This is a genomic window from Streptomyces sp. LMG1-1-1.1, assembly GCF_040815545.1.
In the GTDB taxonomy this organism is placed as follows: domain Bacteria; phylum Actinomycetota; class Actinomycetes; order Streptomycetales; family Streptomycetaceae; genus Streptomyces.
The window spans coordinates 111,570-167,953 of record NZ_JBFPNH010000087.1 but is presented as its reverse complement, the minus strand read 5'-3'; the positions used below and the strand labels follow the sequence as shown (position 1 = coordinate 167,953).

Annotated in this window: 54 protein-coding genes (2 of these 54 cut by a window edge); 37 read left to right on the top strand and 17 right to left on the bottom strand. The window is 71.5% G+C overall.

Annotated features, from left to right (window positions below):
* On the top strand, positions 1-429 hold the 3' portion of the coding sequence (locus tag MRBLMG1_RS35805) for a TerD family protein (protein ID WP_367828333.1). It extends 1,488 nt beyond the left edge of the window; only the last 429 of its 1,917 coding nucleotides appear in the window; its start codon lies beyond the left edge, outside the window; it ends in the stop codon at positions 427-429.
* A 232-nt stretch (positions 430-661) separates the two neighbouring features.
* A complete protein-coding gene (locus tag MRBLMG1_RS35800) occupies positions 662-1,669 on the top strand; it encodes a TerC family protein (protein ID WP_414721717.1) in 1,008 nt (335 codons plus the stop codon).
* 67 nt (positions 1,670-1,736) lie between these two features.
* Here MRBLMG1_RS35800 and MRBLMG1_RS35795 read toward each other — a convergent pair whose 3' ends face one another.
* The 3 genes from MRBLMG1_RS35795 to MRBLMG1_RS35785 form a co-directional block, all read right to left on the bottom strand.
* Complete coding sequence (locus MRBLMG1_RS35795; protein WP_367828399.1) at positions 1,737-3,023, bottom strand: MFS transporter; 1,287 nt, start codon at positions 3,021-3,023, stop codon at positions 1,737-1,739.
* 153 nt (positions 3,024-3,176) lie between these two features.
* Positions 3,177-3,833, bottom strand: a complete 657-nt coding sequence (locus MRBLMG1_RS35790; protein WP_367828331.1) for an MBL fold metallo-hydrolase — start codon at positions 3,831-3,833, stop codon at positions 3,177-3,179.
* 35 nt (positions 3,834-3,868) lie between these two features.
* A complete protein-coding gene (locus MRBLMG1_RS35785; RefSeq protein WP_367828330.1) occupies positions 3,869-4,552 on the bottom strand; it encodes a maleylpyruvate isomerase family mycothiol-dependent enzyme in 684 nt (227 codons plus the stop codon).
* Between the two features lie 205 nt (positions 4,553-4,757).
* Here MRBLMG1_RS35785 and uvrA point away from each other — a divergent pair, with 205 nt between their 5' ends.
* Both uvrA and MRBLMG1_RS35775 read left to right on the top strand, forming a co-directional pair.
* Positions 4,758-7,862 (top strand): excinuclease ABC subunit UvrA, encoded by a 3,105-nt coding sequence (gene uvrA, locus MRBLMG1_RS35780; protein ID WP_367828329.1) that lies wholly within the window; start codon positions 4,758-4,760, stop codon positions 7,860-7,862.
* Between the two features lie 195 nt (positions 7,863-8,057).
* Positions 8,058-8,492 (top strand): Rieske (2Fe-2S) protein, encoded by a 435-nt coding sequence (locus MRBLMG1_RS35775; protein ID WP_367828328.1) that lies wholly within the window; start codon positions 8,058-8,060, stop codon positions 8,490-8,492.
* 9 nt (positions 8,493-8,501) lie between these two features.
* Here MRBLMG1_RS35775 and MRBLMG1_RS35770 read toward each other — a convergent pair whose 3' ends face one another.
* On the bottom strand, positions 8,502-9,431 hold the full coding sequence (locus tag MRBLMG1_RS35770) for a hypothetical protein (RefSeq protein WP_367828327.1): 930 nt from the start codon (positions 9,429-9,431) through the stop codon (positions 8,502-8,504).
* A gap of 236 nt (positions 9,432-9,667) precedes the next feature.
* Here MRBLMG1_RS35770 and MRBLMG1_RS35765 point away from each other — a divergent pair, with 236 nt between their 5' ends.
* Together MRBLMG1_RS35765 and MRBLMG1_RS35760 are read left to right on the top strand one after the other, a co-directional pair.
* Positions 9,668-10,255, top strand: coding sequence for a papain-like cysteine protease family protein (locus tag MRBLMG1_RS35765; RefSeq protein WP_367828326.1), 588 nt, complete (start codon positions 9,668-9,670; stop codon positions 10,253-10,255).
* Positions 10,252-11,034, top strand: coding sequence for a hypothetical protein (locus MRBLMG1_RS35760; RefSeq protein ID WP_367828325.1), 783 nt, complete (start codon positions 10,252-10,254; stop codon positions 11,032-11,034). Before MRBLMG1_RS35765 ends, MRBLMG1_RS35760 begins: the two co-directional genes overlap by 4 nt.
* A gap of 726 nt (positions 11,035-11,760) precedes the next feature.
* Here MRBLMG1_RS35760 and MRBLMG1_RS35755 read toward each other — a convergent pair.
* Positions 11,761-12,510, bottom strand: coding sequence for an SDR family NAD(P)-dependent oxidoreductase (locus MRBLMG1_RS35755; RefSeq protein ID WP_367828324.1), 750 nt, complete (start codon positions 12,508-12,510; stop codon positions 11,761-11,763).
* A 73-nt stretch (positions 12,511-12,583) separates the two neighbouring features.
* Here MRBLMG1_RS35755 and uvrC point away from each other — a divergent pair, with 73 nt between their 5' ends.
* From uvrC to MRBLMG1_RS35685, 14 genes are all read left to right on the top strand, one after another.
* Positions 12,584-14,581 carry an excinuclease ABC subunit UvrC gene (gene uvrC, locus MRBLMG1_RS35750; RefSeq protein ID WP_367828323.1) on the top strand — a complete coding sequence of 666 codons (1,998 nt, stop codon included), beginning with the start codon at positions 12,584-12,586 and terminating at the stop codon, positions 14,579-14,581.
* The gene (gene rapZ, locus MRBLMG1_RS35745) at positions 14,578-15,555 is read left to right on the top strand and encodes an RNase adapter RapZ (protein WP_017238654.1); all 978 of its coding nucleotides are present in this window, start codon (positions 14,578-14,580) and stop codon (positions 15,553-15,555) included. Before uvrC ends, rapZ begins: the two co-directional genes overlap by 4 nt.
* On the top strand, positions 15,552-16,580 hold the full coding sequence (locus MRBLMG1_RS35740; protein WP_367828322.1) for a gluconeogenesis factor YvcK family protein: 1,029 nt from the start codon (positions 15,552-15,554) through the stop codon (positions 16,578-16,580). The genes rapZ and MRBLMG1_RS35740 overlap by 4 nt, the downstream gene beginning before the upstream one ends.
* The gene (whiA, locus tag MRBLMG1_RS35735) at positions 16,571-17,560 is read left to right on the top strand and encodes a DNA-binding protein WhiA (RefSeq protein WP_017238652.1); all 990 of its coding nucleotides are present in this window, start codon (positions 16,571-16,573) and stop codon (positions 17,558-17,560) included. The genes MRBLMG1_RS35740 and whiA overlap by 10 nt, the downstream gene beginning before the upstream one ends.
* A gap of 223 nt (positions 17,561-17,783) precedes the next feature.
* Complete coding sequence (locus tag MRBLMG1_RS35730; protein WP_367828321.1) at positions 17,784-20,735, top strand: M14 family metallopeptidase; 2,952 nt, start codon at positions 17,784-17,786, stop codon at positions 20,733-20,735.
* A gap of 218 nt (positions 20,736-20,953) precedes the next feature.
* Positions 20,954-21,964, top strand: a complete 1,011-nt coding sequence (gene gap, locus MRBLMG1_RS35725) for a type I glyceraldehyde-3-phosphate dehydrogenase (RefSeq protein ID WP_367828320.1) — start codon at positions 20,954-20,956, stop codon at positions 21,962-21,964.
* 104 nt (positions 21,965-22,068) lie between these two features.
* On the top strand, positions 22,069-23,280 hold the full coding sequence (locus MRBLMG1_RS35720) for a phosphoglycerate kinase (RefSeq protein WP_367828319.1): 1,212 nt from the start codon (positions 22,069-22,071) through the stop codon (positions 23,278-23,280).
* A 7-nt stretch (positions 23,281-23,287) separates the two neighbouring features.
* The gene (tpiA, locus tag MRBLMG1_RS35715) at positions 23,288-24,067 is read left to right on the top strand and encodes a triose-phosphate isomerase (protein ID WP_367828318.1); all 780 of its coding nucleotides are present in this window, start codon (positions 23,288-23,290) and stop codon (positions 24,065-24,067) included.
* Between the two features lie 97 nt (positions 24,068-24,164).
* The gene (secG, locus tag MRBLMG1_RS35710; RefSeq protein WP_030205174.1) at positions 24,165-24,395 is read left to right on the top strand and encodes a preprotein translocase subunit SecG; all 231 of its coding nucleotides are present in this window, start codon (positions 24,165-24,167) and stop codon (positions 24,393-24,395) included.
* A gap of 77 nt (positions 24,396-24,472) precedes the next feature.
* The gene (locus MRBLMG1_RS35705) at positions 24,473-24,808 is read left to right on the top strand and encodes an RNA polymerase-binding protein RbpA (protein WP_329856510.1); all 336 of its coding nucleotides are present in this window, start codon (positions 24,473-24,475) and stop codon (positions 24,806-24,808) included.
* Positions 24,809-24,967: 159 nt separating this feature from the next.
* Positions 24,968-26,632, top strand: a complete 1,665-nt coding sequence (pgi, locus tag MRBLMG1_RS35700; RefSeq protein ID WP_414721716.1) for a glucose-6-phosphate isomerase — start codon at positions 24,968-24,970, stop codon at positions 26,630-26,632.
* 4 nt (positions 26,633-26,636) lie between these two features.
* Positions 26,637-27,137, top strand: a complete 501-nt coding sequence (locus tag MRBLMG1_RS35695) for a PH domain-containing protein (RefSeq protein WP_367828317.1) — start codon at positions 26,637-26,639, stop codon at positions 27,135-27,137.
* Positions 27,134-28,708 (top strand): PH domain-containing protein, encoded by a 1,575-nt coding sequence (locus tag MRBLMG1_RS35690; RefSeq protein ID WP_367828316.1) that lies wholly within the window; start codon positions 27,134-27,136, stop codon positions 28,706-28,708. Before MRBLMG1_RS35695 ends, MRBLMG1_RS35690 begins: the two co-directional genes overlap by 4 nt.
* A 75-nt stretch (positions 28,709-28,783) precedes the next feature.
* Positions 28,784-29,887, top strand: coding sequence for an acyltransferase family protein (locus MRBLMG1_RS35685; protein WP_367828315.1), 1,104 nt, complete (start codon positions 28,784-28,786; stop codon positions 29,885-29,887).
* A gap of 69 nt (positions 29,888-29,956) precedes the next feature.
* Here the strand turns inward: MRBLMG1_RS35685 and pgl are convergent, their stop codons facing one another.
* Genes pgl through tkt form a run of 5 tightly spaced genes read right to left on the bottom strand, consistent with a single transcriptional unit; the run spans position 29,957 to position 36,544 of the window.
* Positions 29,957-30,727 carry a 6-phosphogluconolactonase gene (gene pgl, locus MRBLMG1_RS35680; protein WP_367828314.1) on the bottom strand — a complete coding sequence of 257 codons (771 nt, stop codon included), beginning with the start codon at positions 30,725-30,727 and terminating at the stop codon, positions 29,957-29,959.
* Positions 30,724-31,767 (bottom strand): glucose-6-phosphate dehydrogenase assembly protein OpcA, encoded by a 1,044-nt coding sequence (gene opcA, locus MRBLMG1_RS35675; RefSeq protein ID WP_367828313.1) that lies wholly within the window; start codon positions 31,765-31,767, stop codon positions 30,724-30,726. The genes pgl and opcA overlap by 4 nt, the downstream gene beginning before the upstream one ends.
* Complete coding sequence (gene zwf, locus MRBLMG1_RS35670; RefSeq protein ID WP_367828312.1) at positions 31,764-33,296, bottom strand: glucose-6-phosphate dehydrogenase; 1,533 nt, start codon at positions 33,294-33,296, stop codon at positions 31,764-31,766. Before zwf ends, opcA begins: the two co-directional genes overlap by 4 nt.
* Positions 33,297-33,301: 5 nt before the next feature.
* Positions 33,302-34,420 (bottom strand): transaldolase, encoded by a 1,119-nt coding sequence (gene tal / locus MRBLMG1_RS35665; RefSeq protein ID WP_367828311.1) that lies wholly within the window; start codon positions 34,418-34,420, stop codon positions 33,302-33,304.
* Between the two features lie 36 nt (positions 34,421-34,456).
* A complete protein-coding gene (gene tkt / locus MRBLMG1_RS35660) occupies positions 34,457-36,544 on the bottom strand; it encodes a transketolase (protein WP_367828310.1) in 2,088 nt (695 codons plus the stop codon).
* 313 nt (positions 36,545-36,857) lie between these two features.
* Here tkt and MRBLMG1_RS35655 point away from each other — a divergent pair, with 313 nt between their 5' ends.
* The 4 genes from MRBLMG1_RS35655 to MRBLMG1_RS35640 all read left to right on the top strand — a co-directional run bounded on the left by MRBLMG1_RS35655 (position 36,858) and on the right by MRBLMG1_RS35640 (position 40,377).
* Positions 36,858-37,805, top strand: coding sequence for a heme o synthase (locus MRBLMG1_RS35655; RefSeq protein WP_367828309.1), 948 nt, complete (start codon positions 36,858-36,860; stop codon positions 37,803-37,805).
* Positions 37,806-37,910: 105 nt separating this feature from the next.
* Entirely contained in the window at positions 37,911-38,231 is a 321-nt protein-coding gene (locus tag MRBLMG1_RS35650) for a hypothetical protein (protein ID WP_367828308.1), read from the top strand.
* Positions 38,232-38,301: 70 nt separating this feature from the next.
* Positions 38,302-39,414: an amidohydrolase gene (locus MRBLMG1_RS35645; RefSeq protein ID WP_367828307.1), complete on the top strand. Its 1,113-nt coding sequence runs from the start codon at positions 38,302-38,304 to the stop codon at positions 39,412-39,414.
* Positions 39,415-39,456: 42 nt separating this feature from the next.
* Positions 39,457-40,377 (top strand): immunity 49 family protein, encoded by a 921-nt coding sequence (locus MRBLMG1_RS35640; protein WP_367828306.1) that lies wholly within the window; start codon positions 39,457-39,459, stop codon positions 40,375-40,377.
* 51 nt (positions 40,378-40,428) lie between these two features.
* On the opposite strand, the gene MRBLMG1_RS35635 is transcribed toward MRBLMG1_RS35640, so the two are convergent.
* The 3 genes from MRBLMG1_RS35635 to MRBLMG1_RS35625 form a co-directional block, all read right to left on the bottom strand.
* Positions 40,429-41,397 (bottom strand): COX15/CtaA family protein, encoded by a 969-nt coding sequence (locus tag MRBLMG1_RS35635; RefSeq protein WP_367828305.1) that lies wholly within the window; start codon positions 41,395-41,397, stop codon positions 40,429-40,431.
* Between the two features lie 74 nt (positions 41,398-41,471).
* The gene (locus tag MRBLMG1_RS35630; RefSeq protein ID WP_367828304.1) at positions 41,472-42,239 is read right to left on the bottom strand and encodes an ABC transporter permease; all 768 of its coding nucleotides are present in this window, start codon (positions 42,237-42,239) and stop codon (positions 41,472-41,474) included.
* Positions 42,236-43,162: an ABC transporter ATP-binding protein gene (locus tag MRBLMG1_RS35625; protein ID WP_367828303.1), complete on the bottom strand. Its 927-nt coding sequence runs from the start codon at positions 43,160-43,162 to the stop codon at positions 42,236-42,238. The genes MRBLMG1_RS35630 and MRBLMG1_RS35625 overlap by 4 nt, the downstream gene beginning before the upstream one ends.
* Before the next feature lie 105 nt (positions 43,163-43,267).
* Between MRBLMG1_RS35625 and MRBLMG1_RS35620 the strand changes: the two genes are divergently transcribed.
* From MRBLMG1_RS35620 to MRBLMG1_RS35580, 9 genes are all read left to right on the top strand, one after another.
* On the top strand, positions 43,268-44,074 hold the full coding sequence (locus MRBLMG1_RS35620; protein ID WP_367828302.1) for a DUF72 domain-containing protein: 807 nt from the start codon (positions 43,268-43,270) through the stop codon (positions 44,072-44,074).
* Between the two features lie 103 nt (positions 44,075-44,177).
* Entirely contained in the window at positions 44,178-44,903 is a 726-nt protein-coding gene (locus MRBLMG1_RS35615; protein ID WP_367828301.1) for a helix-turn-helix transcriptional regulator, read from the top strand.
* Positions 44,900-46,315 (top strand): Fe-S cluster assembly protein SufB, encoded by a 1,416-nt coding sequence (sufB, locus tag MRBLMG1_RS35610; RefSeq protein ID WP_367828300.1) that lies wholly within the window; start codon positions 44,900-44,902, stop codon positions 46,313-46,315. The genes MRBLMG1_RS35615 and sufB overlap by 4 nt, the downstream gene beginning before the upstream one ends.
* A 63-nt stretch (positions 46,316-46,378) precedes the next feature.
* Positions 46,379-47,560 carry a Fe-S cluster assembly protein SufD gene (gene sufD, locus MRBLMG1_RS35605; RefSeq protein WP_367828299.1) on the top strand — a complete coding sequence of 394 codons (1,182 nt, stop codon included), beginning with the start codon at positions 46,379-46,381 and terminating at the stop codon, positions 47,558-47,560.
* Entirely contained in the window at positions 47,560-47,877 is a 318-nt protein-coding gene (locus MRBLMG1_RS35600) for a bifunctional 3-phenylpropionate/cinnamic acid dioxygenase ferredoxin subunit (RefSeq protein WP_017238624.1), read from the top strand. The genes sufD and MRBLMG1_RS35600 overlap by 1 nt, the downstream gene beginning before the upstream one ends.
* 7 nt (positions 47,878-47,884) lie before the next feature.
* Positions 47,885-48,652, top strand: coding sequence for a Fe-S cluster assembly ATPase SufC (gene sufC, locus MRBLMG1_RS35595; RefSeq protein ID WP_367828298.1), 768 nt, complete (start codon positions 47,885-47,887; stop codon positions 48,650-48,652).
* Entirely contained in the window at positions 48,649-49,917 is a 1,269-nt protein-coding gene (locus MRBLMG1_RS35590; RefSeq protein WP_362556873.1) for a cysteine desulfurase, read from the top strand. The genes sufC and MRBLMG1_RS35590 overlap by 4 nt, the downstream gene beginning before the upstream one ends.
* 10 nt (positions 49,918-49,927) lie before the next feature.
* Positions 49,928-50,389, top strand: coding sequence for a Fe-S cluster assembly sulfur transfer protein SufU (gene sufU / locus MRBLMG1_RS35585; RefSeq protein ID WP_250768641.1), 462 nt, complete (start codon positions 49,928-49,930; stop codon positions 50,387-50,389).
* A complete protein-coding gene (locus MRBLMG1_RS35580; protein WP_367828297.1) occupies positions 50,386-50,724 on the top strand; it encodes a metal-sulfur cluster assembly factor in 339 nt (112 codons plus the stop codon). Before sufU ends, MRBLMG1_RS35580 begins: the two co-directional genes overlap by 4 nt.
* Before the next feature lie 84 nt (positions 50,725-50,808).
* On the opposite strand, the gene MRBLMG1_RS35575 is transcribed toward MRBLMG1_RS35580, so the two are convergent.
* Positions 50,809-51,873 carry an oxidoreductase gene (locus MRBLMG1_RS35575; protein WP_367828296.1) on the bottom strand — a complete coding sequence of 355 codons (1,065 nt, stop codon included), beginning with the start codon at positions 51,871-51,873 and terminating at the stop codon, positions 50,809-50,811.
* 63 nt (positions 51,874-51,936) lie between these two features.
* On the opposite strand from MRBLMG1_RS35575, the gene MRBLMG1_RS35570 reads away from it, so the two are divergent.
* From MRBLMG1_RS35570 to dapD, 3 genes are read left to right on the top strand one after another with little or no spacing between them, the layout of a single operon-like run.
* Positions 51,937-52,257, top strand: coding sequence for a DMT family transporter (locus MRBLMG1_RS35570; protein ID WP_367828295.1), 321 nt, complete (start codon positions 51,937-51,939; stop codon positions 52,255-52,257).
* The gene (locus tag MRBLMG1_RS35565) at positions 52,257-52,859 is read left to right on the top strand and encodes a TetR/AcrR family transcriptional regulator (RefSeq protein ID WP_367828294.1); all 603 of its coding nucleotides are present in this window, start codon (positions 52,257-52,259) and stop codon (positions 52,857-52,859) included. The genes MRBLMG1_RS35570 and MRBLMG1_RS35565 overlap by 1 nt, the downstream gene beginning before the upstream one ends.
* Positions 52,860-52,903: 44 nt before the next feature.
* Positions 52,904-53,887: a 2,3,4,5-tetrahydropyridine-2,6-dicarboxylate N-succinyltransferase gene (gene dapD / locus MRBLMG1_RS35560; RefSeq protein WP_367828293.1), complete on the top strand. Its 984-nt coding sequence runs from the start codon at positions 52,904-52,906 to the stop codon at positions 53,885-53,887.
* Between the two features lie 98 nt (positions 53,888-53,985).
* Here dapD and dapA read toward each other — a convergent pair whose 3' ends face one another.
* On the bottom strand, positions 53,986-54,870 hold the full coding sequence (gene dapA / locus MRBLMG1_RS35555) for a 4-hydroxy-tetrahydrodipicolinate synthase (protein WP_367828292.1): 885 nt from the start codon (positions 54,868-54,870) through the stop codon (positions 53,986-53,988).
* A gap of 136 nt (positions 54,871-55,006) precedes the next feature.
* Positions 55,007-55,450, bottom strand: a complete 444-nt coding sequence (locus tag MRBLMG1_RS35550; protein WP_367828291.1) for a GNAT family N-acetyltransferase — start codon at positions 55,448-55,450, stop codon at positions 55,007-55,009.
* A 114-nt stretch (positions 55,451-55,564) separates the two neighbouring features.
* Between MRBLMG1_RS35550 and MRBLMG1_RS35545 the strand changes: the two genes are divergently transcribed.
* Positions 55,565-56,272 carry an antibiotic biosynthesis monooxygenase gene (locus MRBLMG1_RS35545; protein ID WP_367828290.1) on the top strand — a complete coding sequence of 236 codons (708 nt, stop codon included), beginning with the start codon at positions 55,565-55,567 and terminating at the stop codon, positions 56,270-56,272.
* A gap of 12 nt (positions 56,273-56,284) precedes the next feature.
* Here MRBLMG1_RS35545 and MRBLMG1_RS35540 read toward each other — a convergent pair whose 3' ends face one another.
* A protein-coding gene (locus MRBLMG1_RS35540) for an endonuclease/exonuclease/phosphatase family protein (RefSeq protein ID WP_367828289.1) crosses the window boundary here: on the bottom strand, positions 56,285-56,384 show its final stretch. The gene runs 1,739 nt beyond the window's last position; only the last 100 of its 1,839 coding nucleotides appear in the window; its start codon lies beyond the right edge, outside the window; the stop codon is at positions 56,285-56,287.

Below are 56,384 nucleotides of genomic sequence, written 5' to 3'. Positions count from 1 at the left end.
GTCTCCGCGGTCCTCGAACAGCTCACCGAGCGGGTCGACCTGTTGCAGATGGCGGTACGCGGCGGAGCCGCCGACGCCCTGCCGCCCGGCCTGGACACGGCCCGGCAGCTGCTGCTCGTGCACGACTTCCCGCACGGCTTCGACGACCGGGCGGTCACCCGGCTCCGGTACCTCGCCGACGAGGGCCCGTCGGTCGGCGTCCATCTGCTGATGGTCGCGGACCGGGCGGACGCCGCCGCGTACGGCCCCCTGCTCGATCCGCTGTGGCGCTCGCTGCTGCGGCTCACCCCGGTCCCGGACGACCACCTCGCCGACCCGTGGGTCGGCCACGCCTGGTCGTACGAGCCCCCGATCCTCCCGCCGGGCAGTTCCGTCCTCCGGCAGGTCCTGGCCCAGGTGGCCGCGGCTCGCCATGGAAAGCACTTCTGACCTGGGCTTTTGGGAGCTCTTTACCCTGCTCTTTACCTTCTCTTGGTCTTTCGGGTAACCTCTTCCGTGCGGAGGGGAGTACTCCCCATGCGCGGCGTACCCGTCAATACGGACGGATCCACCAGGGATCCGATCCCGGGGCGTCGGCCCGGCTGCGGTGTCCGCGGCTCGGGTGGAAGAGACCTCCGGCAGCGACGACGCTGATCAGTAGCCGTACGACGCCGGAGGCGCAGTGGACGTTTCAATGACCATGTGGGTGCTGACCATTCTCGGTCTGTGTGCCCTGATCGGTGCCGACTTCTTCATCGGGCGCAAGCCCCATGACGTGTCGGTCAAGGAAGCGGGAATCTGGACGGTCGTCTGGATCGTCCTCGCCGGACTCTTCGGGCTGGGCCTGTGGTACTTCGGCAACGGGCAGGCCGCCGGTGAGTTCTTCGCCGGGTACATCACCGAGAAGTCGCTCAGTGTCGACAACCTCTTCGTCTTCGTCCTGATCATGGCGAAGTTCGCGGTGCCCTCCCACCTCCAGCAGCGCGTGCTGCTGGTGGGCGTGGTGATCGCCCTGGTGCTGCGTACCGTCTTCATCATCGCGGGCGCCGCGGTCATCGCGAACTTCTCCTGGATCTTCTACATCTTCGGCGCGTTCCTGATCTACACCGCGTGGAAGCTCATCCAGGAGGCCCGCGCCGACGAGGACGAGGACGACTGGGAGGAGAACCGCCTCCTCAAGATGGCCGAGAAGCGGTTCGGCGTCGCCGACCGGTACCACGGCACCAAGCTCTTCATCCGGGTCAACGGCAAGCGGGTGATGACGCCGCTGATGGTCGTCATGCTCGCCATCGGCACCACCGACATCCTCTTCGCCCTCGACTCCATCCCGGCGATCTTCGGCCTCACCCAGGACCCGTACATCGTCTTCACCGCCAACGCCTTCGCCCTCATGGGTCTGCGGCAGCTGTACTTCCTGATCGGCGGCCTGCTCAAGAAGCTGGTCCACCTCAGCTACGGCCTGTCCGTGATCCTCGGCTTCATCGGCGTGAAGCTGGTGCTGCACGCCCTGCACGAGTCCGGGGTGCACGTCCCGGAGATCTCCATCCCGTTCTCGCTCGCCTTCATCGGCGGCGTCCTGGTCGTCACCACGATCACCAGCCTGATCGCCTCCAAGAGGCAGTCCGAGCGGGAGGCCGCCGAGAGCGTGGCCGACGCCGGCGACGCCGAGAAGGACAGCATCGGCGCCTGACGCGGCACACACGGCGACGGCCGGCCCCGGGGACATCGTCCCGGGGCCGGCCGTCGCCGTTCTCGCGTCAGGCGGGCGCGACCTCCTCCGCCTCCGGGCGCGACCGCCCCGGCAGGGTCTCCGGCAGCAGGGCGAAGCAGCCCAGACTGACGAGGGCCACCAGCGTCAGATACGCCGCCACACCCCAGGGCGGGCCGGAGTCGCCGTCCGAGAGGGCCGTGGCGACGAGGGGCGTGAGGGCCCCGCCGAGGACGCCGGCGAGGTTGTAGCCGACGGCCGCGCCCGTACAGCGGACCCGGGGCTCGTACAGCTCCGGCAGATACGCGGCGACCACCGCGAACATCGTGATGAAGGCCAGCAGCGAACCCAGGAACCCGAGGAACATCAGGAGCGGCTGCGCGGTGTGCAGCAGCGCCACCATCGGGAACATCCACAGTGCCGACGCCGCGCACCCCGCCAGGCACAGCGGCCGGCGGCCCCAGCGGTCGGCGAGCAGCGCCACGAACGGGGTGGCCGCGCCCTTGACCGCCACCGCCGCCATCACGCAGGTCAGCATCACCGTGCTGCTCACCCCGAGCCGCTCGGTGCCGTAGGCCAGCGCCCAGGTGGAGACCGTGTAGAAGACCGCGTACCCGACCGCGAGCGCCCCCGCCGTCAGCAGCACCAGGCGCCAGTGGTCGCGCGCCACCTCGACCAGCGGGGCGCCCGCGCGCCGCCCCGACGCGGACAGCTCCTCGAACTGCGGGGTCTCGGCCAGCGACGAGCGCAGCAGCAGTCCGGCCGCCGCGAGCACCCCGGCCGCCCAGAACGGCACCCGCCAGCCCCAGGCGCGGAACTCCGCCTCGCTCAGCCCGGCCGTGAGCGCCAGCATCACCCCGTTCGCGAGCAGGAAGCCGATCGCCGGACCGACCTGCGGGAAGCTCGACCACAGCGCGCGCCGGTGCTCCGGGGCGTGCTCGGCGGTCAGCAGCACGGCCCCGCCCCACTCGCCGCCGAGCCCCAGGCCCTGGAGGAAGCGGAGGAGGAGCAGCAGCACGGGGGCGGCGATGCCGAGCGTCGCGTACGTGGGGACGCAGCCGACCGCGACCGTGGCGCAGCCGGTCAGGAGCAGCGAGGCGAAGAGGACCGGCCGCCGCCCGTACCGGTCGCCGACGTGGCCGAAGAGGACCGAGCCCAGCGGCCGGGCCAGGAAGCCGGCGGCGAAGGTGCCGAAGGCGGCCAGGGTCCCGGCGAGCGGGGAGAAGGTCGGGAAGAACAGCGGTCCCAGGACGAGGGCAGCCGCCGTCCCGTAGACGAAGAAGTCGAAGAACTCGATGGCGGTGCCGACGAGCGAGGCCGCGGCGACCCGCCCCATCGAAGGGGGCGGGGACGCCGCCGCGTCCGGGACGGCGGGGGAGGCGGGCGGCGACTGAGGGTGACTGTGGGGCATGTCGCGCCAACTACCCCGCCGCCGCCCGGGTTACGGGGGCGTGCGGAGGCGCGCAGCTCCGGGGCCGCGCGCCGGGCGTCACCAGCCGCGCTCGCGCCACTCCGCGAGGTGCGGGCGCTCGTCACCGAGCGTGGTGTCCTTGCCGTGGCCCGGGTAGACCCAGGACTCGTCCGGCAGGACGCCGAAGAGCTTGGTCTCCACGTCCTGGATGAGGCTCGCGAAGGCCCCCGGGTCCTTCCAGGTGTTGCCCACCCCGCCGGGGAACAGGCAGTCGCCGGTGAAGACGTGGGGGTGGCCGTGCGGGTCGTCGTAGACCAGGGCGATCGAGCCCGGGGTGTGACCGACCAGGCGGCGGGCGGTCAGCTCGACCCGGCCCACCCGGATCGCGTCCCCGTCCTCGACGGGCACGTCGGTCGCGACCGGGATGCCCTCCGCGTCGTACGCGCCCGCGTACGTACGGGCGCCGGTCGCCGCGACGACGTCGGCGAGCGCCTGCCAGTGGTCGCCGTGTCGGTGGGTGGTGACGACGGCGGTGATGCCGTCGTCACCGATCAGCGTGAGGAGCGTGTCCGCGTCGTTCGCCGCGTCGATGAGCAGCTGCTCGCCGGTGGCCCGGCAGCGCAGCAGATACGCGTTGTTGTCCATCGGGCCGACCGCGACCTTCGAGATCATCAGGTCCGTCAGCTCGTGCACGTCCGCAGGTCCGCCGACCTTCACCACTCCGCTGTACGTCATGGGCTCAGACTAGCCCCGGGGAGTGACGGCGGCGGCTACAGCGGGGGGAGCTCCGGCAGGGGGCCGCCCTTGGTGGTGAGGGCCGAGCCGTCGCGGCGCCCGGCGAGCCAGCCGAGCATCTCGGTGGCCGGGCCCATGACGGCGACGCCGCCCGAGGTGCCGCCGGTCGTCCAGCCCCGCCCGTCGGCCGCCCACAGGACGGTCGCCGGGAGGCTCTCCAGTCCGGCGAAGCGCTCGGTGAGGAAGTCGATCTCGCGCTGGACGAACTCCTCGGGCAGGTCCTCGAGCTCGTAGCCGACGCCCAGGTCGACGTGGTGCAGGGCGACCTCCACCCAGCGGCGGAAGGGGATCCGGGAGGCGCTGTCCGTGACGCCGTTGCGGAGCTCGACCGTGCGGGCCCAGTCGGCCGGCTCGGCGGCGACGGCCTGGAAGCGGTCGGCGGACTCGCGCAGGTCGGCGAGCTGGACGTCGAGCGGGCGGCCGGAGTCGCGCTCGATGTCGGCGTCCCTGGTCTTGCCGTCCGCGTACATCGGCCGACCCTGGAGGACGTTGACCAGAGCGTCGGCGTTGCGGGAGAGGTGGGCGAGGACGTGGCCGCGCGTCCAGCCGGGAAGCCGTGACGGCTCGGCCGTCGCCGCGTTGTCCCAGGAGGCGACCGCCGTCAGCAGCCGGTCGGTCGCTTCGCGTACGGAGGCAAGGTCGAGTTCGTGATCGATCATGGCGCCGACCCTAGGGGGTGCCGTGGCGGTCGGGCCAGATCGGGGAAGGGTCCCGACCTCCTGCGCCGCCACTCGTTCGGGTGAAGCGGTCTGCGCGCGGCCGGAAATCGAATGTGCGTGCTATAGGCTCGATGGAAGCATCCGGCATCCTTGGTTGTTGGGTGTGTCAGGCACATCCGCTCTCTGAAGAAAGGTGCGGACCGGCGTGGCCGACCGTCTCATCGTTCGTGGCGCTCGCGAGCACAACCTCAAGAACGTCTCGCTCGACCTCCCGCGTGACTCCCTGATCGTCTTCACCGGGCTTTCGGGATCGGGCAAGTCCTCCCTCGCGTTCGACACGATCTTCGCCGAGGGGCAGCGCCGGTACGTCGAGTCGCTCTCCTCGTACGCCCGGCAGTTCCTCGGCCAGATGGACAAGCCGGACGTCGACTTCATCGAAGGTCTGTCGCCCGCCGTCTCCATCGACCAGAAGTCGACCTCGCGCAACCCGCGCTCGACGGTCGGCACCATCACGGAGGTCTACGACTACCTCCGGCTGCTCTTCGCCCGCATCGGCAAGCCGCACTGTCCCGAGTGCCGCCGCCCGATCTCCCGCCAGTCGCCGCAGGCCATCGTCGACAAGGTCCTCGAGCTGCCCGAGGGCAGCCGCTTCCAGGTCCTCTCGCCGCTCGTGCGCGAGCGGAAGGGCGAGTTCGTCGACCTCTTCGCCGACCTCCAGACCAAGGGCTACAGCCGCGCCCGGGTCGACGGCGTGACCGTGCAGCTCAGCGAGCCGCCGACGCTGAAGAAGCAGGAGAAGCACACGATCGAGGTGGTCGTCGACCGCCTCACCGTGAAGGACAGCGCCAAGCGCCGGCTCACCGACTCGGTCGAGACCGCGCTCGGGCTCTCCGGCGGCATGGTCGTGCTCGACTTCGTCGACCTCGCCGAGGACGACCCCGAGCGCGAGCGGATGTACTCGGAGCACCTCTACTGCCCGTACGACGACCTGTCCTTCGAGGAGCTGGAGCCGCGCTCCTTCTCCTTCAACTCGCCCTTCGGCGCCTGCCCCGACTGCACCGGCATCGGCACCCGTATGGAGGTCGACCCCGAGCTGGTCGTCCCCGACGAGGACAAGTCCCTCGACGAGGGCGCCATCCACCCCTGGTCGCACGGCCACACCAAGGAGTACTTCGGCCGGCTCATCGGCGGACTCTCCCAGGCCCTCGGCTTCCGCACGGACATCCCGTACGCGGGACTGCCGCAGCGCGCCAAGAAGGCCCTGATGTACGGCCACAAGACCCAGGTCGAGGTCCGCTACCGCAACCGGTACGGGCGCGAGCGCGCCTACACCACCCCCGCCTTCGAGGGCGCCGTCTCCTTCGTCAAGCGGCGCCACACCGAGGCCGAGAGCGACTCCAGCCGCGAGCGCTTCGAGGGCTACATGCGCGAGGTGCCCTGCCCCACCTGCGAGGGCAGCCGCCTCAAGCCGATCGTCCTCGCGGTCACGGTCATGGACCGGTCCATCGCCGAGGTCGCCGCGATGTCCATCAGCGACTGCGCCGAGTTCCTCGCCCGGCTCAAGCTCAACGCCCGTGACAAGAAGATCGCCGAGCGGGTCCTCAAGGAGGTCAACGAGCGGCTGCGCTTCCTCGTCGACGTCGGCCTCGACTACCTCTCGCTCAACCGGGCCGCGGGCACCCTCTCCGGCGGCGAGGCCCAGCGCATCCGGCTCGCCACCCAGATCGGCTCCGGCCTGGTCGGCGTGCTCTACGTGCTCGACGAGCCGTCCATCGGCCTCCACCAGCGAGACAACCACCGGCTCATCGAGACCCTGGTCCGGCTCCGCGACATGGGCAACACGCTCATCGTCGTCGAGCACGACGAGGACACCATCAAGGTCGCGGACTGGGTCGTCGACATCGGCCCCGGCGCCGGCGAGCACGGCGGCAAGGTCGTCCACTCCGGCTCCCTGAAGGAGCTCCTCGCCAACGAGGAGTCGATGACCGGGCAGTACCTGTCCGGCCGCCGGGCCATCGCCACCCCGGACGTCCGCCGGCCCGTGGACCCCGGGCGCCGGCTCACCGTGCACGGGGCCCGCGAGAACAACCTGCGGGACATCGACGTCGCCTTCCCGCTCGGCGTCCTCAGCGCCGTCACCGGAGTCTCCGGCTCCGGCAAGTCGACCCTGGTCAACGACATCCTCTACACCCACCTGGCGCGCGAGCTGAACGGCGCCAAGTCGGTGCCCGGCCGCCACACGCGCGTGGACGGCGACGACCTCGTCGACAAGGTCGTGCACGTCGACCAGTCCCCGATCGGCCGCACGCCGCGGTCGAACCCGGCGACGTACACCGGCGTCTTCGACCACGTCCGCAGGCTCTTCGCCGAGACGATGGAGGCCAAGGTCCGGGGCTACCTGCCCGGCCGCTTCTCCTTCAACGTCAAGGGCGGCCGCTGCGAGAACTGCTCCGGCGACGGCACCATCAAGATCGAGATGAACTTCCTCCCGGACGTCTACGTCCCGTGCGAGGTCTGCCACGGCGACCGGTACAACCGGGAGACCCTGGAGGTCCACTACAAGGGCAAGTCCATCGCCGAGGTCCTGGACATGCCGATCGAGGAGGCCCTCGACTTCTTCGAGGCCGTCCCGACCATCGCCCGGCACCTGCGCACGCTCAACGAGGTCGGCCTCGGATACGTCCGGCTCGGCCAGTCCGCGCCGACGCTCTCCGGCGGCGAGGCGCAGCGCGTCAAGCTCGCCTCCGAGCTCCAGAAGCGCTCGACGGGCCGCACGGTCTACGTCCTGGACGAGCCGACCACCGGTCTGCACTTCGAGGACATCTCGAAGCTGATCAAGGTCCTGTCCAACCTGGTCGACAAGGGGAACTCGGTGATCGTCATCGAGCACAACCTCGACGTCATCAAGACCGCGGACTGGGTCATCGACATGGGCCCCGAAGGCGGCAGCGGCGGCGGCCTGGTGATCGCCGAGGGCACGCCGGAGGAGGTCGCCTCCGTCCCGGCGAGCCACACCGGCAAGTTCCTCCGCGAGATCCTCGGCGCCGACCGGATCAGCGACGCCGGCGTGACCGTCCCCGCGGCACGCGGTGCGAAGAAGACGGCGGCTAAGAAGGCCCCCGCCAAGAAGACCGCCGCCCCGGCCAAGAAGACGGCCACGAAGGCTACGGCCACCAAGGCCACGGCCACGAAGGCGACGGCCACGAAGGCGACGGCCACGAAGGCGACGGCCACGAAGGCGACGGCCACCAAGGCGACGGCCACCAAGGCCACCGCCAAGAAGGCGACCACCCGGGCCCGCAAGGCGTGACGTCACGGCAGGGCCCCCACCCGGGGGCCCTGCCGCACCCGCCCCATGCCTGCCCGGTACCTGCCCCGTACCTCCCCGCGGCCGGCGGTCCGCCGGCCGGTTCAGGGGCGGGCGCAGGGCCGCCGGAGGGCGCCGGTATCGTCGGTCGGGTCACCCCTCGGGGTGTGTTGTCCCCGATCTCACCGTGGAGCGCTCATGTCCGGCCAGTCCAGCCGCCGCACCGTACTGAAGGGCGCGGCCCTCGCCGGTGCCGCCGGGCTGGGAGTCGCCGCCTGCTCCACCGAGTCGAAGCTCGGCCACGCCGAGGTCCCGACCCCGACCGCGCCGGTCCGGCTCGGCGCCCCGGACGAGGTCCCCGTCGGCGGATCCAAGCTCTACCGCGAACAGCGCCTCGTGGTGAGCTGCCCGGCCAAGGGCCAGTACAAGGCGTTCAGCGCCCAGTGCACCCACGCCGGCTGCGTCCTCGACAAGGTCGAGGAGAACGAAGGCAACTGCCCCTGCCACGGCAGCCGCTTCGACGTCACGACCGGCAAGGCGGTCCGCGGCCCGGCCACCGTCCCGCTGCCCGAGGTCCCCATCCGCGTCGAGGACGGCACCCTGGTCGCCGGCCCCGAGGCCTCCAAGGCCTGAGCCGGGGGCTCACGCCCAGTCCCAGTCGATTCCCAGGATCCCCGGGCGTACGCCCTGCTCCACGAGGTGCACCGTGCGGTGCCGGCCACTCAGGGTCAGCTCCGCACGGCCTCCGCGCGGCGCCCCCGCGGAGGCCTGCGCGAACCTCCGGCAGCGCGCCGGGAGCGCGGCCTCGTCGAAGCGGACCTGGAGCACGTACTGCCCGCCCGCGAAGCTGAACCCGCGCACGTACTCCCCGCTCGCCCCCGCCGTACCGTCCTCGAAGCCGTACGAGAAGAGATACGTGTCCCCGGCGCGCAGCCGCGCGTCGAAGAGCAGCTCCGCGACCAGGACGCCCGTCGCGGCATGCCACCGCACCCGGCCGGTGCGGCAGTTCTCCACCGCCCGCACGGCCACCCGGGACGGGTCGCAGCCCGGATCGCCGTGGTGGATGGCGAGGTAGCGGTCGATGCCGTTCCGGTGCGCCCGCACCACGTGCTGCGACTCCCGCCCGAGCAGCTCCCGCCCCGCCCCGATCCGTACCCGCTCGTGGTGCCCCACCGTGTGCAGCCCACCGTCCGTCGGCACGTCGAGGCCCGCGAGCAGCTCCTCGACCGCGCCGGACGCCTCCACCAGCGAGCGGTACGAGCGGGCCGCCGGGCGCTCCACCTCGGACCGGGCCGCCGCGTCCTCCGTCAGAAGCCGCAGGAGCGAGTTCCCCGGCAGCTGGAGCACCTCCTCCAGGGCGCGCACGGCCTTCAGGGACTCCGGCCGCTGCGGGCGGCGGGCCCCCTGCTGCCAGTAGCTCAGACTCGTCACCCCGACCTTGACGCCCCGGTGCGCGAGATGGTGCTGGACCCGCTGGAGCGGAAGGCCGCGCACGGCGAAGGCCGTGCGCAGCGCCAGATGGAAGGGGCCGGTGTGCAGCAGCTGCACCAGATCGGCCTCGGTGTGGCTCACGAGGACTCCTCAGTGAACGTTCACGACGGGGATGCGGACCGTCGCGCCGCGTGGGGTGGGCGGGCAGGTGGGCCGAGGGCGTCCGTTCACACCCGGGTCACACCGTTCACAGTCCGATGTCACCCCGCATTGAAGCGTGTTGACCCGCTCCGGACAACGGAACATGCTCCTGACCAGCGTCCGGACGCGCTCCTCCACTCCCCACATCCCCACACCCCCGCCATGGGAGGAACGCGATGCGCAGCAGAAGACTGTCCCTCGCGGCACTGGCCGCAGCCGCCCTCTTCCTCGTCCCCACCACCTCCGCCTCCGCCGCGCCCACCGGTGAGGACGTCACCGCCCTCGCCTCCAAGAGGCTGAACATCACCATGCAGGCCCAGCAGAAGACCAACTGGTGCTGGGCCGCGAGCGGCAACACCATCGCCACCTGGTTCGGCCGCGGCTACAGCCAGAACCAGTTCTGCAACGCCGCCTTCAACCGCCAGCAGGGCTACGACTGCCCCAACTGGCAGGCCACGCTCGGCAACGTCCAGACCGGGCTCGACTGGGCCGGCATCAACCCCGGCTCGTACGTCGACGGCTGGCTGCGCTACTCCACCGTCCAGACCGAGATCAACGCGAACCGGCCCGTCGAGACCCGGATCCAGTGGTCGAGCGGCGGCGGCCACATGCACGTGCTCTACGGGTACGACGACTCCGGCAGCTGGGTCTACTGGGGCGACCCCTGGCCCTCCAGCGACCGGTACAACTGGGCCTCGCACGCCTGGTACGTCGACAACAGCTCGTTCTCCTGGACCCACTCCCTCTACCGGATCGGGGCGTGACGACGATGACCGCACGTGCCACGGCCACCGGCCTCCTCACCGCCGCCGCCCTCACCGCCCTCGTCGCGCTCGGCACCCTCCCGGCCGCCGCGGCCGACGGCCCGCCGCCCGCGGCGACCGCCGAACAGGCCGCCGCCGCGCCCGGCACCCTCGACACCCTGTCCCGCTTCTTCGCCCGGGACGGCGCCCTCGCCCGCACCGCCGTCGCCCCGCGCGTCGACGGCCCGTCCGTACCCGTCCGCATCCTCTCCCCCGACTTCGTCGCCGGAAAGCCCGGCGCCCCCGTCGCCCGCGTCGAGTTCCGCGCCAGCCGCGCCGTCGCCTCCGACGGCAGCAAAGCCTCCCTCTGGACCGTCCACCGGCCGGACGGCTGGCAGGTCGTCAACATCGCCACCGGCGACGACGAGATCCGCTACGCCGAACAGGGCGGCCGCGTCCTGCCCGGCGGCGTCGTCTTCCGCGAGCCTCAGATCGACGCGTGGTACGTCCACAAGGGCACCAAGGTCCTCCCTCTCGACGAGGACGCGATACGAGCCGTCGGCCGCGGCGGCACCACCCTCGCCGCCTATCGCGACCGCGTCGTCCGCGCCTACGCCGACAAGCTCCCCGGCTCCCCCTACGCGCACAAGGGCGCCGCCGGCGGCTACGCCCCCACCCCCACCCCCCAACCCTCCGCCGCCGAACCCACCCTCTCCCCGGCCTCCACCGCCGTCGGCGCCACCGCCCTCCTCGCCGTCGCCCTCACCGCCACCCTCCGCCGGCGCCGCCGCCACCCCTGACCCCGCCGTGCCCGCCCCGCCGCCCTCCCCGGCCCCGGACGCGGGCACGCACCAGGCCGCCGCCCACTCCGGCCCACCCCGCTGCGGACCCAACGGCCGACGCCCCCGCCCACAGGACGCACGCCGCCACCCCCAGTTGCGGGCCCAACTCCGCCACCCCCGTTGCGGGGCACAGCGGACGACGTGCCCTGCCCACCCCCACTGTGGGTACTCGTTCCGCCGAGGCGGTTCCCACCCACCCCGGCCCCCCTCGCCGTGGGCACAACGGACGGCGCCCCCCCTCGTTGTGGGCAATCGTTCCGCTGGGGCGGAACGGGTGGGCACAACGGAACGGCGCCCCTTGCCGGGCCTAGGCTTCCGCGCCTGATCCCGCACCGGGTGGGCGGCGAGCTATGGGTGCGGGTAGGTGCAGGGGGGCGAGGCGCCGCCGAGGGCGCCGTCCCGTGTGCCCACCCGTCCCGCCCCGGCGGGACGATTGCCCACACGGGGGTGGGCCGGGCGGACGGCGCGGCCACCCGCACGAGGCGCGGGGACGCCCGGAGGCCCAGGCCCCGAGGGCGCGCCCGGAGGCCCAGGCCCCGAGGGCACGCCCGGAGGACCGGGCCGCGAGGGCTCGCGCGACGGTCCAGGCGGCGCGGGCACGCCCGGAGGCTCAGGCCGCGAAGGCGGTCCAAGCGGCGCGGGCACGCCCGGAGGTTCAGGGCGCGTGGGTGCGGGCCCAGGGGGTTAGTGGGCGAGGTAGCCGCCGTCTACGGGGAGGATGGCGCCGGTGATGAAGGAGGCTTCGTCGGAGGCGAGGAAGAGGATGGCGGAAGCGACCTCGCCGGGCGTGCCGAACCGCGCCATGGGATGCGCGCGGAGGGCCTCGGCGAGGTACTCGGGCCCGCCGGGTTCGTGGCGCGCGGCGGCGACCCGTTCGGTCTCGATGGTCCCGGGGGCAACGGCGTTCACCCGGATTCCGTGCTCCGCCCATTCCACGGCGAGGTGTTTGGTCAGTCCGGAGGCGACGAACTTCGCGGGGCCGTAGACGGCCTGCCGGGCCTGTCCGGCCACGCCGGAGATGGACGAGGTGCAGACGATGGCGCCGCCGCCCGAGACGAGCATGGCTTCGATCGCGTATTTGCAGGTCAGGAACATGCCGCGGCCGTCGACGGCCATTACCTCGTCGAAGTCGGACGCCTCGGCCTCGGTGATGGAGAGCAGGGGGATGACGCCGGCGTTGGCGACGAGGACGTCGAGCCGGCCGAAGCGGTCGACGGCGGTGGTGATCATGCGCCGGGCGTCGTCCGGGCGGGAGACGTCGCCGGTCACGGGGACGACTCCCGCCAGGGTCGCGAGGCGCTCCGCGTCGCGGTCGGCGGCCACCACGCGGGCCCCTTCGCGGAGGAAGCGTTCTGCCGTCGCCCGCCCGATGCCGCTCGCCGCGCCCGTGATCACGCACACCCCGTCCGCGAGCCGTCCCCGAGCCGTTTCCACACCATGATTCGCCATGCTTCGCCAACGAGCGCGCCCGGCCGGAGTGTCGGTGGGCGACAGTAGGGTGGGGGGTATGGCAGACCCCTCCAGCTACCGCCCCAAGCCGGGTGAGATCCCCGACGAGCCTGGGGTCTACAAGTTCCGCGACGAGCACCGCAGGGTGATCTACGTGGGCAAGGCGAAGTCGTTGCGCCAGCGCCTGGCGAACTACTTCCAGCCGCTGACGAGCCTGCATCCGCGGACGGCGACGATGGTGACGACGGCCGCGTCCGTGGAGTGGACGGTGGTGTCGACCGAGGTCGAGGCGCTCCAGCTGGAGTACACCTGGATCAAGGAGTTCGACCCGCGGTTCAACGTGAAGTACCGGGACGACAAGAGCTACCCGTACCTCGCGGTGACGCTGAACGAGGAGTTCCCGCGGGTCCAGGTGATGCGCGGCCAGAAGAAGAAGGGCGTGCGGTACTTCGGGCCGTACGGGCACGCGTGGGCGATCCGCGAGACGGTCGACCTGATGCTGCGGGTGTTCCCGGTCCGCACGTGTTCGGCCGGTGTCTTCCGGAACGCCGCGTCGGCGGGACGGCCGTGTCTGCTGGGCTACATCGGGAAGTGCGCGGCACCGTGCGTCGGGCGGGTGACGCCCGAGGAGCACCGTGAACTGGCCGAGGAGTTCTGCGACTTCATGGCCGGCCGGACCGGCACGTACATCCGGCGGCTCGAGAAGCAGATGACGATCGCGGCCGAGGACATGGAGTACGAGAAGGCCGCGCGGCTGCGGGACGACATAGAGGCGCTGCGCCGGGCCATGGAGAAGAGCGCCGTCGTCCTCGCCGACGCCACGGACGCCGACCTGATCGCCCTGGCGGAGGACGAGCTGGAGGCCGCCGTCCAGATCTTCCACGTCCGCGGAGGACGCGTCCGCGGCCAGCGCGGCTGGGTGACCGACAAGGTGGAGGCCGTCGACACGGCGGGCCTGGTGGAGCACGCGCTCCAGCAGCTGTACGGCGAGGAGAGCGGCGAGACGGTCCCCAAGGAGGTCCTGGTCCCGGCGCTGCCCGAGGACGCGGCGGCGGTGACCGCGTGGCTGTCGGGCCGCCGCGGGTCCAACGTCTCGCTGCGGATCCCGCAGCGCGGCGACAAGAAGGACCTGATGGAGACGGTCGCGCGCAACGCCCAGCAGGCGCTGGTGCTGCACAAGACGAAGCGCGCGAGCGACCTGACCACGCGCTCCCGGGCCCTGGAGGAGATCGCCGAGGCCCTGGACCTGGACTCGGCGCCGCTGCGGATCGAGTGCTTCGACATCTCGCACCTGCAGGGCGAGGACGTGGTGGCCTCGATGGTGGTCTTCGAGGACGGGCTGCCCCGCAAGAGCGAGTACCGGCGCTTCCAGATCAAGGGCTTCGAGGGCCAGGACGACGTCCGGTCCATGCACGAGGTGATCGGCCGCCGCTTCAAGCGCTACCTCGCCGAGAAGGACCGGACGGGGGAGTGGGGTCCGGCCGGTGACGGCGAGGCGCCGGCCGGCGGGGAGGTGCCGGCCGAGGACGACGGGCGGCCGAAGCGCTTCGCGTACCCGCCGCAGCTCGTCGTGGTCGACGGCGGGCAGCCGCAGGTCGCCGCGGCCCGCCGCGCCCTCGACGAGCTGGGAATCGACGACATCGCGGTGTGCGGGCTGGCCAAGCGCCTGGAGGAGGTGTGGCTGCCCGGTGACGACGACCCGGTGGTGCTGCCGCGGTCCAGCGAGGGCCTCTATCTGCTCCAGCGGGTGCGTGACACGGCTCACGACTTCGCCATCCGCTACCAGCGGTCCAAGCGGACGAAACGCATCCGGACCAGCCCACTCGACGCGGTCGCGGGGCTCGGCGACACCCGGAAACAGGCGTTGATCAAGCATTTCGGCTCGGTGAAGCGGCTCCGACAGGCGACAATCGAGCAGATCTGCGAGGTCCCCGGCATGGGCCGGAAGACCGCGGAGGCGGTCGTCGTGGCCCTCGCCCAGGCGGCCCCGGCCGCACCCGCCGTGAACACGGCGACAGGAGAGATCATGGAAGACGACGGGGGCGGCACGGCATGACCGCGCACGAGCAGGACCGGAACGAACCGCAAGACCAGCACGACCGAGAAGACGGAGCAGGACACGTGAGTACGGGCACGAAGGAGACCCCCGGCGACAGCGGCGCCGAGGCGGCCATTCCCGAGCTGGTGATCATCTCCGGCATGTCCGGGGCCGGCCGGTCCACCGCGGCGAAGTGCCTGGAGGACCTCGGCTGGTTCGTCGTGGACAATCTGCCGCCCGCGCTGATCCCCACCATGGTGGAGCTCGGCGCGCGCTCCCAGGGCAACGTCGCCCGGATCGCCGTCGTCGTGGACGTCCGCGGCCGGCAGTTCTTCGACAACCTCAGGGAGTCCCTCGCCGACCTCGACGCCAAGCAGGTCACCCGCCGGATCGTCTTCCTGGAGTCGTCCGACGACGCCCTCGTCCGGCGCTTCGAGTCGGTCCGCAGGCCGCACCCCCTCCAGGGTGACGGCCGCATCACCGACGGCATCGCCGCCGAGCGCGACCTGCTGCGCGAGCTGCGCGGCGACGCCGACCTGGTGATCGACACCTCCAGCCTCAACGTCCACGAGCTGCGCGCCAAGATGGACGCCCAGTTCGCGGGCGACGAGGAGCCCGAGCTGCGGGCCACCGTGATGTCCTTCGGCTTCAAGTACGGCCTGCCGGTCGACGCCGACCTCGTCGTCGACATGCGCTTCCTGCCGAACCCGCACTGGGTCCCCGAGCTGCGCCCCTTCACCGGCCTCAACGAGGAGGTGTCGAACTACGTCTACAACCAGCCCGGCGCCAAGGAGTTCCTCGACCGCTACACGGAGCTGCTCCAGCTGATCGCCGCGGGCTACCGCCGCGAGGGCAAGCGGTACGTCACCGTCGCCGTGGGCTGCACCGGCGGCAAGCACCGCTCCGTGGCCACCGCCGAGCGGCTCGCCGCCCGCCTGGCGGCCGAAGGGGTCGAGACCGTCGTCGTCCACCGGGACATGGGGCGCGAGTGAAGCCGTACCGCCGGCGTACGTCCACCCTCGCGGTGCGGCGTACGCTCCGCAGGCGCGGCACCCCGCCCAAGGTCGTCGCGCTGGGCGGCGGCATGGGGCTGTCGGCGTCCCTCGCCGCGCTCCGCCGGATCACCGGCGACGACCTCACCGCCGTCGTGACCGTCGCCGACGACGGGGGCTCCAGCGGCCGGCTCCGGGAGGAGCTCGGCGTGCTGCCGCCGGGCGATCTGCGCAAGGCGCTCGCCGCGCTCTGCGGGGACGACGACTGGGGCCAGACCTGGGCCCGGGTGATCCAGCACCGCTTCCAGTCCAAGGGCGAGATCAACGGCCACGCCGTCGGCAACCTGCTGATCGTCGCCCTCTGGGAGCAGCTCGGCGACCCCGTCCAGGCCCTGGACCTGGTGGGACGGCTGCTCGGCGCCCAGGGCCGGGTGCTGCCCATGTCCGCCGTGCCCCTGGAGCTCCAGGCCCTGGTCAAGGGCCACGATCCGGCGCGGCCGGACGACGTGGACACCGTGGCCGGGCAGGCGACGGTGGCGCTCACCCCGGGCGAGGTGCAGTCCGTGCACCTGGTGCCGAACGACCCGCCCGCCGTGCCCGAGGCGGTCGCCGCGGTGCTCGACGCGGACTGGGTCGTACTGGGCCCGGGCTCCTGGTTCTCGTCCGTGATCCCGCACCTCCTCGTCCCGGAACTCCTCGACGCCCTGGTCGAGACGAAGGCCCGAAAGGTGCTCTCGCTGAACCTCGCGCCGCAGCCCGGAGAAACAGAGGGCTTCTCCCCGCAGCGTCATTTGGAGGTTTTGGGACGACACGCCCCTAAACTCGCCCTGGACGTGGTGCTCGCCGACGAGGCGGCCGTGCCCGACCGCGAGTCCCTCGCCGATGCCGCCAAGCGGCTCGGCGCCGCGGTCGAGCTGGCGCCGGTGGCCGGGCCCGACGGCTCCGCGAAGCATGACCCGGAGCTGTTGGCCGCCGCGTACGACCGTATTTTTCGGATGCATGGAAGGATCGGCCCATGGCGATGACGGCAGCGGTGAAGGACGAGATCTCCCGGCTTCCCGTCACCCGGACCTGCTGCAGGAAGGCAGAGGTCTCGTCGATCCTGCGGTTCGCGGGCGGGCTGCACCTGGTGAGCGGCCGCATCGTGATCGAGGCGGAGCTGGACACGGCGATGGCGGCCCGCCGCCTCAAGCGGGACATCCTGGAGATCTTCGGGCACAGCTCCGAGCTGATCGTGATGGCCCCCGGCGGGCTGCGGCGCGGCTCGCGCTTCGTGGTGCGGGTGGTGGCCGGCGGCGACCAGCTGGCCCGCCAGACGGGTCTCGTGGACGGCCGGGGCCGCCCCATCCGGGGCCTCCCGCCGCAGGTGGTCTCCGGTGCCACCTGTGACGCGGAGGCGGCCTGGCGGGGTGCCTTCCTGGCACACGGCTCGCTGACGGAGCCGGGCCGGTCCTCCTCCCTGGAGGTCACCTGCCCGGGGCCCGAGGCGGCTCTCGCCCTGGTCGGGGCGGCGCGCCGGCTCTCGATCGCGGCGAAGGCCCGCGAGGTGCGGGGGGTGGACCGGGTCGTCGTCCGCGACGGCGACGCGATCGGCGCCCTGCTGACCCGGCTCGGCGCGCACGAGTCGGTGCTCGCCTGGGAGGAGCGGCGGATGCGGCGCGAGGTCCGTGCCACCGCCAACCGCCTGGCCAACTTCGACGACGCCAACCTGCGCCGTTCGGCCCGCGCGGCGGTCGCCGCGGGTGCCCGGGTGCAGCGCGCGCTGGAGATCCTCGCGGAGGAGGTGCCCGAGCACCTGGCCGCGGCCGGCCGGCTCCGCATGGAGCACAAGCAGGCCTCCCTGGAGGAGCTGGGCGCGCTCGCCGACCCGCCGCTGACGAAGGACGCGGTGGCCGGCCGGATCCGCAGGCTGCTCGCGATGGCCGACAAGCGGGCGCAGGACCTGGGCATTCCCGGGACCGAGTCCAACCTGACCGAGGAGCTCGACGACAGCCTGGTCGGCTGACCGGATCCGACGGCAGCCTGGTCGGCTGACCGGAGCCGACGGCAGCCTGGTCGGCTGACCGGAGCCGTCGTCCGTACGGAACGGTGAACTCCGTGCTGCCGGTGCCTTTCTGAGGCACCGGCAGCTTTTTCGTACACGCCGCGAGGCACCCTTGACAGGCCCATGGGCGCCCATGAGCCTGGCGTCTGTTCACCTTCGTGGCAGACAACAGCAAGGGGGGCTCATGAGACGCAGAGCGAGATCGATCCTCGCCGCGGCTTCACTGCTGATCGCGGGAGTGGCGGCGGCACCCGTCGCCGGAGCGCAGCCCGACGACCGGGACGGCGGTGACGCCCTCTCCGTATGGCGCGCCACGGTGAGCAAGGAGCAGGTACCGCTGCTTCTCGACGCCGGTGCCGACGCCCACGAACTGACCGAGCAGGTGCCCGCGAAGGGCTCCGCGACGGTCGAGCTCTTCCTCACCGGCCGGCAGGCGGGGCGGCTTCGGGGGCAGGGCGTCGAACTCGCCGAGCACAACCTGACGGCCCAGGCCGAGAAGCGGGTCGCCGCCGCGGGGGACGGCGTCTTCCGCCCGTACGGCGGTCCGAACGGCCTCAAGCAGGAGATCCTGGACACCGCCCGGGCCAACCCCGGGATCACCAAGGTCGTCTCCATCGGCAAGACCGTGAAGGGCCAGGACATCCTCGCCCTCAAGGTCAGCAAGGGCGCCCAGCGGGCCAAGGACGGCTCCAAGCCCGCCACGCTGTACATGTCGAACCAGCACGCGCGCGAGTGGATCACGCCGGAGATGACCCGGCGGCTGCTCCACCACTACCTCGACGGCTACGGCAAGGACGAGCGGATCACCCGGATCGTCGACTCGACCGAGCTGTGGTTCGTGCTCTCGGCCAACCCGGACGGCTACGACTTCACGCACGCCGACCCGGACAACCGGCAGTGGCGCAAGAACCTCCGCGACAACGACGGCGACGGGCGGATCACCTCCGGCGACGGCGTCGACCTCAACCGCAACTTCGCCTACAAGTGGGGTTACGACAACGAGGGTTCGTCCCCCGACCCGGCCGACGAGACGTTCCGCGGCAAGGGGCCCATGTCGGAGCCCGAGACCAGGGCCCTCGACGCGTTCCAGAAGCGGATCGGCTTCGCGTACGGCGTCAACTACCACTCGGCCGCCCAGCTCCTGCTGTACGGCGTCGGCTGGCAGGTCGCCACGGACACCCCCGACGACGTGGCCCTCAAGGCCCTCGCCGGCACCCCGCAGAACTCGGCCGTGCCCGGCTACCGGCCGCAGGTCTCCTCTGAGCTGTACATCACCAACGGCGAGGCGGACGGACACGCCGCCAACGTCAACGGGATGCAGATGTTCACCCCGGAGATGTCGACCTGCGCCACCGCCTCCCGGGTCGACCCGAACGACGCCTGGAACCCGGCCGACTGCGCCTCCGTCTTCACCTTCCCGGACGACGAGAAGCTGATCCAGGCCGAGTTCGCCAAGAACATCCCCTTCGCGCTCGCCGTCGCCGAGACCGCCGCCCACCCGGACCGGCCCGTCTCCCCGGTCGGCATCGACGCCCCCGACCTCACCCCGAAGTCCTTCGCCACCTCCTACGCCCGCGGCGGAGAGCAGGAGGTCGCGGTCACCGCGCGCAAGTCGCTGCGCGGCAAGACCCTGAAGTACCGGATCAACGGCGGCCGCACCCACAGCGAGGAGGTCGACGCCTGGCAGGGCGGCGAGACCTTCGGCGGCGAGGACAACCTCTACTTCGACGAGTACCGCGCCGAGGTCGAGGGCGCCCGCCCCGGCGACTCCGTCGAGGTCTGGTTCACCGCCCGCACCCGGGAGGGCCGGGCCACCGCCTCCGCCCCCTTCACCTACAAGGTGGCCGAGCGTCCCCGCGGCGACGTGCTCGTCCTCGCCGACGAGGGCGGGACCACCGCCGCCCGGCACACCGCCGCGTACGTCAAGGCGCTCGCCGACAACGGCCGTTCCGCCGCAGTCTGGGACGTCGCCACCCAGGGCGCCCCGGACGCCCTCGGCGTCCTGTCCCACTTCCGCACCGTCGTCTGGTACACCGGCGCCGAACGGCCCTCCGGGACCACCCAGCTCGCCGTCCGGAGCTACCTGAACGAGGGCGGCAAGCTGGTCAACGCCGGCGAGAAGTCCGGCGGGCTCACCCAGATCGGCCGGGCCGAGTCCAACGACTTCGCCCAGTACTACCTCGGCGCGTACCATCGCGCGGGCCTCAAGACCCCGCCCGCCTTCGCCGGCACGGGCGCCTTCGCGGGCACCGGCGCGGGCCTCGGCGCGGCCGCCGACAACCCGCTCGACAACGCGGGCGCCTACACGGTCACCTCGGACACCCTGAAGCCGAAGGAGTTCCCGCAGTTCGCGAGCAGCGCCTCCGCGGGTGACTACCCGGGCATCCGGACCCCGTTCGAGCCCGCCGAGGGCGCGTCGTTCGCCGCCGTCAAGCACGCCGACGACACCTGGGCCCGCCTCGCCAGGACCGTCGACCTCGCCGGCGTCACGGCCGCCCAGCAGCCCCGGCTGGACTTCCAGGTCAGCTACGACACCGAGCCCGGCTACGACAACCTCGTCGTCGAGGCCCACACCGTCGGCCAGGACGACTGGACGACCCTGCCCGACCTCAACGGCGGCACCTCCGCCGAGCCCCCGGCCGACTGCGGCGAGGGCTACTACGTCCGCGGCCACCCCTTCCTCGCCCACTACCTCACCGTCGGCGAGGACGGCTGCGCCTCCTCCGGCACCACCGGCTCCTGGAACGCCTTCACCGGCCCCTCCAACGGCTGGCACCAGGCCTCCGTCGACCTGAGCGCCTGGGCGGGCAAGCAGGTCGAACTCTCCGTCTCGTACGTCTCCGACCCCGGTACGGGCGAGACGGGCGCCTTCGTCGACGACACCCGGCTCGTCATCGGGTCCGGCACCGAGGCGGAGGGCTTCGAGACCTCGTTCGGCGCCTGGACCGTGCCGGGCGCCCCGGCCGGCAGCCCCGGCAACGCCGCCGACTGGACGCGCTCCGCGGCGCTCTTCCACTCCCAGGCCGCGGTCACCACGCGCGACACCGTCCTCCTCGGCTTCGGCCTGGAGCACGTGCCCGGCGAGAACGATCGGGCGCGCCTCGTCGGCCGCGCGCTCGCGGCGCTCCGTCGCTGACGGAGAGTAATGGGGACAAAGGTCCCATGGCGGCCCGTACCCGTTGGTAGGTACGGGCCGTCGGCCACTTTCCCTCACTTTCCGGGCACGTCCGGCTGCGCGCGATGTCACTGGCGGGCCCCTGTGGGGGTAGGGTCGTAAGCGGTCGGGGACATCCCTAAAAACAAAAATCTCGCCGGCGTCGAGAACACCGGCGTACCTAACGAGGAGATCGGTTCGTGACGATCCGCGTAGGCATCAACGGCTTTGGCCGCATCGGCCGGAACTACTTCCGCGCGCTCCTTGAGCAGGGTGCCGACATCGAGATCGTGGCTGTCAACGACCTGGGTGACACCGCGACCACCGCACACCTGCTGAAGTACGACACCATCCTGGGGCGCCTCAAGGCCGAGGTCACCCACACCGCCGACACCATCACCGTCGACGGCCACACCATCAAGGTCCTGTCCGAGCGCGACCCGGCCGACATCCCCTGGGGCCAGCTGGGCGTCGACATCGTCATCGAGTCGACCGGCATCTTCACCAAGAAGGCCGACGCCGAGAAGCACATCGCCGGCGGCGCCAAGAAGGTCCTCATCTCGGCTCCGGCCTCCGACGAGGACATCACCATCGTCATGGGCGTCAACCAGGACAAGTACGACGCGGCGCAGCACCACGTCATCTCGAACGCGTCCTGCACCACCAACTGCGTCGCTCCGATGGCGAAGGTCCTCGACGAGAACTTCGGCATCGTCAAGGGCCTGATGACGACGGTCCACGCGTACACCAACGACCAGCGCATCCTGGACTTCCCGCACAAGGACCTGCGCCGCGCCCGCGCCGCCGCGGAGAACATCATCCCGACCACGACGGGTGCCGCCAAGGCCACCGCCCTGGTCCTCCCGCAGCTCAAGGGCAAGCTCGACGGCATCGCCATGCGCGTCCCGGTCCCGACCGGCTCCGCCACCGACCTGGTCGTCACCCTCGACCGCGAGGTCACCAAGGACGAGGTCAACGCGGCGTTCAAGAAGGCCGCCGACGACGGCGACCTCAAGGGCATCCTCTACTACACCGAGGACCCGATCGTCTCCTCGGACATCGTCAGCGACCCGGCGTCCTGCACCTTCGACGCCTCCCTGACGATGGTCCAGGAAGGCAACACGGTCAAGATCCTCGGCTGGTACGACAACGAGTGGGGCTACTCCAACCGTCTCGTCGACCTCACCGTCTTCGTCGGCGGCCAGCTCTAAACTTCAGGGCAGGCCATCGATGTGAGCAGGGCTCGGGCAGCGCAACGCCGCGCTGTGCGAGCCCTGTTTGTGTGCTCCACCGCGTACCAAGGAGTCTGTGACAGATGAAGACGATCGACGAGCTTCTCGCCGAAGGCGTCTCCGGCAAGCGGGTGTTCGTCCGCGCCGACCTCAACGTGCCGCTCGACGGCACCACCATCACCGACGACGGCCGCATCCGCGCCGTCGTCCCCACGGTCAAGGCGCTGGCCGACGCCGGCGCCCGCGTCGTGGTCGCCTCGCACCTCGGCCGCCCCAAGGGCGCCCCGGACCCGGCGTTCTCCCTCGCCCCGGCCGCCGCGCGGCTCGGCGAGCTCCTCGGCGCCGAGGTGGCGTTCGCGACGGACACGGTCGGCGAGTCCGCCACCGCCACCGTCGCGGGCCTCGCCGACGGCCGGGTCGCCGTCATCGAGAACCTGCGGTTCAACGCCGGCGAGACCTCCAAGGACGACGCCGAGCGCGGCGCGTTCGCGGACCGGCTGGCCGCCCTCGCCGACGTCTACGTCGGCGACGGCTTCGGCGCCGTGCACCGCAAGCACGCCTCGGTCTTCGACCTCCCGGCGCGCCTCCCGCACGCCGCGGGCTACCTCATCGCCACCGAGGTCGGCGTCCTGAAGAAGCTCACGGACGACGTCCAGCGGCCGTACGTGGTCGCGCTCGGCGGTGCCAAGGTCTCCGACAAGCTCGGCGTGATCGACCACCTCCTGGAGAAGGCCGACCGCATCCTCATCGGCGGCGGCATGGCGTACACCTTCCTCAAGGCCCAGGGCCACGAGGTCGGCATCTCGCTGCTCCAGGCGGACCAGATCCCGGCGGTCCTCGACTACCTGGAGCGCGCCAAGGAGCGCGGCGTGGAGTTCGTGCTCCCCGTCGACGTCCTGGTCTCGTCCGAGTTCCCCGACCTGAAGACCAAGGCTCCGGCCAACCCGACCACGGTCGCCGCGGACGCCATCCCGGCGGACGAGGAGGGCCTGGACATCGGTCCGGAGACCCGTAAGCTCTACGCCTCGAAGCTCGCCGACGCGGGCACCGTCTTCTGGAACGGCCCGATGGGCGTCTTCGAGCACCCCGACTACGCCGAGGGCACCAAGGCCGTCGCCCAGGCGCTCGTCGACTCCCCGGCCTTCACGGTCGTCGGTGGTGGCGACTCCGCCGCCGCCGTCCGCATCCTGGGCTTCGACGAGAAGGCATTCGGCCACATTTCGACCGGCGGCGGCGCCTCCCTCGAGTACCTCGAGGGCAAGACGCTTCCCGGCCTCGCCGCACTGGAGGACTGACCCTTTCATGAGCAGCACCCGCACCCCGCTGATGGCGGGCAACTGGAAGATGAACCTCAACCACCTCGAGGCCATCGCCCACGTCCAGAAGCTCGCCTTCGCCCTGACCGACAAGGACTACGACGCCTGTGAGGTCGCGGTCCTGGTCCCCTTCACCGACCTGCGGTCCGTCCAGACCCTGGTCGACGGCGACAAGCTGAAGATCAAGTACGGCGCCCAGGACATCTCGGCGCACGACTCCGGTGCCTACACCGGCGAGATCTCCGGCCTGATGCTGTCCAAGCTGAAGTGCGCCTACGTCGCCGTCGGCCACTCCGAGCGCCGCCAGTACCACGCCGAGAACGACGAGGTCTGCAACGCCAAGGTGAAGGCCGCCTTCACGCACGGCGTGACCCCGATCCTCTGCGTCGGCGAGGGTCTCGACATCCGCAAGGCCGGTCAGCAGGTCGAGTACACCCTCGCCCAGCTCGACGGCGGCCTGAAGGACGTCCCGGCCGAGCAGGCCGAGACCATCGTGATCGCGTACGAGCCGGTGTGGGCCATCGGCACCGGCGAGGTCGCCACCCCCGAGGACGCCCAGGAGGTCTGCGGGGCGATCCGCGGCCGTCTCGCGGAGCTGTACTCGCAGGAGCTGGCCGACAAGGTCCGCATCCAGTACGGCGGCTCGGTCAAGTCCGGGAACGTCGCCGTGATCATGGCGCAGCCGGATGTCGACGGCGCCCTGGTGGGCGGCGCGGCGCTGGACGCCGACGAGTTCGTCAAGATCGTTCGCTTCCGCGACCAGTGAGTATGCGGTAGCGGAGTTACGTCGTACCCTTGCGGGGGTCGGGCAGGCGCCCGGCCCCCGTCCGTATAAGTCCGAGGAAGTTGGTCCAGCCGTGGTTATGGGGTTCTCGATCGCCCTGATCGTCTTCAGCGCGCTGCTGATGCTGCTCGTGCTGATGCACAAGGGAAAGGGCGGCGGCCTCTCCGACATGTTCGGTGGCGGTATGCAGTCCTCCGTCGGCGGCTCCTCGGTCGCCGAGCGGAACCTGGACCGAATCACCGTTGTGGTCGGTCTGCTCTGGTTCGCCTGCATTGTCGTACTCGGTCTGCTGATGAAGTTGGACGGGTAACTCCAATCACTGGACGCGCGTTGGGCCTTACGTAGACTGGGGCATCTTCGAGCACCATCACGCAGGGAGTTACGACCGTGGCAAGTGGCAACGCGATTCGGGGAAGCCGGGTCGGAGCGGGGCCGATGGGCGAGGCCGAGCGAGGCGAATCGGCACCGCGCGCCCGCATCTCGTTCTGGTGCTCGAACGGGCACGAGACGCAGCCGAGCTTCGCCAGCGACGCGGCGATCCCGGACACCTGGGACTGCCCCCGCTGCGGCTTCCCGGCAGGTCAGGACCGGGACAACCCGCCGGACCCGCCGCGCACGGAGCCGTACAAGACCCATCTCGCCTATGTGCGTGAGCGGCGCAGCGACGCCGACGGAGAGGCGATCCTCGCCGAGGCGCTCGCCAAACTGCGCGGCGAGATCTGAGCGTGGTGTGACAGTGTGACGAAAGGGCCCCGCCCGCGAACTCAATTCGCGGACGGGGCCCTTTCGCCGTTCGCGCCCGCCTTCGCGTCACCCGTCCCTCTGATCAATTAGGTTTGGGGGTGCAGCGGGGCAGACAAGCAGTACGAGAAGAAGTGGGCGATGTCCGAGATGACTACCGAAGGCCGTACCAGGCTCAACCGGCTGCCCGAGTGGGCGGCCCTCGGCAAGCACCGAGAGCAGCTGGGTGAGACGCGTCTGCGTGAGCTGTTCGCCGCCGAGCCGGCGCGTGGCACCGACTACACCCTGCGGGTCGGCGACCTCTACCTGGACTACTCCAAGCACCTCGTCACCGGCGAGACGCTGACCCTGCTGCGCGAACTGGCCGCCGCCACCGGCGTCGCCGAGCTCCGCGACGCCATGTTCCGCGGCGAGAAGATCAACACCACCGAGGACCGGGCGGTCCTCCACACCGCGCTGCGCGCCCCCCGCGGGGCCGTGGTCGAGGTCGACGGGGAGAACGTCGTCCCGGGCGTGCACGCCGTCCTCGACAAGATGGGCACCTTCGCCGACACCGTCCGCGCGGGCGCGTGGACCGGCCACACCGGCAAGCCGATCAAGAACGTCGTCAACATCGGCATCGGCGGCTCCGACCTCGGTCCGGCGATGGCGTACGAGGTCCTGCGGTCCTTCACCCAGCGGGACCTGACGTTCCGTTTCGTCTCGAACGTCGACGGCGCCGACCTCCACGAGGCCGTCCGCGACCTCGACCCGGCCGAGACGCTGTTCATCGTCGCCTCGAAGACCTTCACCACCATCGAGACGATCACCAACGCCACCTCCGCGCGCGACTGGCTGCTCGGCGGCCTCGGCGCCGGCCAGGAGGCCGTGGCCAAGCACTTCGTCGCCCTCTCGACCAACGCCGAGAAGGTCGAGGAGTTCGGCATCGACACCACGAACATGTTCGAGTTCTGGGACTGGGTCGGCGGCCGCTACTCCTACGACTCCGCCATCGGCCTCTCCCTGATGATCGCCATCGGCCCGGAGCGCTTCCGGGAGATGCTCGACGGCTTCCACCTCGTCGACGAGCACTTCCGCACCGCCCCGCCCGAGGAGAACGCGCCGCTGCTCCTCGGCCTCCTCGGCGTCTGGTACGGCGCCTTCTTCGACGCCCAGTCGCACGCCGTCCTGCCGTACTCGCACTACCTGTCCAAGTTCACCGCCTACCTCCAGCAGCTCGACATGGAGTCCAACGGCAAGTCCGTGGACCGCGAGGGCAACCCGGTCGACTGGCAGACCGGACCCGTCGTCTGGGGCACCCCGGGCACCAACGGGCAGCACGCCTACTACCAGTTGATCCACCAGGGCACCAAGATGATCCCGGCCGACTTCATCGGCTTCGCCCGACCCGTGGCCGACCTGCTGCCCGGCCTGGTCGCCCAGCACGACCTGCTCATGGCCAACTTCTTCGCCCAGACCCAGGCGCTGGCCTTCGGCAAGACGCCCGAGGAGGTGCGCGCCGAGGGCGTCCCCGAGGAACTCGTCCCGCACAAGACCTTCCGGGGCAACCACCCCACCACCACGATCCTCGCCGACGAACTCACCCCGTCCGTCCTCGGCCAGCTGATCGCGCTCTACGAGCACAAGGTCTTCGTCCAGGGCGCCGTCTGGAACATCGACTCCTTCGACCAGTGGGGCGTCGAACTCGGCAAGGTCCTCGCCAAGCGGATCGAGCCGGTCCTGACCGACGGGGAGGGCGGCGAGCACCTCGACAGCTCGACCGCCGGACTCGTCACCGCCTACCGGTCGCTGCGCGACCGGGGCTGATCGCATGACGGGGGAGGACGCGGTGCGGCTCCGGCCGCCCAGGAACGCCGTGGACGGGCGGGCCGTCGCCTGGTGGCGGTGGCAGCTCCTGATCACCACCGCCCTACCGGTGGCGGTGCTCGCCGTCCTCGGCGCGCTCATCGGGCCCGCCCGGTCCTGGCTGCTGCTCGCGGCCGGGGTCGTGGCGGCCCTGGGCCTCGCCTGCGCCGCGTTCCTCCCCGCCTGGTGGTTCCGGGTACACCGCTGGGAGGTCACCGACGACGCCGTCTACGTCCGCACGGGGGCCTTCCGGCAGGAGTGGCGGATCGCTCCGATGTCCCGGATCCAGACCGTCGAGACCGTACGCGGACCGCTGGAGCAGCACTTCGAGCTCGCCACGGTCACCGTGACCACCGCCTCCGCCAAGGGCGCGATCCGCATCGAGGGCCTCGACCACGAACTGGCCGCCGGACTCGCCGAGCGGCTCACCCTCATCACCCGGGCGACCCCCGGGGACGCCACGTGAGCGAGGCGACGGGCACGGAGGAGGCCGGCGGCGCCGAGGCGGAGTGGCTGCGCCTGCATCCCCGTACCGTCCTCGTCCGCGTCGTCCTCTTCGCCGGCGTCCTCACCGGCGCCGCCCTGCCCATCGCCTTCGGCCTGGCCGGCGACCGCCCGCTGTGGCAGGCCTTCGCCTGGGTCGCCGCGGGGGTCGCGCTCGTCCTCGCCGCCGACCTCGTCACCGAGACGGTCCGCTTCCGCCGCACCCGCTACCGCGTCGGCCCCGAGCGGGTCGAGCTCCACACCGGGCTGCTCGTCGTGCAGCGCCGCTCGCTGGCCCGCGAGCGCGTCCGCAGCGCCGACCTGAGCGCCAACCCCGTCCAGCGCGTCTTCGGCCTCGTCAAGGTCCGCGTCGGCACCGGCGAGCACACCGCCGGCGGCGAGTCGACCCTCGAACTCGACCTGGTCACCCGGGCCGAGGGCGAGCGGCTCCGGCACGAACTGCTCGCCCGGGCCGCCGAGCCCTCCGCGGACCCGGACGGCGACGACGCGCTGGCCGCCCTCGACCCGCGCTGGATCCGCTACGCCCCCGTCTCCTTCCTCGCCCCCGCGCTCGGCGGCGCCGCCGTCGGGGCCGTCCTCCAGGTCAGCGAGTGGTTCGGCGCGCAGGGGAAGGTCATCCACTGGATAGGGGACCGGTTCCAGGACGTCTCCGTCGCCTGGATGATCGTCGACCTGGTGTTCCTCGCCACCGTCATCGGAGCCGTCGGGGCCCTCGGCCTCTGGGTGGAGATGTGGTGGAACTACCGCCTGGAGCGCGAACCGGGCGGCACCCTCCGGGTCGCGCGCGGCCTCTTCACCGCCCGCTCGGTCTCCCTGGAGGAGCGGCGGCTGCGGGGGATCGAACTCGTCCAGCCGCTGGGCGTCCGGCTGTGCGGGGCCGCCCGCCTCGACGCCGTCGCCACCGGCCTCGCCCAGGACGACGGCGACAAGCACGCCGACCTCAAGAACCTGCTCCCGGCCGTGGACCGGGCCACCGCCGACCGGGTCGCCGCCCTGGTCCTGCGCGAGCCCGAGCCGCCCACCGGGGCACCCCTCACCGCCCACCCCCGGGCCGCCCGCACCCGGCGCGTGCGCTGGGCCCTGTGGAGCGTCCTCCCGCTCGTCGCACTCCTCGCCCTCCTCGGCCTCCTCCTCACCCCGGTCCTGCTGTACGTCGCCGGGGGCTGCGCGGTCGTCCTCACCCCGATCGCCGTCCTCTTCGCCCTCGACGCCTACCGCGGCCTCGGACACGGCATCAGCGGCGCCTACCTGGTGACCAGGTCCGGCACCCTCCGGCGCGCCACCGTCGCCCTCCAGCGCTCCGGCGTCATCGGCTGGACCGTCAAGCAGACCTACTTCCAGCGCAAGGCCGGCGTCCTCACCCTGACCGCCACGACCGCGGCCGGCGCCGGCGCCTACGACATCCCCGACGCCGACACCACCGAAGCCCTCACCTTCGCCGCCACGGCCGTACCCGACCTCCTCGCACCTTTCCTGGAGCCCGTGCGAGGCGAAAGGGAAGCCGGTATCGAACGGGTGACCGGCGCCCCGTAGTATGTGCGGCTGATTCGGGGCTCGACCGCGGTGTACCGGGCTCCTGCCGGACGACGGTCGAAACGGAGCCCTCCCTTGCCGACGCTCATACGCGAGGCGCCGCTGCCCGAAGCCCCGGCCGCCCCTTCGGTCGGACGCGCGGGCGGCATGCTGCCCTCGCTCACGGGCATGCGCTGGGCCGCGGCGTTCCTGGTCTTCGCGTTCCATACGTACAAGTTCGGATATTACGGACCCGAGGACGAGAAGGCGGTGGCCTGGGCCACCCGCTCGGGCAGCGTCGGGGTCATGTTCTTCTTCGTCCTCTCCGGATTCGTGCTGACCTGGTCGGCTCGTCCGAAGGATCGCTTCTTCTCGTTCTTCCGGCGTCGGCTCGCCCGCATCTATCCGATCCACGTGCTCACCGCGATCCTCGCCCTCGTCCTCGCCTTCACCGTGCTCCCCTGGCTGAGGGACGGCGAGCGGACCTCCCCCGAGGCGATCGTGGCGAACCTGCTCCTGGTGAGCTCCTGGAAGTACGAGTGGTGGCAGGCGGCCAACCCGGTCAGCTGGTCCCTGGTCTGCGAGGCGTTCTTCTACGCGTGCTTCCCGCTGCTCTACGCGGTGCTGCGGCGCGTGGGACCGACGGTCCTGACCGCGGTGGCGGTGCTGTGCATCCTCGCCGTCGCCTACCAGCCGGACGACTACTACCTCTACAGCTTCCCGCCGGCCAGGCTCCCCGAATTCGTCCTCGGCATCGCGGTGGCGAGGCTCGTCCAGCTCGGCAAGTGGCGCGGGCCCGGCCTCGAAGGCGCCGTCGCCCTGACGCTGATCGGCTACTTCGCCGTCCCGCTCGTGGCCGGCGACCACTACTGGACCGCGCTCATCGGCCTCACCCTCCTGATCGCGGCCGGTGCCGCCGCCGACATCAAGGGGGAGCCGTCGATGTGGCGCCGCCCGGTGCTCGTGAAACTGGGTGAGTGGTCGTTCGCCTTCTACATGATCCACCTGCTGGTGATGCACTCCCTGCGGCTCTGGGTGGGCGAGAAGCCCAAGCTCGACACGCTGCCGGCGTTCGGCCTCGTCGCCCTGGCCTTCGCCGTCTCCCTCGCGCTGGCCGCGCTCCTCTACACGTACGTGGAGGAGCCGGGACGTCGGCTGGTGCTGGGGAAGACGCGCCTGACGCTTCGAAGGCGCCGCTGAGCGTGCCGTGACGGGTGGGAACGGCGAAGGCCCGGTTCGCCAGAGGGTGAACCGGGCCTTCGTCGTGGGTCAGGCCGAGGCCGGGGGGTAGAGGCTGCGGGGCAGCTCGGAGGCGGCTGCGGTGTCGAGGAGCCAGAGGGTGCGGGAGCGGCCGCGGGCGCCCGCGGCGGGGGCTTGGACCTCGCCCGCGCCGGAGAGGGCGATGGCCGCGGCCTTCGCCTTGTCCTCGCCGGCCGCGAGCAGCCAGACCTCCTTGGCGGCCCGGATGGCCGGGAGGGTCAGGGAGACGCGGAGCGGCGGGGGCTTGGGCGCGCCGTGCACACCGACCACCGTGCGCTCGGTCTCACGGACGGCCGGCAGCTCGGGGAAGAGCGAGGCCACGTGCGTGTCGGGGCCGACGCCCAGCATCAGCACGTCGAAGTCCGGCACCGCACCGTGCTCCGCGGCGGCGGCCAACTCCTCCGCGTACGCTGCCGCGGCGGAGTCGACGTCGCCGTACGGGCCGTCCGAGGCGGGCATGGCGTGCACCCGTGCCGGGTCGAGCGGCACCCGGTCGAGCAGTGCCTCGCGCGCCTGGGTGACGTTCCGCTCGGGGTCACCCTCGGGCAGAAAGCGCTCGTCCCCCCACCAGAGGTCGAGCCGCGACCAGTCGACGGCGTCCCGCGCGGGCGCCGAACCGAGCGCCGCGAGCAGGCCGTTGCCGTTGCGGCCGCCGGTCAGCACGACCGAGGCCGAGCCGCGGGTGGCCTGGGCGTCCACGATCCGGGTGATCAGCCGGGCCGCGGCGGCCTGCGCCATCAGCTCCTTGTCGCGGTGGACGACCAGCTGAGGGGTGCTCACTTGGCCGCCGCCTTCTTGGCCGTGGCCTTCTTCGCGGCGGGCTTGGCGGCCGGCTCGGGGGTCTCGACGGCCTCGGCCACGGGGGCCGGTGCCTCGGGGGCGACGATCGCCGCCTCCTCGTCGAGACGCTCGAGACCGTACTTGAGGGCCGTCGCGTAGGTGTCGTCCGGGTCGAGCCGGCGCAGCTCCTCCGCGATCAGCTCGGCCGTCTCGCGGCGCTTCAGCGCCACGGCACGGTCGGGCTGTCCCTGGATGGAGAGCGTGGCCAGCGAGCCGTCCGGCCGGTCGAGGACGATCGGTCCCGTGCTGGTCTCCATGCGGACGGAGGTCAGGCCGGGGCCCGTCGACTTCGAGCGCCGCACGGGCACCTTCAGCCGCTCCGCGAGCCACATCGCGAGCAGTTCGACGCTCGGGTTGAACTCCTCGCCCTCCACCTCGGCGGAGGTGACCTGGCACGCGACCTGGTCGAGCGCGGCGGCGAGCATCGAGCGCCACGGGGTGATGCGGGTCCACGAGAGGTCCGTGTCGCCCGGGGTGTACCGGTCGGCGCGCGCGGACAGTTCCTGGATGGGCTGCTCGGCGGCGTACGTGTCGGTCACCCGGCGCTGGGCGAGGGCGCCCAGCGGGTCGTTCGCCGGGTCGGTCGGCGCGTTCACCGGCCACCAGACGACGACGGGGGCGTCCGGGAGGAGCAGCGGCAGGACCACCGACTGGGCGTGGTCGACGACCTCGCCGTACAGCCGGAGCACCACCGTTTCGCCGGTGCTGGCGTCGGCGCCGAGGCGGACCTCGGCGTCGAGCCGCGCCTTGGCGCGGTCCCGCGGGGAGCGCGAGACCCGCTTGATGACGACGAGCGTCCGCGAGGGGTGCTCGCGGGACGCGTCGTTGGCCGCCTTCAGGGCGTCGTAGGCGTTCTCCTCGTCGGTGACGATCACGAGGGTGAGCACCATGCCGACGGCCGGCGTGCCGATCGCCCGCCGCCCGAGCACCAGCGCCTTGTTGATCTTGGAGGACGTGGTGTCCGTCAGGTCGGTCTTCATGGCCGGCGCCAGCTCCTGCCGTCTCGTGCGAGCATCTCGTCCGCCTCGACCGGACCCCAGGTCCCGGACTGGTACTGCGCGGGCTTGCCGTGCTTGTCCCAGAACTGCTCGATCGGGTCGAGGATCTTCCACGACAGCTCGACCTCCTCGACCCGCGGGAAGAGGTTCGAGTCGCCGAGCAGGACGTCGAGGATGAGCCGCTCGTACGCCTCGGGGCTGGACTCCGTGAAGGACTCGCCGTACGCGAAGTCCATGGACACGTCCCGGATCTCCATCTGGGTGCCGGGCACCTTGGAGCCGAACCGCATCGTCACGCCCTCGTCCGGCTGGACCCGGATGACGATGGCGTTGCGGCCGAGTTCCTCGGTCGCGGTGTGGTCGAAGATGGAGTGCGGGGCGCGCTGGAACACGACCGCGATCTCCGTGACGCGCCGGCCCAGACGCTTGCCGGTGCGCAGGTAGAAGGGGACGCCCGCCCAGCGGCGGTTGTCGATCTCCAGCTTGATGGCCGCGTAGGTGTCGGTCTTCGACTGGGGGTCGATGCCGTCTTCCTGGAGGTAGCCGACGGCCTTCGCGCCGCCCTGCCACCCGGCCGCGTACTGGCCGCGGACCGTGGACGCGCCCAGGTCCTTGGGCAGCTTCACCGCGCCGAGGACCTTGGTCTTCTCGGCGGCCAGCGCGTCGGCGTCGAAGGAGGCGGGCTCCTCCATCGCGGTCAGCGCGAGCAGCTGGAGCAGGTGGTTCTGGATGACGTCGCGGGCCGCGCCGATGCCGTCGTAGTAGCCGGCCCGGCCGCCGATGCCGATGTCCTCGGCCATGGTGATCTGCACGTGGTCGACGTACGACCGGTTCCAGATCGGCTCGAAGAGGGTGTTGGCGAAGCGGAGCGCCAGGATGTTCTGGACGGTCTCCTTGCCGAGGTAGTGGTCGATCCGGAAGACCTCGTCGGGCGGGAAGACCTCGTGGACGACCTCGTTGAGCTCCTTGGCGGAGACCAGGTCGTGGCCGAAGGGCTTCTCGATGACCGCGCGGCGCCAGGAGCCGTCCTTCTGGTCGGCGAGCCCGTGCTTCTTGAGCTGCTGGACGACCTTGGGGAAGAACTTCGGCGGGACCGACAGGTAGAAGGCGAAGTTGCCGCCCGTGCCCTGGGCCTTGTCCAGCTCCTCGATGGTGTCCTTGAGCTGCTCGAAGGCGTCGTCGTCGTCGAAGTCGCCCTGGACGAACCGCATGCCCTGGATCAGCTGCTGCCACACCTCCTCGCGGAACGGGGTGCGCGCGTGCTGCTCGACGGCGTCGTGGACCTCCTGCGCGAAGTCCTCGTCCTGCCACTCGCGCCGGGCGAAGCCGATGAGCGAGAAGCCCGGCGGCAGCAGGCCGCGGTTGGCCAGGTCGTAGACGGCGGGCATCAGCTTCTTACGGGACAAATCGCCCGTGACGCCGAAGATCACCAGACCCGACGGCCCCGCGATGCGCGGGAGCCGTCGGTCTGCGGCGTCACGGAGCGGGTTGGCTCCGTGGACTGCGCTCAAAGTGCTTACGCCTCCGAAGGTGCGAGGCGCGAGAGCTCCGCCTCGGTGGACTTGAGAAGGTCGTTCCAGGACGCCTCGAACTTCTCGACGCCCTCGTCCTCCAGGAGCTGGACGACGTCGTCGTAGGCGATGCCCAGCTTCTCGACGGCCGCGAGCTCGGCACGCGACTGGTCGTAGGTGCCGCGCACGGTGTCACCGGAGACCACGCCGTGGTCCGCGGTGGCCTCCAGGGTGGCCTCCGGCATGGTGTTGACGGTGCCCGGGGCGACCAGGTCCACGACGTACAGGGTGTCCTTGTACGCCGGGTCCTTGACGCCGGTCGAGGCCCACAGCGGACGCTGCTTGTTGGCCTGCGCCTTGTCGAGGGCGACCCAGCGCTCCGAGGAGAAGACCTCCTCGTACGCCTCGTAGGCCAGGCGGGCGTTGGCCAGCGCGGCCTTGCCCTTCAGCGCCTTGGCCTCGTCGGTGCCGATGCCGTCCAGGCGCTTGTCGATCTCCGAGTCCACGCGGGAGACGAAGAAGGAGGCCACCGAGTGGATCTTCGAGAGGTCGAGGCCGCGCTCGCGGGCCTTCTCGAGACCCGCCAGGTAGGCGTCCATGACGGCGCGGTAGCGCTCCAGCGAGAAGATCAGCGTCACGTTGACGCTGATGCCGAGGCCGATGACCTCGGTGATCGCCGGCAGACCCGCCTTGGTGGCCGGGATCTTGATGAGCGTGTTGGGGCGGTCCACCAGCCAGGCCAGCTGCTTGGCCTCGGCGATGGTGGGGGCCGTCTCGTGGGCGAGACGGGGGTCGACCTCGATGGAGACCCGGCCGTCCTGGCCGTCGGTCGCCTCGAAGACCGGCCGCAGGATGTCGGCGGCGTCGCGGACGTCCGCCGTCGTGATCATGCGGATGGCCTCGTCGACGGTCACCTTGCGGGCGGCGAGGTCGGCGAGCTGCTGCTCGTAACCGTCACCCGACGAGATGGCCTTCTGGAAGATCGACGGGTTCGTGGTCACACCGACCACGTGGCTCTGGTCGATGAGCTCGGCCAGGTTGCCGGACGTGATCCGCTTGCGCGAGAGGTCGTCCAGCCAGATCGCGACGCCTTCGTCGGAGAGGCGCTTGAGAGCGTCTGTCATGAGAGTTGCATCTCCAATAAGTCGTACGTATGGGCGTCAGCGCGCGGCGGCGTCGATCGATTCCCGGGCGGCGGCGACGATCGCCTCGGGGGTGAACCCGAACTCGCGGAAGAGGACCTTCGCGTCCGCCGAGGCACCGAAGTGCTCCAGGGAGACGATCCGGCCGGCGTCGCCGACGTACTTGTGCCAGGTGAGACCGATGCCCGCCTCGACGGCGACCCGGGCCTTGACCGACGGCGGCAGGACCGAGTCCTTGTACGCCTGGTCCTGCTCCTCGAACCACTCCACGGACGGCATCGAGACCACCCGGGTCGGGACGCCGGCGGCCTGGAGCTGCTCGCGGGCCTCGACGGCCAGGTGCACCTCGGAGCCCGTGCCGATCAGCACGACCTGGGCGTCGCCGCCCTCGGCGTCGAAGAGCACGTAGCCGCCCTTGACGGTGTCCTCGTTCGGCGCGTACGTCGGCACGCCCTGGCGGGTGAGCGCGAGGCCGTGCGGGGCGCCCTTGCCGAAGACCTTGGTGTGGCGCTGCATGATCTCGCGCCAGGCGATGGCCGTCTCGTTGGCGTCGGCCGGGCGGACCACGTTCAGACCCGGGATCGCGCGCAGCGAGGCCAGGTGCTCCACCGGCTGGTGCGTCGGGCCGTCCTCGCCCAGACCGATCGAGTCGTGGGTCCAGACGTACGTCACGGGCAGGTGCATCAGCGCGGACAGACGCACGGCGTTGCGCATGTAGTCGGAGAACACCAGGAAGGTGCCGCCGTAGATGCGCGTGTTGCCGTGCAGCGCGATGCCGTTCATCTCCGCGGCCATGGAGTGCTCGCGGATGCCGAAGTGGATCGTGCGGCCGTACTTGTCGGCCTCCGGCAGCGGGTTGCCCTCGGGCAGGAACGACGAGTTCTTGTCGATCGTCGTGTTGTTCGAGCCGGCGAGGTCGGCCGAGCCGCCCCACAGCTCCGGGATGACCGCGCCGAGCGCCTTGAGGACCTGGCCCGAGGCGGCACGGGTGGCGACACCCTTGCCCGGCTCGAAGACCGGGAGCTTCTCGGCCCAGCCGGCCGGCAGCTCGTTGGCCTCGATGCGGTCGAACTCGGCGGCGCGCTCCGGGTTGGCCGTACGCCATTCGGCGAGCGACTTGTCCCAGGCGGCGCGGGCCTCGCGGCCGCGGTCGCCGAGCGACCGGGTGTGCGCGATGACCTCGTCGGAGACCTCGAAGGTCTGCTCCGGGTCGAAGCCGAGGACGCGCTTGGTGGCCGCGATCTCCTCGTCGCCGAGCGCCGAGCCGTGCGCGGCCTCGGTGTTCTGCGCGTTCGGGGCGGGCCAGGCGATGATCGAGCGCATCGCGATGAAGGACGGGCGCTCGGTCTCGGCCTCGGCGGCCTTGATCGCCGCGTACAGCGCGGCCGGGTCCAGGTCGCCGTTGGCCTGCGGCTCGACGCGCTGGACGTGCCAGCCGTACGCCTCGTACCGCTTCATCGTGTCCTCGGACACGGCCGTCTCGGTGTCGCCCTCGATCGAGATGTGGTTGTCGTCCCACAGCAGGATCAGGTTGCCGAGCTTCTGGTGGCCGGCGAGCGAGGACGCCTCCGCGGAGATGCCCTCCTGCAGGCAGCCGTCACCGGCGATCGCGTAGATGCGGTGGTCGAACGGGGAGGTGCCGGTGGCGGCCTCCGGGTCGAACAGACCGCGCTCGTAGCGGGCGGCCATGGCCATGCCCACGGCGTTGGCGACACCCTGGCCCAGGGGACCCGTGGTGGTCTCGACGCCGGCGGTGTGGCCGTACTCCGGGTGACCGGGGGTCTTCGAGCCCCAGGTGCGGAAGCTCTTCAGGTCGTCCAGCTCAAGACCGAAGCCACCCAGGTAGAGCTGGGTGTACAGGGTCAGGGACGAGTGGCCCGCGGAGAGGACGAACCGGTCGCGCCCGACCCACTCGGGGTCGGCCGGGTCGTGTCGCATCACCTTCTGGAAGAGGGTGTACGCGGCGGGCGCCAGGCTCATCGCCGTACCGGGATGGCCGTTGCCGACCTTCTGTACGGCGTCCGCGGCCAGGATGCGGGCGGTGTCGACGGCCCGCTGGTCCAACTCGGTCCACTCGAGGTCTGTGGTGGTCGGCTTAGTGCTCACCCTGGGTCAGGGCTCCTCTCCACATGTCTTGGGCCGGTGACTGAGGGTGTACCGGCGATGTCGAGCCTACCCCCGCCGGAACGCCCTCTTTTCGTGTGCACGCCCCTCAAATGAGCGGACACAGCAAGACTGCCGCCGGGCGTGAGAGTTCGCCTCCCGAACGGCGTCCACCCCTTGGGACGTACCCCTCCAACACGACCCCACCCCCGCGAAGATCGGCGTCTGGGCAACGTCTACAGTGGCGTGGTACGCGCAAGCTTCACCCCGCCTTCATTCGGGGAGCTTGCTGGGAATTTCTCTGTCAGGGGTGTGCGTGACGGCCGTCGAGTCCCGACCCGCAGGGGTCGTCTTGACTCCCAGCCCGGGGGGCCATCGGCCGTTCGGGGCCCGCGTCAAGGCATTCGTGGCGCTGACCAAGCCGCGGATCATCGAGCTTCTGCTCATCACCACCGTCCCGGTGATGTTCCTCGCCGAGCAGGGCGTGCCCGACCTGTGGCTGGTGCTCGCCACCTGCTTCGGCGGCTACCTGTCGGCGGGCGGCGCGAACGCGCTGAACATGTACATCGACCGCGACATCGACGCGCTGATGGACCGGACCTCCCAGCGGCCGCTGGTCACCGGCGTGCTCACCCCGCGCGAGGGACTGGTCTTCGGCCTCACCCTCGCCGTGGTCTCCACGCTCTGGTTCGGCCTGCTCGTCAACTGGCTCTCCGCCGCGCTCTCGCTGAGCGCCCTCCTCTTCTACGTCGTGATCTACACGATGATCCTGAAGCGGCGCACCGCCCAGAACATCGTCTGGGGCGGCATCGCGGGCTGCCTGCCGGTCCTCATCGGCTGGTCGGCCGTCACGAACTCGATGTCGTGGGCCGCGGTCATCCTCTTCCTCGTCATCTTCTTCTGGACGCCGCCGCACTACTGGCCGCTGTCGATGAAGGTGAAGGACGACTACGCACGCGCGGGCGTGCCGATGCTGCCGGTGCTCGCCTCCAACAAGGTCGTCGCCAAGCAGATCGTGCTCTACAGCTGGGTCATGGTCGCCGTCTCGCTGCTGCTCACCCCGCTGGGCTACACGGGCTGGTTCTACACCGCCGTGGCGCTGCTCACCGGCGGCTGGTGGCTCTGGGAGGCGCACGCCCTGCTCAACCGCGCCAAGAACGGCGCCACCGGCGCCAAGCTCAAGGAGATGCGCCTCTTCCACTGGTCCATCACCTACGTCTCGCTGCTCTTCGTGGCGGTCGCGGTGGACCCGTTCCTGCGCTAGCGCGCTCCGCTCGTTTGAGATGTCCGGTCGGCGGCCGGGTCACGTGGGATAGGCCACGTGGCCCGGCCGTCGCCACTGGATCTACCCCTCGGTAGCATCGCTTTCATGGCAGAAACGAAGCAGGCAGAGCGCAAGGCGGCCAAGCTCGCCAAGGAGATCCAGGCCTTCTCCAAGGAGCACGGCGGCTCCGAGGGACACCTCGCGCACATCGGCCAGGCCGGCACCCGGATCGTCCTCGTCGGCACCGACGGCGGCTGGGGCGACCTGGTGGCGCCGACCTACGAGGTCGCGCGGCAGGCCGCCGAGAAGGCCGGCCTGACCCTCCACGAGGAGTTCGACGGCGAGTTCGCCGCCAAGGTCGAGACCGGCCCGTACGAGTGGACCCGGATGGCCGGTATCCAGATCGGCGGACCCTCCAACAGCTGAGGCAACAACCTCGCGCGGGGCTCACCCGTTAGGACGTGTGGAGACACGTCCACACAGGGAGCCCCCCGAGATGATCGACACGCCGGGTCTGGTCGACCACCACTGCCACGGGGTGCTCCGTACCGAGCTCGGCCTCGGCACCTTCGAGGCCCGGCTCGGCGCCCATCTCGGCGGCACCGCCGTGCTGCCCGCCGCCGGCACCACCTTCTTCGACACCCAGACCGGGTTCGCCGTACGCCGCTGGTGCCCGCCGCTGCTCGGCCTCGAACCGCACTGCCCGCCCGCGCGCTACCTCGCCCGGCGCCGCGAACTCGGCGCCGTCGAAGCGGGCCGCCGGCTCCTGCGCGCCTCCGGGATCGCCACCTACCTGGTCGACACCGGGCGGCCCGGTGACCTCACGGGACCGGCGGAGATCGCCGCCGCGGGCGCCGCCGAGGCCCACGAGATCGTCCGCCTCGAACCCCTCGCCGAACGGATCGCCGACACCTCGGGGAGCGTCGAGGCCTTCCTCGCCCACCTCTCCGAGGCCGTTCACGCCGCCGCCGCCCACGCCGTGGCCTTCGCCTCCGGGACGGGCGTACGCCGGGGGCTCGCGCACACGCCCGAACCGCCGGGCCCCGGCGAGGTGCGCGGCGCCGCAGGACGCTGGTTGGCCGGACGCGCCGCCGGAGACCGCCTCACCGAACCCGTCCTGCTGCGCCACCTGCTCTGGCTCGCCGTCGCCACCGGGCGCCCCCTCCAGCTGCACACCGGCGACCGGGACCCGTCCGTCGTCGACGGCTTCGCCGCCGCCACCGCGGGGCTCGGCGCCGGCCTCGTGCTGCTGCACGCGTACCCGTACCACCGGGAGGCGGCGCGGCTGACCGGCGTCCACGCGCACGTGTACGCGGATCTCGGCCCCGTCCTCGCCCACACCGGGGCCAGGGCGGCGGCCGTGCTCGCCGAGGTCCTGGAACGGGCGCCGTTCGGCAAGCTGCTCTTCTCCAGCGGCGCCCACGCGCTGCCCGAACTCCACGTGGTCGCCGCGAGCGCCTTCCGCTCCGCGCTCTCCCGGGTGCTCGGCGAATGGGTCGCCGACGGCGCCTGGTGCCGTACGGACGCCCAGCGCGTCGCCGGCATGATCGCCGCGGACAACGCCCGCCGCGTCTACCGGCTCGGCCCCGCTGTCAGTGCCCGTTGGTAGCGTGCGCGGCAGATGGAAACGATCATGGGGGAGGCGGCAGCCATGGGAGAGACGACCGTGCACGAGGTCGACGGGGCGAGGATCGAGCGGGCGCTCGACGGCATCAGGCGACGGACCTTCGGCCGCTGGCACGACCTCCGGTACGGCAGCGGCATGTCCCTGACCGGCCTCGGGGAGGCCCGCGACGAACTCCTCGACCACGTCGGGGCCCGCACCCTGGAGGACCCCGCGCTCGCCGCGGACCCGTCCCGCGCGGCGCTGCTCACCGCCGCCGAGTGCGCCCTCGGCGTCCTGGGCATCGGCTGCTTCCCCGACGGCGACTGGGACGTCCCGCTGCCCCTCGCCGGGGAGACCCTGAGCAGCGAGGACCAGCTCTTCGACGAGGGCGGGGACCGGGGGCACCGGGTGCCCACCGCGCGCACCTGGGTGGACGCGTTCGCCCTCTGCCTGATCAGCGGGCTCGCCTGGGAGCGCCGACGGGTGATCGGGCCGCTGCTCCACGAGGACTACGCGCCCGCGATCCGCTCCGGCGTGCCGTACTCGCGCTTCGACTCGGTCTCGGAGCCGGCGGACCTCGCCGAGATGGACGCCCTGTGCGCCTACCTGACGGTGGAGCACGGCCCGATCCCCGGCGCCGTGCCCGGCGAGGTACCGGTGCGCAGGCCCGGTGCGGAGGAGCTGGCGGCCGCGGCGGCGCGGCTCGACGCGGCCGGGGCTCTGAGCCCGGACCAGCGGCTGCTGCGCGTCCTGCTCGACGACGACCGGGAGGCCTTCGACCGGGCCCTCGTGGAGCGGCTCGACGCGCACCGGGCGGGCGTCGGCGCCGATCCCGAGCCGAGGAGCCTGCTGCCGGTGGTGACCGTCGCCCTGGCGGCCCTCGCCCACCTGGCGCACGGCTGGGAGCCCGCCGTCCGCTCCGGCTACCTGCCGGGGACGCTGCTCGGCGCGCCGGTGTCCGCATAGCCGGACCGCCCGGACCCCCGCCGGCGGGGGTCCGGGCGGTCCGGGGTGTTCTCAGGCGCTCGCGAGCGCGGAGTCGGTCTGGGCCGGGATCTCCGGGGTGGGGACCGGGCGCTCGCGCATGCTCAGGGCGAGCCGCACCACCGCGATCCACATCAGCGAGGAGCCGAGCATGTGGACGGCGACGAGCAGTTCGGGGACGCCGGTGAAGTACTGGACGTAGCCGATGGCGCCCTGGGCGAGCAGCACGACCAGCAGGTCACGGGCGCGGGCCCGGGTGTCGTCCGGGGCGTCCACCACGCGCAGGACCAGCCACATGGCGAGCGCCAGCGCGCAGACGACCCAGGCGGCGATCGCGTGGACGTGGGCGGCGTTCGTCCAGTCCCACGGCATGCGCGGGACGTCGCTGCTGTCGCCGGCGTGCTTGCCGGCGCCGGTCACCGTCGTGCCGAGCACGATCAGCAGACCCGCGGTGACGGTGATCGCCCAGGACAGCTTGCGGACCGGGCGCGGCACGCGCGGCCGGGCGGCGGTGTCGCCCTCGCCGGCCCGGTGCCAGGTGATGACCGCCACGGTGAGCAGCGAGTTCGCGGCCAGGAAGTGGCCGGCCACCGTCCACGGGTTGAGGCCCATCCACACCGTGATCCCGCCGATCACGGCGTTGCTCATCACGATCCAGAACTGCGCCCACGCCCAGCGGGTCAGGTTCCGGCGCCACGGCTTGGTGGACCGGGCGGCGACGATCGCCCAGCCGACGGCCGCCGACAGGACGTACGTCAGCATCCGGTTGCCGAACTCGATGGCACCGCGGTAGCCCTGCTCGGGCGTCACGATCAGGCTGTCGTCGGTGCACTTCGGCCAGGTGTCGCAGCCGAGACCGGAACCGGTCAGCCGGACCGCGCCACCCGTGACGATGATCAGGACGCTCATCACGACGGCGGCGAGTGCGGCGCGCCGGAGCGTCCGGGGGGACGGCGTCCAGCGCCGGGCGATGGAGGCGAGGGGGGTCAGCACGGGCCCCATCGTAGGACGGGGCTTGTGCACGCTTTCACGAGGGGGTGCCTTGTCGGGAAACGTCACCCTCTGAGCCGGTTCGGCTACTCCCAGCGGAAGAACTTCGCCGCCGCCCCGAGGCCGAGGACGGCCCAGACCGCCAGCACCAGCGCGTCGCCCCACGGCATCGCCGCGCCGTTCTGGAGGACGTCCCGCAGGCCGTCCGAGAGGGCGGAGATCGGGAGCAGCTCCAGGACCGAGCGGGCCGGCTCGGGGAACCTGTCCAGCGGCACGATGACCCCGCCGCCCACCAGGAGCAGCAGGAAGACCAGGTTGGCGGCGGCCAGCGTGGCCTCCGCCTTGAGCGTGCCCGCCATCAGCAGGCCGAGGCCCGAGAAGGCGGCCGTGCCGAGGACCAGGAGCAGCAGGACCGAGAACGGGTTCCCGTGCGGCGACCAGCCGAGGGCCAGGGCGATCGTCGTGAGCAGCGCGACCTGGAGGACCTCGGTGACGAGGACGGCGAGCGTCTTGGCGGTCATCAGCGCCCAGCGGGGGAGCGGTGAGGCGCCCAGCCGCTTGAGCACCCCATACCGCCGTTCGAAGCCGGTGGCGATGGCCTGGCCGGTGAAGGCGGTGGAGAGCACGGCGAGCGCGAGGACGCCGGGGGCGAGGAAGTCGACGGCCTCGCCGGCGCCGGTGTCGACGATGTCGACGGTGGAGAACAGCACCAGGAGCAGCGACGGGATGATCACCGTGAGCAGCAGCTGCTCGCCGTTGCGCAGCAGCATCCGGGTCTCCAGGGCCGTCTGCGCCGCGATCATGCGGCCGACGGGCGCCGCGCCGGGCTTGGGGGCGTAGGTGCCCGTGCTCATGACCGCAGTTCCTTGCCTGTGAGCTCGAGGAAGACGTCTTCGAGGGTGTGGCGCTCGACGGAGATGCCGTCGGGCATGACGCCGTGCTGGGCGCACCAGCTGGTGACCGTGGCGAGCAGCTGCGGGTCGACGGAGCCGGTGATCCGGTACGTGCCGGGGAGCGGTTCCGACGCGGCGGTGCCGTCGGGCAGGGCCTTGAGCAGGGAGACGAGGTCGAGCCCGGGGCGGCCGGTGAAGCGCAGGGTGTTCTCGGCGCCGCCGCGGCACAGCTCCTCGGGGCTGCCCTGGGCGGCGACCCGGCCGGCGTCGATGATGGCGACGTCGTCGGCGAGGTCCTCCGCCTCCTGCATGAAGTGGGTGGTGAGGACCACGCTCACCCCATCGGCCCTGAGCTCGCGCACGAGATCCCAGGTGGCGCGCCGGGCCTGCGGGTCGAGCCCGGCGGTCGGCTCGTCGAGGAAGACCAGTTCGGGGCGGCCGACGACGGCCATGGCGAGCGCGAGGCGCTGCTGCTGGCCGCCGGAGAGGCGCCGGTAGGTGGTGCGGCCGCAGGATCCGAGGCCGAGGCGCTCGATCAGGGCGTCGACGTCGAGGGGGTGGGCGTGCAGCTTCGCCATGTGGCGGAGCATCTCGTCGGCGCGGGCGCCGGAGTAGACGCCGCCCGACTGGAGCATCACGCCGATCCGGGGGCGCAGCGCGGCCGCGTCGGCGACCGGGTCGAGCCCGAGGACGCGGACGGTGCCGCCGTCCGGCCGCCGGTATCCCTCGCAGGTCTCGATGGTGGTGGTCTTGCCGGCCCCGTTGGGGCCGAGGACGGCGGTGACGGTGCCGGCCCGCACGTCGAGGTCCAGGCCGTCGACGGCGGTCTTGCTTCCGTACCGCTTGACCAGGCCACGTACCTGGACGACGGACTCGTGTGACATGCCGGGAAGTCTAAGGACCTCTCGGGCGGGCACGGGCCGCGCCCCCGGTTTCCGGCCGCCGCCCGCCCGGCGGGTGAGCCGCGGCGCACGGGGAAGGGGCGGCGTATGCCCGTGTACATCGGCACCTCCGGATGGCAGTACCGGGACTGGCGCGGGGTCCTCTATCGCGAGGGGCTGCCGCAGCGGCTCTGGCTGGAGGAGTACGCGCGCTCGTTCGCGACGGTGGAGAACAACAACGCCTTCTACCGGCTGCCCGAGCGCCACACCTTCGCCGCGTGGCGGGAGCGGACGCCCGACGGCTTCGTCATGGCGGTGAAGGCCAGCCGCTTCCTGACCCACGTCAAGCGCCTGAAGGACCCCGAGGAGCCCGTGGCGCGGCTGATGGGGCGGGCCGACGCGCTGGGCGACCGGCTCGGCCCCGTCCTGCTCCAGCTGCCTCCGACGCTGCGCGCCGACGCGGGGGTCCTGGACGCGGTGCTCGCGTGCTTCCCGGCCGGGGTGCGGGTGGCGGTCGAGCCGCGGCACGCGTCGTGGTGGACGGACGAGGTCGCCGGGGTCCTGAGGGACCGGGGGGCCGCCCTGTGCTGGGCTGACCGCGGCTCGCGGCCGGTGACGCCGCTGTGGCGGACGGCGGACTGGGGGTACGTGCGCTTCCACGAGGGCCGTGCCCGGCCGTGGCCCCGATACGGCCGGCAGGCGCTCGTGACCTGGGCGGACCGGATCGCCGCGGCCTGGGTGGAGGGGGCGGACGTGTTCGCCTTCTTCAACAACGACCCGGGTGGCGCGGCCGTCCGGGACGCGGAAATCTTCGCGCGTCGGGTGCGGTCGCGAGGGCTGACTCCGGTCCGGCCGCGGGCCCGGGCCGACCCTGCGGCGGGCGCCCGGACCTCCGCTCATTCGTCCTACGAATGATCGTTCTCGCAGGTCAGGTAAGCCTTACCTGAGTGATGCACGGCACCGCGGTCGGTTCGGGCGCGGCTTGTCAGTCCCTGATTAATTACGCAACAATGGCGTTGTGAAAAACGTTGGCGCGGCTCCGGTGGAGGAACTCGCGACCCGAGAGCGTTCGACGCGCAACCGGGTCGCGCGGTCGATCCTGGACCACGGTCCCTCGACCGTCGCCGATCTGGCCGAGCGGCTCCGCCTCACCCAGGCCGCCGTCCGTCGCCACCTCGACTCGCTGGTCGCCGAGAACGTCGTCGAAGCCCGGGAGAAGCGGGTCTACGGGACCCGCGCCCGCGGTCGCCCGGCGAAGGTCTTCGCGCTCACCGACGGTGGCCGCGACGCCTTCGACCAGTCGTACGACTCCCTCGCCGTCGAGGCGCTCCGCTGGATCGAGCGCAACGCCGGAGGGGAGGCGGCCGTCGCGGCCTTCGCCCGCGACCGGATCGAGGCCCAGGCGGGCGCCTACCGCGAGGCCGTCGAATCGGCCGAGCCGGCGCAGCGGACCGAGGCGCTCGCCAAGGCCCTGAGTGCGGACGGGTACGCTGCCACTGCGCGGAACGCGCCGGTCGGCGAGCAGCTCTGCCAGCACCACTGCCCGGTCGCCCACGTCGCCGAGCAGTATCCCCAGCTGTGTGAGGCGGAGACGGAATTCTTCTCCCGCCTCCTGGGAACGCACGTCCAGCGTCTGGCCACCATCGCGCATGGTGACGGCGTCTGCACCACGTTCATCCCGCACGGCGCCCCACAGACCACCGCATCACCATCTGTCAGCACGGCCGGGAGGAACCCCGCATGACCACCGAGATCAGCCACCCCGAGCTCGAGGGCCTGGGTCGGTACGAGTACGGCTGGGCCGACTCCGACGCGGCCGGTGCCACCGCCAAGCGCGGACTCAACGAGGACGTCGTCCGCGACATCTCCTCCAAGAAGAACGAGCCCGAGTGGATGCTGAAGCTCCGTCTCAAGGGTCTGCGGCTCTTCGGCAAGAAGCCCATGCCGACCTGGGGCTCGGACCTCTCCGGCATCGACTTCGACAACATCAAGTACTTCGTGCGGTCCACCGAGAAGCAGGCCGAGTCCTGGGAGGACCTGCCGGAGGACATCAAGAACACGTACGACAAGCTCGGCATCCCGGAGGCGGAGAAGCAGCGCCTCGTCGCCGGTGTCGCGGCCCAGTACGAGTCCGAGGTCGTCTACCACCAGATCCGCGAGGACCTGGAGGAGCAGGGCGTCATCTTCGTCGACACCGACACCGCGCTGAAGGAGCACGAGGAACTCTTCCGCGAGTACTTCGGCACCGTCATCCCGGTCGGCGACAACAAGTTCGCCTCCCTGAACACCGCCGTCTGGTCCGGCGGCTCGTTCATCTACGTGCCGAAGGGCGTGCACGTCGAGATCCCGCTCCAGGCCTACTTCCGCATCAACACGGAGAACATGGGCCAGTTCGAGCGGACGCTGATCATCGTCGACGAGGACGCCTACGTCCACTACGTCGAGGGCTGCACCGCCCCGATCTACTCCTCGGACTCGCTGCACAGCGCCGTGGTCGAGATCATCGTCAAGAAGGGCGGCCGCTGCCGCTACACGACCATCCAGAACTGGTCGAACAACGTCTACAACCTGGTGACCAAGCGCGCCGTCGCCTACGAGGGCGCCACCATGGAGTGGGTCGACGGCAACATCGGCTCCAAGGTCACCATGAAGTACCCGGCCGTCTACCTGATGGGCGAGCACGCCAAGGGCGAGACCCTCTCCATCGCCTTCGCGGGCGAGGGCCAGCACCAGGACGCCGGCGCCAAGATGGTCCACATGGCCCCGAACACCTCCTCCAACATCGTCTCCAAGTCGGTGGCGCGAGGCGGCGGCCGCACCTCCTACCGCGGTCTCATCGAGATCGGCGAGGGTGCCCCCGGCGCCAAGTCCAACGTGCTCTGCGACGCGCTGCTCGTCGACACCATCTCCCGCTCGGACACGTACCCCTACGTGGACGTGCGCGAGGACGACGTCTCCATGGGCCACGAGGCCACCGTCTCCAAGGTCTCCGAGGACCAGCTCTTCTACCTCATGAGCCGCGGCCTCACCGAGTTCGAGGCGATGGCGATGATCGTTCGAGGCTTCGTCGAGCCGATCGCCAAGGAGCTGCCGATGGAGTACGCCCTGGAGCTCAACCGGCTGATCGAGCTGCAGATGGAAGGCGCGGTCGGCTAAGAGCCCGCCCCACCCACGCAGCGACTGATTTCTTTTACGCAGGAAGAGAGCAACACGACAGCCATGGCTGAGGCTCAGAACATCCCCGCGGGCTCGACCACCGCGGGCTCGATCGCGGTGGCCGCAGAGTCCACCGTCGCCACGCGCATGAGCGCGCCCCCGTCCTTCGATGTCGCGGACTTCCCCGTCCCGCACGGCCGTGAAGAGGAGTGGCGCTTCACGCCGCTGGCGCGCCTGCGCGGCCTCCACGACGGCACCGCGGTCGCCTCCGGCGAGGGCGTCAAGGTCGAGATCGAGGCCCCCGAGGGCGTCACCGTGGAGACCGTCGGCCGCGACGACGAGCGGCTCGGCAAGGCCGGCACGCCCGTCGACCGCGTCGCCGCCCAGGCGTACACGTCCTTCGAGAAGGCCTCGGTCGTCACCGTCGCCAAGGAGGCCGTCCTCACCGAGCCGATCCGCATCGCGGTGCACGGCGTCGGCGGGGTCGCCTTCGGCCACCAGGTGATCGAGCTCGGCGCCTTCGCCGAGGCCGTCGTGGTCATCGACCACACCGGCGACGCCGTCCTCGCCGCCAACGTCGACTACGTCCTCGGCGACGGCGCGAAGCTGACCGTCGTCTCCGTCCAGGACTGGGACGAGAACGCCGTCCACGTCGCCCAGCACAACGCGCTGGTCGGCCGCGACGCGTCCTTCAAGTCCGTCGTCGTCACCTTCGGCGGCGACGTCGTCCGCATCCACCCGCGCGTCTCCTACGCGGCTCCGGGCGGCGAGGCCGAGCTCTTCGGTCTGTACTTCACCGACGCCGGGCAGCACCAGGAGCACCGCCTCCTGGTGGACCACAACACCCCGCACTGCAAGTCCAACGTGGCCTACAAGGGCGCGCTGCAGGGCCAGGACGCGCACGCCGTCTGGATCGGCGACGTACTCATCCAGGCCGCCGCCGAGGGCACCGACACGTACGAGCTCAACCGGAACCTGGTCCTCACGGACGGCGCCCGGGTCGACTCCGTGCCGAACCTGGAGATCGAGACCGGCGAGATCGCCGGCGCCGGTCACGCCTCGGCCACCGGCCGCTTCGACGACGAGCAGCTCTTCTACCTGATGGCCCGCGGCATCCCGGAGACCGAGGCCCGCCGCCTCGTCGTCCGCGGCTTCTTCGCCGAGCTGGTCCAGCAGATCGGTCTGCCGGACGTCCAGGAGCGCCTCATCGCCAAGATCGAGGCCGAGCTGGGGGCCTCCGTCTGATGGCCTTCGTCCGAGTCTGCGCGCTGAGCGAGCTGGAGGCCGACACCCCGAAGCGGGTCGAGGTCGACGGCACGCCGATCTCCCTCGTGCACACCGAGGGCGAGGTGTTCGCGATCAACGACATCTGCTCGCACGCGAACGTCTCCCTCTCGGAGGGCGAAGTCGAGGACTGCGCCATCGAGTGCTGGCTGCACGGGTCGAGCTTCGACCTGCGCACCGGCAAGCCCTCCGGCCTTCCCGCGACGCGCCCCGTCCCCGTATACCCCGTACAGATCGAAGGGGACGATGTGCTCGTCTCCGTCACCCAGGAGTCCTGAGTCACCCATGGCTACGCTTGAAATCCACGACCTGCACGTCTCCGTCGAGGCGGAGAACGGCCCCCGCGAGATCCTCAAGGGCGTCGACCTGACCATCAAGCAGGGCGAGACCCACGCCGTCATGGGCCCCAACGGCTCCGGCAAGTCGACCCTGGCGTACTCGCTGGCCGGCCACCCGAAGTACACGGTCACCGGCGGCACCGTCACCCTCGACGGTGAGGACGTCCTGGAGATGTCGGTCGACGAGCGCGCCCGCGCCGGCGTCTTCCTGGCCATGCAGTACCCGGTCGAGGTCCCCGGCGTCTCGGTCTCCAACTTCCTGCGCACCTCCGCCACCGCGATCCGCGGCGAGGCCCCCAAGCTGCGCACCTGGGTGAAGGAGGTCAAGTCCGCGATGGAGCAGCTCCAGATGGACCCGGCCTTCGCCGAGCGCAACGTCAACGAGGGCTTCTCCGGCGGTGAGAAGAAGCGCCACGAGATCCTCCAGCTGGAGCTCCTCAAGCCGAAGATCGCGATCCTCGACGAGACCGACTCCGGCCTGGACGTCGACGCGCTCCGCCAGGTCTCCGAGGGTGTCAACCGCGTCCGCGAGACCGGTGAGGTCGGCACCCTGCTGATCACGCACTACACGCGGATCCTCCGCTACATCAAGCCCGACTTCGTGCACGTCTTCTCCGGTGGCCGCATCGTCGAGTCCGGCGGCGCCGAGCTCGCCGACAAGCTCGAGAACGAGGGCTACGAGGCCTACAGCACGAAGGGTGGCGCATCCGCGTGACATCTGCCCATCTGGGGCTCTCCGGCCTCCTCGACACCGAGGCGATCCGCAAGGACTTCCCGCTCCTGGATCGCGTGGTCCACGACGGCAAGAAGATCGTGTACCTCGACTCCGCGGCGACCTCGCAGAAGCCGCGGCAGGTCCTCGACGCGCTCAACACGTACTACGAGCGTCACAACGCCAACGTCCACCGCGGCGTCTACACGGTCGCCGAGGAGGCGACGGCGCTGTACGAAGGCGCCCGTGACAAGGTCGCGGCCTTCATCAACGCGCCGAGCCGCGACGAGGTGATCTTCACCAAGAACGCCTCGGAGTCGCTCAACCTCGTGGCCAACATGCTGGGCTGGGCCGACGAGCCCTACCGCGTGGACCACGAGACCGAGATCGCCATCACGGAGATGGAGCACCACTCCAACATCGTGCCGTGGCAGCTGCTCTCGCAGCGCACGGGCGCGAAGCTGAAGTGGTTCGGCCTCACCGACGACGGCCGTCTCGACCTCTCGAACATCGAAGAGGTCATCACCGAGAAGACCAAGATCGTCTCGTTCACGCTGGTCTCGAACCTGCTGGGCACGGTCAACCCGGTGGAGACGATCATCCGCCGCGCCCAGGAGGTCGGTGCGCTCGTCTGCATCGACGCCTCCCAGGCGGCCCCGCACATGGTCCTGGACGTGCAGGCGCTCCAGGCCGACTTCGTGGCCTTCACCGGCCACAAGATGTGCGGCCCGACCGGCATCGGCGTGCTGTGGGGACGGCAGGAGCTCCTGGAGGACCTCCCGCCCTTCCTCGGCGGTGGCGAGATGATCGAGACCGTCTCGATGCACTCCTCGACGTACGCTCCGGCGCCGCACAAGTTCGAGGCGGGTACGCCCCCGATCGCGCAGGCCGTCGGCCTCGGCGCGGCCGTGGACTACCTGTCGGCGATCGGCATGGAGAACATCGCGCGCCACGAGCACGCGATCACCGAGTACGCCGTCCGGCGCCTCCAGGAGGTTCCGGACCTGCGGATCATCGGCCCCACCACGGCCGAGGACCGCGGTGCGGCGATCTCCTTCACGCTGGGCGACATCCACCCGCACGACGTGGGCCAGGTCCTCGACGAGCAGGGCATCGCGGTCCGGGTCGGCCACCACTGCGCGCGGCCGGTCTGCCTGCGGTACGGAATTCCTGCGACCACGCGGGCGTCGTTCTACCTGTACTCCACTCCGGCCGAGGTCGACGCCCTGGTCGAGGGTCTGGAGCACGTACGGAACTTCTTCGGCTAGGGGACGGCTCGTGAAGCTGGATTCGATGTACCAGGACGTCATCCTGGACCACTACAAGCACCCGCACGGGCGCGGTCTTCGGGACGGCGACGCCGAGGTGCACCACGTCAACCCGACGTGCGGCGACGAGATCACGCTCCGCGTGAAGTACGACGGCTCGCGCATCGAGGACGTGTCGTACGAGGGCCAGGGCTGCTCGATCAGCCAGGCCTCGGCGTCCGTCCTCAACGAGCTGCTCGTCGGCAAGGAGCTGGCGGAGGCGCAGCGGATCCAGGGCACGTTCCTGGAGCTGATGCAGTCCAAGGGCCAGATCGAGCCCGACGACGCGATGGAGGAGATCCTGGAGGACGCGGTCGCGTTCGCCGGAGTCTCCAAGTACCCGGCCCGTGTGAAGTGCGCGCTGCTCAGCTGGATGGCGTGGAAGGACGCGACCGCCCAGGCGCTGGGCGACGCGGAGAGGAAGTCGGCATGACCGAGAACGCCGAGGCCACGATGAAGCCGGCCTCCGAGGAAGAAGTCCGCGAGGCGCTGTACGACGTCGTCGACCCCGAGCTGGGCATCGACGTCGTCAACCTGGGCCTGATCTACGGCATCCACATCGACGAGTCGAACATCGCGACGCTGGACATGACCCTGACGTCGGCGGCCTGCCCGCTGACCGATGTGATCGAGGACCAGGCGAAGTCCGCGACGGACGGCATCGTCAACGAGCTGAAGATCAACTGGGTCTGGATGCCCCCGTGGGGCCCGGACAAGATCACGGACGACGGTCGCGAGCAGCTGCGCGCGCTCGGCTTCAACGTCTGACCCGTTCGCGGGTGAACGGCCGTGCCCTTCGGGGCGCGGCCGTTTCGCGTGTCCGGAGACCGCTTCCCTGTCCGGAGACCGTTTCTAGAGGAGACCGGCCGCCCGGGCGAGTTCCGGGGCCAGGTTCTCCTTGCGGATGCGCTGGTCGACGTAGAGCAGTCCGGCGACGAGCGGGGGGAAGAGCGAGACGATTCCCTGGCTGACGAGCTGGCCGACGGCGAGGAAGCCGAAGAGGACGGCGAAGGCGGCGATGAGGGCGCCGGGGTCGTCGCCGGAGAAGTCGACGGCCGCCATGGGGCCCGTGATCAGCAGGGAGAGCAGCTGCTGGATCAGCCAGCTCGCGATGTTGGCCATCGCGCTGATGGCGAGCAGGCAGCCGAAGGTCCGCCACCAGAAGCCGCGGACCAGGTGCGAGGAGCGGCGCATCGAGGCGATGGCGCCCTGACCCTCCATCACCGCCGCCGCGGGGGCGAGGCTGAACTTCACCCAGATCCAGAGCGCGAACGGGGTGATGAGCAGGGCCGCGCCGATCGCGACCAGGGGCACGAGCAGCAGGCCGGTCACCGGGGTGCCGGTGGATTCGTCCGCGGCCACGAGCATCGCGGCGACCGTCGCGACGAAGGCCACGACGACGAGCGCCAGCGGGATCAGCACGGCCGCGCTCGTCAGCAGGACCGTGCCGAGGACGGCGGGCATCCGGGCCCAGGCGCGGCGCCAGATCCGGCCGAAGGTGGTGGGGCGGCCGAGGACCGCCTCCTGGAGCACGGCCGGACAGGCGGCCGCCACCACCGCGTTGGCGCAGACCATCGCGAGCAGGGCGGCGAGCCAGACGCAGACGAAGGCGACGATCAGCGGGCGGACGTCGTCCCACCGCGGTTCCTCACCCGCCGGCAGGTCGAACACGGCGGGGAAGAGGTCGCCGACGGCGGCGTACGCGATGCCCAGCGCCGCCCCGACGACGACCAGCGCGGCGCCGTAGACGGCCCCGGTCACGCCGAGCAGCTGCTTCCAGTGGCGGCCGAAGGCGGCGAAGGCTCCGGACAGGATGGCGCCGAAGGAGAGCGGCGCCAGGGGTATCACGCCGGGCTTCGGCGGGGGTGGCGGCGGCGGGTAACCGTAGCCGTAGGGCGGACCTGGGGGATACGTCATGCGGGACACCGTATCGGTGCGCGTTGCGTACGGCCGTACACAGCGTTGGGTACGCTCGTACACATGGGCTACGGACTGCTGGCGGGTGCCATCGTGGCGGAGATCCTCGCCACCACCTCGATGAAGTACAGCGACGGCTTCACCAGACTCTGGCCCTCGCTGGTCACCTGCGCGGGCTACGTGATCGCCTTCGCACTCCTGGCGCAGGCGCTCAAGACGCTCCAGGTCGGCACCGCGTACGCCATCTGGTCCGGCGTCGGCACCGCCGCCGTCGCCGCCATCGGCTTCCTCTTCCTCGGCGAGAGCCTCAACCCCGCCAAGATCGCCGGACTCGTCCTCATCATCGCCGGGGTCGCCGTCCTCAACCTCGGCGGGGCGCACTGATGGCCCGCACGCGGCGGTACGACCCCGAGCGGCGCGAGCGGATCGTGGACGCGGCCCTCCGGGTCGCCGGACGGTCCGGCCTCGCCGGTCTGAGCCACCGCACGGTGGCCGCCGAGGCCGACGTGCCGCTCGGCTCCACCACGTACCACTTCGGCTCCCTCGACGAACTCCTCGTCGCCGCACTGCGCAAGGCCAACGAGGGCTTCGGGCGGCTGCTGCGGGAGAGCCCCGGCATCGCCGGTGCGGACGGCGACCTCGCCGCCGCCCTCGCCCGGCTCCTCGGCGAGTGGCTGGGCGACGAACGCGCGCGCGTGGAGCTGGAATACGAGCTCTACCTCGCCGCGCTCCGCCGACCCGCGCTGCGCCCGGTCGCCGCCGAATGGGCCGATGGCGTCGCCGCGGCCCTGGCCCCGCGCACCGACCCGGTCACCGCCCGCGCCGTCGTCGCGCTCATGGACGGCATCGGCCTCCAAGTGCTGCTCACCGACGGCGCGTACGACGAGGCCTTCGCGCGCGAGATGCTGGCACGGGTCCTGAACGAAGACCCGAAAGACGTCCCGGGAGGTTCGTCGGAACCCCCTACACGCTCGACCGACACCTGAGACCGGTTGGCCCGGGCGGGGGCCCGCCGGTTAGGTTTTCCGTCATGACCACTGCTCCTCGCACCACCGGCGCCGTCGCCGCCGGCCTCGCCACCATCTCCGGCGACGGCACCGTTCTCGACACCTGGTTCCCCGCTCCCGAGCTGACCGACGCGCCCGGCCCCGCCGGCACCGGGCGGCTCACCCCCGACGAGGCCGTCAACGCCCTCGGCGAGGGCGCCGCCAAGGCCCTCGGCGTGGACGCCCGCCGGGGCGTCGAGGTGGTCGCCGTCCGCACCGTGATCGCCTCGCTCGACGACAAGCCGCTCGACGCCCACGACGCGTACCTGCGTCTGCACCTGCTCAGCCACCGCCTGGTCAAGCCGCACGGCCAGAGCCTGGACGGCGTCTTCGGCCTGCTGGCCAACGTCGCCTGGACCTCGCTCGGCCCGGTCGCCGTCGACGACATCGAGAAGGTGCGCCTCAACGCCCGCGCCGAGGGCCTGCACCTCCAGGTGACCTCGATCGACAAGTTCCCGCGCATGACCGACTACGTCGTGCCCGCCGGCGTCCGCATCGCCGACGCCGACCGCGTCCGCCTCGGCGCCCACCTCGCCGCCGGCACCACCGTCATGCACGAGGGCTTCGTCAACTTCAACGCCGGCACCCTCGGCACCTCCATGGTCGAGGGCCGGATCTCCGCCGGCGTCGTCGTCGGCAACGGCTCCGACATCGGCGGCGGCGCCTCCACCATGGGCACCCTCTCGGGCGGCGGCAACGTCGTCATCTCGATCGGCGAGCGCTGCCTGATCGGCGCCGAGGCGGGCGTCGGCATCGCGCTCGGCGACGAGTGCGTCGTCGAGGCCGGTCTGTACGTCACCGCCGGCACCCGGGTCAGCATGCCCGACGGCCAGATCGTCAAGGCCCGCGAGCTCTCCGGCGGCTCGAACATCCTCTTCCGCCGCAACTCGGTCACCGGCGCCGTCGAGGCCCGCCCGAACAACGCGGTCTGGGGCGGCCTGAACGAGATCCTCCACAGCCACAACTGACGCAGGTGACCCTGCGTCGACGAGGCCGTCAGGCACGACGCGGAATCACTGCACGCGGACAAGGCGACGAGTCGACATGAGGACGAAGTCGGCAGGACCTACACCACCGACTCCGCCTGAACCAGTGACTCGTACACCGCCCGCAGCCCGTCGACCGCCTCCCGGTCGGCGGGCTGCAGCGGTTCCCGCACCGGGCCGCCGAGCAGCGCCTTGGCGGTGACCGTGCCCGGCAGGCCCGCGTTCATCATCAGCTCGGCGAGCGGCAGGAGGCGGGCGTTGAGCCGGGCCGCCCCGGCGGTGTCGCCCGCGTCGAAGGCGTCGATCACCGCCCGCAGCTGACGCGGCGCCACGTTCGCCACCGTGCTGACGTAGCCCGCGCCGCCGACCGCGTACAACGGCAGGTTGAGCTCCTCGGAGCCCGAGTAGTACGCGAGCCCGCCCTCCGCGATCACCCGGGCCGAGCCGAGCAGGTCGTACGCGCAGTCCTTCACCGCCACGATCCGCGGGTGCGCGGCGAGCCGGAGCATCGTCGCGGGCTCGACGCGGGTACCGGTGCGGCCGGGGATGTCGTAGACCATCACCGGCAGGCCGGTCGCGTCCGCGACCTTCAGGAAGTGCGCCTCGACCGCCGCCTGGGGCGGGCGGCTGTAGTAAGGGGTGACGACGAGCAGCCCGTCCGCCCCGGCCCGTTCGGCCTGCCGGGCCAGTTCGACCGTGTGCCGGGTGTCGGAGGTGCCGACGCCCGCGACGACCGAAGGGCCGGGGCCGACCGCCGCCCGGACGGCCCGCACCAGCGCGGTCTTCTCCGCGTCGCTCGTGGTCGGGGACTCGCCGGTGGTCCCGTTGAGGACCAGCCCGTCGCAGCCCTCCGCGACGAGCCGGACGGCCAGCCCGGCCGCGGCGTCGAGGTCGAGCGCGCCGGAGGGGGCGAACGGGGTGATCATCGCGCAGAGGGCGCGGCCGAAAGGACGTGCAGGAGTCATCTGACAAGTCTGGGCACACCGGCCATGGAGGTCCACTTAGACCTTCTTGGTTCGAGGAGTAAGCACTACTGAACGGATGTCGCCGACGAAGCCCGGGCCAAGGAGCTCGCTGATCCGGCCTGATCCAAGACACCGCCTAGAGCACTCGTTTGAAGCCGTCGTGGCTGGGGGCGAAGCCCAGGGAGGCGTAGAAGCGGTGGGCGTCCGTCCGCCGCTTGTCGCTGGTCAGCTGGACGAGCGCGCAGCCGCGCTCCCTCGCACGCGCCACGGCCCGCTCCATCAGCTCCCGGCCGAGACCGCCGCCGCGCCGGTCGGCCCTGATCCGGACCGCCTCGATCAGGGCCCGCTCGGCGCCGCCCTTGCCGAGACCAGGGATGTACGTGGCCTGGAGGCAGCCCAGGACGAGACCGCCGTCCACGAGGACCAGCATCTCGTTGCGCGGGTCGCCCGCGATGTCGGCGAAGGCGCGTTCGTACGCGGGCGTGACGACGACCGAGCCGGGGTCCACCACCTTCTCCTCGTCGGCCAGCAGGGCGAGGACGGCGGGCAGTTCGGCGCGCGTGGCGGGGCGAAGGATCACGGCGCGCAGTCTCGCACGGCGAAGCCGGTTGACCTCAAGCGCGGTTGAGGGAGGACGGTGGATCGTGCCGGACCGAGCCGGACCGAGCGAAACCCGTCGAAGGAGAACGTCCGTATGAACGCCGTCGCACACCCCGACGCACGTCCCGACCTCCACCGCCCCGGAGTCGGCGCCGTCCTGGTCAGCACCTGGCGGGTCGGCACGCCCGAGCGCCAGCGCGCGGCCGTCGAGGCCGTCAGGACCGCCTGGGAGAGCCGCGAGTGGCCGGACCTCGGCCTGCTGTCGTACAGCGTCGCCGTCGGGACCGACGGGGACACGCTGCTGCACTACTCGCAGTGGACCGAGCAGCAGGCCTACGACGACTTCGTCCGCACCTACCGCGACGACCGGAACGCCGAGATCGACGCCGCCGTGCCCGGCATCGAGCGGGTGGAGCTCCGCCGCTACGCGCCGGTCCACCGTTCCGCCGGCGGGACGGGCGCGGGGGAGCCGCCCGGGATCGTCGTGGTCGTCGAGGGCGACTTCGAAGGGGCCGGCGAGGGGCGCCGGGAGGAGTGGGTGGACAGCGTGTTCAGCGCTCTGGAGGAGGACGCGGTGGCGCGGCCGGCGTACGGCGGGCTCAGCGCCCACTTCCATCTGTCCACCGACGGCGGGCGGGTCCTGAACTACGCAGAGTGGGAGAGCGAGCAGGCGCATCTGGACTGGCTCGCGGACGACGCCCGGCAGAGCGAGGCCTGGAGGCGGGTGCACGAGTACCCGGGACTCGTGGGCGGCCGGGTCGCGCGGTACACGCCCGCGCTCAGTCTGAGCGCGGGCGTGTGACCGGTCGGGCCGTCAGGGACGGAAGCGCAGGACCTGCGGGTCGTGGTCGCTGTCCTGGTCGGCGAACTCGGCGTTGATGTGCACGCTGTCGTACTCGAAGTGGTGCACGCCC

Excerpts from the sequence above, each read along its gene's own strand:
- MRBLMG1_RS35795 (WP_367828399.1), bottom strand. The coding sequence starts at position 3,023 with ATGGGGCGGGTCGCCGCGGCCTCGCTCGTCGGCACCGCCATCGAGTTC.
- MRBLMG1_RS35790 (WP_367828331.1), bottom strand. The coding sequence starts at position 3,833 with ATGACGTACAGCGGAGTGGTGAAGGTCGGCGGACCTGCGGACGTGCAC.
- MRBLMG1_RS35785 (WP_367828330.1), bottom strand. The coding sequence starts at position 4,552 with ATGATCGATCACGAACTCGACCTTGCCTCCGTACGCGAAGCGACCGAC.
- MRBLMG1_RS35775 (WP_367828328.1), top strand. The coding sequence starts at position 8,058 with ATGTCCGGCCAGTCCAGCCGCCGCACCGTACTGAAGGGCGCGGCCCTC.
- MRBLMG1_RS35765 (WP_367828326.1), top strand. The coding sequence starts at position 9,668 with ATGCGCAGCAGAAGACTGTCCCTCGCGGCACTGGCCGCAGCCGCCCTC.
- uvrC (WP_367828323.1), top strand. The coding sequence starts at position 12,584 with ATGGCAGACCCCTCCAGCTACCGCCCCAAGCCGGGTGAGATCCCCGAC.
- rapZ (WP_017238654.1), top strand. The coding sequence starts at position 14,578 with ATGACCGCGCACGAGCAGGACCGGAACGAACCGCAAGACCAGCACGAC.
- whiA (WP_017238652.1), top strand. The coding sequence starts at position 16,571 with ATGGCGATGACGGCAGCGGTGAAGGACGAGATCTCCCGGCTTCCCGTC.
- MRBLMG1_RS35730 (WP_367828321.1), top strand. The coding sequence starts at position 17,784 with ATGAGACGCAGAGCGAGATCGATCCTCGCCGCGGCTTCACTGCTGATC.
- MRBLMG1_RS35720 (WP_367828319.1), top strand. The coding sequence starts at position 22,069 with ATGAAGACGATCGACGAGCTTCTCGCCGAAGGCGTCTCCGGCAAGCGG.
- tpiA (WP_367828318.1), top strand. The coding sequence starts at position 23,288 with ATGAGCAGCACCCGCACCCCGCTGATGGCGGGCAACTGGAAGATGAAC.
- secG (WP_030205174.1), top strand. The coding sequence starts at position 24,165 with ATGGGGTTCTCGATCGCCCTGATCGTCTTCAGCGCGCTGCTGATGCTG.
- pgi (WP_414721716.1), top strand. The coding sequence starts at position 24,968 with ATGTCCGAGATGACTACCGAAGGCCGTACCAGGCTCAACCGGCTGCCC.
- MRBLMG1_RS35695 (WP_367828317.1), top strand. The coding sequence starts at position 26,637 with ATGACGGGGGAGGACGCGGTGCGGCTCCGGCCGCCCAGGAACGCCGTG.
- opcA (WP_367828313.1), bottom strand. The coding sequence starts at position 31,767 with ATGAAGACCGACCTGACGGACACCACGTCCTCCAAGATCAACAAGGCG.
- tal (WP_367828311.1), bottom strand. The coding sequence starts at position 34,420 with ATGACAGACGCTCTCAAGCGCCTCTCCGACGAAGGCGTCGCGATCTGG.
- MRBLMG1_RS35650 (WP_367828308.1), top strand. The coding sequence starts at position 37,911 with ATGGCAGAAACGAAGCAGGCAGAGCGCAAGGCGGCCAAGCTCGCCAAG.
- MRBLMG1_RS35645 (WP_367828307.1), top strand. The coding sequence starts at position 38,302 with ATGATCGACACGCCGGGTCTGGTCGACCACCACTGCCACGGGGTGCTC.
- MRBLMG1_RS35640 (WP_367828306.1), top strand. The coding sequence starts at position 39,457 with ATGGGAGAGACGACCGTGCACGAGGTCGACGGGGCGAGGATCGAGCGG.
- MRBLMG1_RS35635 (WP_367828305.1), bottom strand. The coding sequence starts at position 41,397 with ATGGGGCCCGTGCTGACCCCCCTCGCCTCCATCGCCCGGCGCTGGACG.
- MRBLMG1_RS35630 (WP_367828304.1), bottom strand. The coding sequence starts at position 42,239 with ATGAGCACGGGCACCTACGCCCCCAAGCCCGGCGCGGCGCCCGTCGGC.
- MRBLMG1_RS35625 (WP_367828303.1), bottom strand. The coding sequence starts at position 43,162 with ATGTCACACGAGTCCGTCGTCCAGGTACGTGGCCTGGTCAAGCGGTAC.
- MRBLMG1_RS35620 (WP_367828302.1), top strand. The coding sequence starts at position 43,268 with ATGCCCGTGTACATCGGCACCTCCGGATGGCAGTACCGGGACTGGCGC.
- sufB (WP_367828300.1), top strand. The coding sequence starts at position 44,900 with ATGACCACCGAGATCAGCCACCCCGAGCTCGAGGGCCTGGGTCGGTAC.
- sufD (WP_367828299.1), top strand. The coding sequence starts at position 46,379 with ATGGCTGAGGCTCAGAACATCCCCGCGGGCTCGACCACCGCGGGCTCG.
- MRBLMG1_RS35600 (WP_017238624.1), top strand. The coding sequence starts at position 47,560 with ATGGCCTTCGTCCGAGTCTGCGCGCTGAGCGAGCTGGAGGCCGACACC.
- sufC (WP_367828298.1), top strand. The coding sequence starts at position 47,885 with ATGGCTACGCTTGAAATCCACGACCTGCACGTCTCCGTCGAGGCGGAG.
- MRBLMG1_RS35580 (WP_367828297.1), top strand. The coding sequence starts at position 50,386 with ATGACCGAGAACGCCGAGGCCACGATGAAGCCGGCCTCCGAGGAAGAA.
- MRBLMG1_RS35575 (WP_367828296.1), bottom strand. The coding sequence starts at position 51,873 with ATGACGTATCCCCCAGGTCCGCCCTACGGCTACGGTTACCCGCCGCCG.
- MRBLMG1_RS35570 (WP_367828295.1), top strand. The coding sequence starts at position 51,937 with ATGGGCTACGGACTGCTGGCGGGTGCCATCGTGGCGGAGATCCTCGCC.
- MRBLMG1_RS35565 (WP_367828294.1), top strand. The coding sequence starts at position 52,257 with ATGGCCCGCACGCGGCGGTACGACCCCGAGCGGCGCGAGCGGATCGTG.
- dapD (WP_367828293.1), top strand. The coding sequence starts at position 52,904 with ATGACCACTGCTCCTCGCACCACCGGCGCCGTCGCCGCCGGCCTCGCC.
- dapA (WP_367828292.1), bottom strand. The coding sequence starts at position 54,870 with ATGACTCCTGCACGTCCTTTCGGCCGCGCCCTCTGCGCGATGATCACC.
- MRBLMG1_RS35545 (WP_367828290.1), top strand. The coding sequence starts at position 55,565 with ATGAACGCCGTCGCACACCCCGACGCACGTCCCGACCTCCACCGCCCC.